Annotated in this window: 31 protein-coding genes (2 of these 31 only partly in view); 7 read left to right on the top strand and 24 right to left on the bottom strand. The window is 32.0% G+C overall.

Translation table 11 applies throughout. The features are described from left to right. The 3 genes from CLV91_RS02355 to CLV91_RS02345 form a co-directional block, all read right to left on the bottom strand. Positions 1–1,656, bottom strand: the 5' portion of a protein-coding gene (locus CLV91_RS02355; RefSeq protein WP_245987121.1) for a SusC/RagA family TonB-linked outer membrane protein. The gene continues 1,563 nt to the left of window position 1, outside the view; 1,656 of the gene's 3,219 nt are visible here — the first part of the coding sequence; its start codon is at positions 1,654–1,656; the stop codon falls past the left edge of the window. 426 nt (positions 1,657–2,082) lie between these two features. After that, complete coding sequence (locus CLV91_RS02350; RefSeq protein WP_121063588.1) at positions 2,083–3,372, bottom strand: MFS transporter; 1,290 nt, start codon at positions 3,370–3,372, stop codon at positions 2,083–2,085. A gap of 62 nt (positions 3,373–3,434) precedes the next feature. Further along, positions 3,435–5,477 carry a hybrid sensor histidine kinase/response regulator transcription factor gene (locus CLV91_RS02345; RefSeq protein WP_121063587.1) on the bottom strand — a complete coding sequence of 681 codons (2,043 nt, stop codon included), beginning with the start codon at positions 5,475–5,477 and terminating at the stop codon, positions 3,435–3,437. 240 nt (positions 5,478–5,717) lie between these two features. Between CLV91_RS02345 and CLV91_RS02340 the strand changes: the two genes are divergently transcribed. Together CLV91_RS02340 and CLV91_RS02335 are read left to right on the top strand one after the other, a co-directional pair. Next, positions 5,718–9,068: a VCBS repeat-containing protein gene (locus CLV91_RS02340; RefSeq protein WP_121063585.1), complete on the top strand. Its 3,351-nt coding sequence runs from the start codon at positions 5,718–5,720 to the stop codon at positions 9,066–9,068. Positions 9,069–9,194: 126 nt separating this feature from the next. Next, a complete protein-coding gene (locus CLV91_RS02335) occupies positions 9,195–11,054 on the top strand; it encodes a CRTAC1 family protein (RefSeq protein ID WP_121063583.1) in 1,860 nt (619 codons plus the stop codon). 58 nt (positions 11,055–11,112) lie between these two features. Here the strand turns inward: CLV91_RS02335 and CLV91_RS02330 are convergent, their stop codons facing one another. The 11 genes from CLV91_RS02330 to CLV91_RS02280 all read right to left on the bottom strand — a co-directional run bounded on the left by CLV91_RS02330 (position 11,113) and on the right by CLV91_RS02280 (position 26,413). Further along, complete coding sequence (locus CLV91_RS02330; RefSeq protein WP_121063581.1) at positions 11,113–13,329, bottom strand: DUF7133 domain-containing protein; 2,217 nt, start codon at positions 13,327–13,329, stop codon at positions 11,113–11,115. A 123-nt stretch (positions 13,330–13,452) separates the two neighbouring features. Then, positions 13,453–14,472: an L-rhamnose/proton symporter RhaT gene (locus tag CLV91_RS02325; protein WP_121063579.1), complete on the bottom strand. Its 1,020-nt coding sequence runs from the start codon at positions 14,470–14,472 to the stop codon at positions 13,453–13,455. Positions 14,473–14,503: 31 nt separating this feature from the next. Next, a complete protein-coding gene (locus CLV91_RS02320; protein WP_121063577.1) occupies positions 14,504–15,541 on the bottom strand; it encodes an aldose epimerase family protein in 1,038 nt (345 codons plus the stop codon). 118 nt (positions 15,542–15,659) lie between these two features. Beyond that, entirely contained in the window at positions 15,660–16,754 is a 1,095-nt protein-coding gene (locus tag CLV91_RS02315; RefSeq protein ID WP_121063575.1) for a mandelate racemase/muconate lactonizing enzyme family protein, read from the bottom strand. A gap of 66 nt (positions 16,755–16,820) precedes the next feature. Beyond that, on the bottom strand, positions 16,821–18,275 hold the full coding sequence (gene aldA / locus CLV91_RS02310) for an aldehyde dehydrogenase (protein WP_121063573.1): 1,455 nt from the start codon (positions 18,273–18,275) through the stop codon (positions 16,821–16,823). Between the two features lie 11 nt (positions 18,276–18,286). Further along, a complete protein-coding gene (locus CLV91_RS02305; protein WP_121063571.1) occupies positions 18,287–19,717 on the bottom strand; it encodes a sulfatase in 1,431 nt (476 codons plus the stop codon). A 37-nt stretch (positions 19,718–19,754) separates the two neighbouring features. Beyond that, positions 19,755–20,519, bottom strand: coding sequence for an SDR family NAD(P)-dependent oxidoreductase (locus tag CLV91_RS02300; RefSeq protein ID WP_211333197.1), 765 nt, complete (start codon positions 20,517–20,519; stop codon positions 19,755–19,757). Positions 20,520–20,577: 58 nt separating this feature from the next. Then, positions 20,578–21,594, bottom strand: coding sequence for a zinc-dependent alcohol dehydrogenase (locus CLV91_RS02295; protein WP_121063567.1), 1,017 nt, complete (start codon positions 21,592–21,594; stop codon positions 20,578–20,580). Positions 21,595–21,751: 157 nt separating this feature from the next. After that, positions 21,752–22,546 (bottom strand): IclR family transcriptional regulator, encoded by a 795-nt coding sequence (locus tag CLV91_RS02290; RefSeq protein ID WP_121063565.1) that lies wholly within the window; start codon positions 22,544–22,546, stop codon positions 21,752–21,754. A gap of 93 nt (positions 22,547–22,639) precedes the next feature. Further along, a complete protein-coding gene (locus CLV91_RS02285; RefSeq protein ID WP_245987120.1) occupies positions 22,640–23,797 on the bottom strand; it encodes a glycoside hydrolase family 117 protein in 1,158 nt (385 codons plus the stop codon). An 84-nt stretch (positions 23,798–23,881) separates the two neighbouring features. After that, complete coding sequence (locus CLV91_RS02280) at positions 23,882–26,413, bottom strand: glycoside hydrolase family 2 TIM barrel-domain containing protein (protein ID WP_121063561.1); 2,532 nt, start codon at positions 26,411–26,413, stop codon at positions 23,882–23,884. 387 nt (positions 26,414–26,800) lie between these two features. Between CLV91_RS02280 and CLV91_RS02275 the strand changes: the two genes are divergently transcribed. The 4 genes from CLV91_RS02275 to CLV91_RS02260 all read left to right on the top strand — a co-directional run bounded on the left by CLV91_RS02275 (position 26,801) and on the right by CLV91_RS02260 (position 35,210). Then, entirely contained in the window at positions 26,801–28,435 is a 1,635-nt protein-coding gene (locus tag CLV91_RS02275; protein ID WP_121063559.1) for a tetratricopeptide repeat protein, read from the top strand. A 358-nt stretch (positions 28,436–28,793) separates the two neighbouring features. Then, on the top strand, positions 28,794–31,886 hold the full coding sequence (locus CLV91_RS02270; protein WP_121063557.1) for a SusC/RagA family TonB-linked outer membrane protein: 3,093 nt from the start codon (positions 28,794–28,796) through the stop codon (positions 31,884–31,886). Positions 31,887–31,907: 21 nt separating this feature from the next. Next, positions 31,908–33,620, top strand: a complete 1,713-nt coding sequence (locus CLV91_RS02265; protein WP_121063555.1) for a RagB/SusD family nutrient uptake outer membrane protein — start codon at positions 31,908–31,910, stop codon at positions 33,618–33,620. Between the two features lie 9 nt (positions 33,621–33,629). Then, positions 33,630–35,210, top strand: coding sequence for a hypothetical protein (locus CLV91_RS02260; RefSeq protein WP_121063553.1), 1,581 nt, complete (start codon positions 33,630–33,632; stop codon positions 35,208–35,210). A 119-nt stretch (positions 35,211–35,329) separates the two neighbouring features. On the opposite strand, the gene CLV91_RS02255 is transcribed toward CLV91_RS02260, so the two are convergent. The 4 genes from CLV91_RS02255 to CLV91_RS02240 form a co-directional block, all read right to left on the bottom strand. After that, positions 35,330–36,952 carry a helix-turn-helix transcriptional regulator gene (locus CLV91_RS02255; RefSeq protein ID WP_121063551.1) on the bottom strand — a complete coding sequence of 541 codons (1,623 nt, stop codon included), beginning with the start codon at positions 36,950–36,952 and terminating at the stop codon, positions 35,330–35,332. Between the two features lie 3 nt (positions 36,953–36,955). Continuing rightward, positions 36,956–40,297 (bottom strand): VCBS repeat-containing protein, encoded by a 3,342-nt coding sequence (locus tag CLV91_RS02250; RefSeq protein WP_121063549.1) that lies wholly within the window; start codon positions 40,295–40,297, stop codon positions 36,956–36,958. A gap of 160 nt (positions 40,298–40,457) precedes the next feature. After that, a complete protein-coding gene (locus tag CLV91_RS02245; RefSeq protein ID WP_121063547.1) occupies positions 40,458–42,050 on the bottom strand; it encodes a RagB/SusD family nutrient uptake outer membrane protein in 1,593 nt (530 codons plus the stop codon). Positions 42,051–42,084: 34 nt separating this feature from the next. After that, entirely contained in the window at positions 42,085–45,126 is a 3,042-nt protein-coding gene (locus CLV91_RS02240; RefSeq protein ID WP_170146687.1) for a SusC/RagA family TonB-linked outer membrane protein, read from the bottom strand. Positions 45,127–46,204: 1,078 nt separating this feature from the next. On the opposite strand from CLV91_RS02240, the gene CLV91_RS02235 reads away from it, so the two are divergent. Continuing rightward, entirely contained in the window at positions 46,205–47,728 is a 1,524-nt protein-coding gene (locus tag CLV91_RS02235) for an alpha-L-fucosidase (protein WP_121063543.1), read from the top strand. A 62-nt stretch (positions 47,729–47,790) separates the two neighbouring features. Here CLV91_RS02235 and CLV91_RS02230 read toward each other — a convergent pair whose 3' ends face one another. The 6 genes from CLV91_RS02230 to CLV91_RS02205 all read right to left on the bottom strand — a co-directional run. Continuing rightward, on the bottom strand, positions 47,791–49,299 hold the full coding sequence (locus tag CLV91_RS02230; RefSeq protein ID WP_121063541.1) for a sulfatase family protein: 1,509 nt from the start codon (positions 49,297–49,299) through the stop codon (positions 47,791–47,793). Continuing rightward, the gene (locus CLV91_RS02225) at positions 49,289–51,577 is read right to left on the bottom strand and encodes a sulfatase-like hydrolase/transferase (RefSeq protein WP_121063539.1); all 2,289 of its coding nucleotides are present in this window, start codon (positions 51,575–51,577) and stop codon (positions 49,289–49,291) included. Before CLV91_RS02225 ends, CLV91_RS02230 begins: the two co-directional genes overlap by 11 nt. A 40-nt stretch (positions 51,578–51,617) precedes the next feature. Beyond that, positions 51,618–52,775 carry a galactonate dehydratase gene (gene dgoD, locus CLV91_RS02220; RefSeq protein ID WP_121063537.1) on the bottom strand — a complete coding sequence of 386 codons (1,158 nt, stop codon included), beginning with the start codon at positions 52,773–52,775 and terminating at the stop codon, positions 51,618–51,620. Beyond that, positions 52,772–53,503, bottom strand: coding sequence for a FadR/GntR family transcriptional regulator (locus CLV91_RS02215; RefSeq protein ID WP_121063535.1), 732 nt, complete (start codon positions 53,501–53,503; stop codon positions 52,772–52,774). The genes dgoD and CLV91_RS02215 overlap by 4 nt, the downstream gene beginning before the upstream one ends. Before the next feature lie 88 nt (positions 53,504–53,591). After that, on the bottom strand, positions 53,592–56,879 hold the full coding sequence (locus tag CLV91_RS02210) for a VCBS repeat-containing protein (RefSeq protein WP_121063533.1): 3,288 nt from the start codon (positions 56,877–56,879) through the stop codon (positions 53,592–53,594). A gap of 72 nt (positions 56,880–56,951) precedes the next feature. Further along, positions 56,952–57,671: the 3' end of a RagB/SusD family nutrient uptake outer membrane protein gene (locus tag CLV91_RS02205; protein ID WP_121063531.1), read on the bottom strand. The gene runs 837 nt beyond the window's last position; 720 of the gene's 1,557 nt are visible here — the last part of the coding sequence; its start codon lies beyond the right edge, outside the window; the stop codon is at positions 56,952–56,954.

Genomic DNA, 57,671 nt, shown 5'->3' with positions numbered 1-57,671 from the left:
GGATTCCATACCTAAAAGAATATCTAGATTGTGAACTTCTGAAAATGTTTTTGCATAGGTAAGTGTGTTAGAAAAGTTCCAAGTTAATCTATTATTTCTTGTTTCACTTAAGGTATTAGCAAAAGAACCGTTGGTGTTTTCTGGATCACCAAATCTTGGGTCATGGTTACTAAACCAATTCATATTATAACCAAATAAAGATTTGAATTTTAAATCTTTTAAGGGCTCTATTTGCATATAAAAATTACCTGTTAGATTTAATGTTTTTCTTAAATCTCTTCTGTTGCGAAAATTACTTCCTACTGGGTTAGGGCCATCATTTAAGTTACCACCAACAATACCACCTGCATAATTTCCGCCTTCATCATATAAAGGAATTAAAGGACTTGTTTCAGCAATAGCGTTAAAACCTATAGTGTTACCTTTACTTTCTGTAAATGTTGCTCCTAATCTTTGTCCAATTGTTAACCAATCAGTTATTTCTGAATCTATATTAGATCTAAAAGCATACCTGTTAAAAGAATTGTATTTAAACACCCCTTCTTCATCAAAGAAACTAGCATTTAAAGCATAAGTTGTTTTTTCTGAACCTCCAGTAACAGAAAGGCCGTATTCTTGTAACATTGCAGTACTGTCATACATTTCTTCTAACCAATCTGTACCATTTTGGTTAGTACGTGTAATTGGATAGTTTCTTTCCTCGTATAAAGAAGGATCTGTAGAAGGGTCTCCGTTTGATGCCCCATTAGGGAATAAATAATCGTTAACTCTTGTTGCCATTATGTCGTTTGGATCAAACTGAAAATGTGCATGATTCGGAGTAATACCATCATTAGTTTGTTCTAACCAAATCATTTGCCCTATTAAATTAGGATCAGTAACTAAATCCATTTTGGCATTACTTTTTCCAACGCCAGTTTTTACATTTAATTGAAGTTTTGCTTTTTGGTTTTTTCTTCCTGATTTTGTAGTAACTAATATTACACCATTTGCACCTCTAGAACCATAAATAGCAGTAGATGAAGCATCTTTTAATACTTGAATGGTTTTTATTTGGTCTGGTGGTGGTATAGAACCTCCAATAGAACCATCAATAATATACAATGGGTTGTTGCCATTTATACTACCTAGACCACGAATCCTTACTTGCGCTTGTTGTCCTGGTCTTGCGGATGCTACCACAGTTACACCAGAAGCACTACCTTGTAATGCTCTTGTAGCATCTGCAGATGGTTGTTGGTCAAGAAAATCATTGTCCACAGTACTCACAGCTGTTACTACATCGGTCTTTTTTCTAGAACCGTATCCAATAAGTACTACCTCTTCAAGTGCTTCAGCACTTTCGGATAATTGCACGTTAATGGTTGTGTTATCACCTATTGTTACTTCTTTAGTAGTAAAACCAGTATAGCTTACAACTAATACGTCTCCTTTGTTTGCTTTGAGTGTATAATTACCGTCAAAGTCTGAAACCACACCGTTTGTAGTTCCTTTTACAACTATGTTAGCTCCAATAAGAACTTCGTTTAGTTGGTCTGTTACATTACCTGTTATTTGGGTAGACTGCGCTTCTGCAGAAGTAACGCAGAAAAGCATAATTGCTAAACCAAACAAAAGGTTGCGTGGTTTAAATCGAGTAGTTAATCGTTTTTTCATAAAATTGATTTAATGAGTTAATTTGTTTAGTAGTTAGGTAATGAAGAAGTGAATTTTTTAAGAGCTCTGAGTAAAAGCAAATTCTTAATAAATATCAAATCCTCATTTTCCTTATGCAAAAATTGCTTTTTTGTTAATTTTTGCTCGGTAAAATGTGGTCATTGTTAAGGATTTTTTAACATATGGTCAAATCCTGTTTAGCGTGGGAATTTCTACTACTTTGGTCTTTTACTACCTTTATGTGACCATTAATTACCTTTGTAATGCTATATGTTAAGGTATTATCTAGTTTGCTATATAAAAGATGTAGGATGTTTTGGGTAATATGTTGTAAAATTTTAAAGAAGATACAGATGCCTTGTATTTTTTTTGAAAGTAAATGTTTTTAAGCAAAAATAATAGTCGTTATTTTTTTGAATAAAACTCTTAAATATTTATTTTTTTAATTTTTCCAATTAAGAAGATAAAGGATAAAAGGCCAACAACAGTAAGGCAAGTTATAAAGAAAATAGCAGGTCTAAAGTCTCCGTTTTTAGCAAGATAACCTATAGCAATTGGAGTAATTACTGCAGAAGAAGAGCCAATAAAGTTAAATGTACCTCCCACAAGACCAATGAGTCTCTTTGGAGCCATTAGGGAAACAAAAACCCATGTTGTACTAGCAAATCCATTTCCAAAAAAAGCAATGGTTAAAAATAGAATTATAAAATTTGTATTGTCCGTATAATTTACTCCAATGATACATGTTGAGAGTAGCATGCCGCATATAATAGGTAGTTTTCTTGCTACTTCTTTCTTGTAGCCTTTACGGATTAAAAAGTCTGATGTAAACCCAGATAGTATTACACCCACAAATGCTGCTAAAAAAGGAATAGAAGCCAAAAAACCAGATTCCAGAAAGTCAATGCCTCTATATTGTACTAAATATGTAGGGAACCAAGTTAAGAAGAATATTATAAGAGATCCAATACAAAATTGTCCAATATAAAGACCCCAAAGTTTTTTGTGTACAAAAGCATGTTTAATGTCTTTCCAAGAGAATTTTATAGTGTTTTCACTGTCGTGATTATTACTAGTATTTGGCTCGTCTTGACAAATATATTCCAATTCAGTTTTACTAATGCTTTTGTGTTCTTTTGGGTCTCTATAAAATTTATGCCATATATAGCTAAGTATTAGTCCTATAACTCCTGAAAAAATAAATAAACCCCTCCACCCTAAATAATATTGTATAGAAACTAAAAGAGGAGTTAAAAAAGCTAGCCCAACATATTGTCCAGAAGTATATATAGCTATAGCGGATCCTCTTTCTTTTTCTGGAAACCATTTGCTTGCTATGGCGTTATTTGTTGGGAATGATGGAGCCTGAAAAATACCGCTACTAGCTCTTAAACCTGTTAATACAGTAAAAGAATTTACAAACCCCTGCAGTAAGCTAGAAATGGACCATAATATTAGCATTACTGGATATAGAATTCTTGCTTTTATATTATCTACAAGTATGCCTCCTGGAATTTGAAAAATGGCATATGTCCATGCAAATGCAGAAAAAATATACCCCATTTGTATAGAACTTAAACTTAAATCTTGGCTTAAAGCAAATGCTGCTACAGAAATGTTACTCCTGTCTATATAATTTACAACAACAGAAATAAATACTAGGGTTAATACATTAAAACGTTTTCTAATACTACCTGTTGGTTTTTTAGTATTCATTGCCTTAAATAACTTTTTAGTAAAGTTAAGATATGAAAGTAAATTTTTAGTTAGATGTTAGTTTAATTTGGTTTGAAATCCATGTTATCATCACTATTTTTTTTGTATTTAGAAACATATGATGAAGGGGATTGCCCAAACATTTTTCTAAAACACTTACCAAAATAATTGGGGTCGTTGAACCCAACTAAATAACTAATTTCAGAAATTGTGTATTGGTTTTTTGCTAACAACTGGGAAGCACGTTTTAGTTTAATCATTCTTATAAATTCATTTGGAGCATGGCCAGTTAAATTCTTTAGTTTCCTAAATAATGTAGATCTACTTAGGCTCATGTCTTCTGCTAATTGATCAACACCATAGGATTCATTCTGCATGTGCTTTTCTAAAAAAGACATAATTTTATTTAAAAATGCTTGTTCGTTAGAATTTATACTAACATCTTCTATAGTTAACAGTTCTTGTGTTTTTAAATACCTGCCAATAGATGCTCTAGATTCTACTAATTTATCTACTCTTAAACTTAAAAGTTCCATTTTAATAGGTTTAGAAATATAAGCATCTGCACCAGATTCAAACCCTTCCATTCTATTCTCTTCAGTATTTAAGGGGGATAAAAGTATAATGGGAATATGACTGGTTTTAGCATTATTCTTAAGTTGATAACATAAAGCTATACCGCCAGATTGTTCTGTAGAAACGTCTCCAATTATAAGTTTTGGAATTTTTTTTAACGCAAGGTTTAAGGCTTCTTTGCTGTTTTTGGCTTCTAGAATGGAATATTTATTGTGAAGCCCTTTTTTTATTAGGTTTCTTGTTTTTTGAGAGTTGTCATAAATTAATACCGTTGGTTTTGTTTTTTCTAAAACTAAACTAGGATTATTTTCACTATTATTTTTTATGGTATTGCTGTTAGTTTCCGCAGTAGTATTAGGGATTTCTCCGGATACTAAATGTACATTTCCTAAAGGGATTTTTAATAAATAACTATTTTTTTTAATAGAAGAAATAGTACCATAATGTAACTGCATTATTTTTTCTATAACTTTATATTTTGTGTTTAGAAAATCTTCTGAGGGGTTAAAAGTATCTAAGCCTGGAGTATCGTTATCTGCTTCATATTTTATTAGAATATATTTACATTCTATTTCTCTAGATTTCCGGTTTATTTTAAGTAAGTCTGTAGGTATTTCTGTAGAAATTGTGATAGTACTTTCCTCTTGCGCAGTTTGTATTAATTCATAAGTAATATCATTAATTACTTTTTCAAATTTATCTGCATCAAACCAAACATCAGAAACTAATAATTTACTTTTAAATAATAATAAAATGTTTTTGTTTTGTGCTATTAACTTTTGAGACTCTATGTTGTTTTTTATAAAATCTATTATATTTTCTTTTTTTAAAATAAGTTCAGATTTTCCAATTTCAATTTTCCTGTAATCTGTTAATTCATTAACAACGCCAATAAGTTGTTTTACATTAGATTCAATAGACTTTAGTTTAGTTTCAATAAATGCATCATTCGTTTTCAATGCTAAAAGTTCATCTAAAGGATTTAGAATGTTTGTGAGTGGCGACTTGAAATCATGATTAATGGTCGTGAAAAAATGTAATTTTAATCGGTTAATTTCATTAGTTGCCTCTTGGACTTTAAATATATTTTTTTCATTAATTCGCAACTGTTTGTAATACCATGATATTAATAAGATGCTTATAAAAAATGTTCCAACAAATAAAAGAGGCCATGCTTTTTTACCATAAGGAGAATAGGTGCTAAAAGAAATAGGTTTTGGTACTGCGTACCAAATATTTTTGGAACTTTCTAAAGGGTCTTTATTTGTTTTTTTAGCGGTTAAAGAAGTAAAGTTTATATTGCTTTTTTTGTAAGTAAAAAAGGATGACTTGTTTGTATTAAAAGAGGAATTTAATTTCCCTTTAAGAGGGTTATTAGTAACTAGTAAGTTTGTATTGCTAAATTCTTTATTATTTAAAATTTGTTGTTGTTGAGCATGTAAAATAGAAGTTTGGCATAACATAACAAAAGCTAAAAAAGCTATTGTTTGTTTGTAAAAACAACTGTATTTCTTGTTTAAATTTCTCATTGATTTACTTAAGTTTTTTTACAAAAACAAAAATTTAAAATTTATAGCACAAAAATAAGCCCTACCCACACTAATATAGTAATAATTAGGGGGATGTAGAGATAAAATCTATTGTTTTTTTAGTTTTTTTCACTATTGTTTGATTAGTATGTATTTGGTTTTGATCAATTATTACCATTTACTATGAATTTTATATGCGTTCTTTATTTTTAGTCCAACTAATAAAGTAAAAAATAAGATTTGTTTAAAATAGAATTACTAAAATTAAGCTTTGTACTAGGGTTAATAATACCATTAAATTCCTGTGAAGAAAATAAACTTCTAAGTATAAAAGATGATGATAAATTATTTGTTTTATTAGATAAAGAGTATACGAATATATCTTTTAAAAACACTCTTGTAGAAACTAGTGAGGATAACCACCTAACAAACGAGGATTTTGTTACGGGTGCTGGTGTTGCAATTGGTGATATTAATAATGACGGATTGCCAGATATTTACTTTAGCGGTAATCAAGTAAACGATGAGCTGTATCTGAATAAAGGAAATTTTGTATTTGTAAACATTTCCCAAAAAGCAGGACTTATAGAGAATAAAACATGGTCTACCGGAGTAACCTTTGGAGATGTTAATTCTGATGGTTATTTAGATATTTATGTTTGTAAAAATACACAAGGAAGTAAAAACCTTAGTACAAATTATCTTTATATTAATAACGGAGATGCAACTTTTACAGAAAGTGCAAAGGCCTACAAGGTTGATAATACGGGTTATTCTAAACAAGCTAATTTTTTTGACTACAACAAAGATGGTTATGTAGATATTTATTTAGTAAATCAGCCTCCAGGTATAGGAAATAGAATAGGAGGAAAAAATAAATATAGAGACTCTAGATATAGCGATAAACTTTATAAAAATCTAGGAAAAACAAAAGGCTATGTTGAGGTTTCTGTAGAAGCAGGGATAGAAAATACGGCTCATGGTTTATCTGCCGCTATTGGTGATATTAATAATGATGGTTGGCCAGATATTTATGTGGCAAATGATTATGATGCGCCAGATTACATGTATTTAAATAATCAAAATGGTACTTTCCAAGAGATATTAAAAACATCATTTAAACATATTTCTAATTTTAGTATGGGGAGTGATATTGCAGATTACGACAATGATGGTAATCTAGATATTATGGTTTTAGATATGGTAGCAGAAAACCATAAAAGAATTAAAACCAATATGGGAGGTATGCGTCCAGAAAATTTTTGGAAAATTGTAAAAGAGGGTGGCCATTACCAATACATGTTTAATACATTACAAAGAAATAATGGTAATGGAACTTTTAGTGATTTGGCACAAATGGCAGGGGTTTCTAATACAGATTGGAGTTGGGGGCCACTAATTGCAGATTATGATAATGATGGATATAAAGACATATTTGTAACTAACGGAATTAAAAGAAATATGCGTAATAGCGATGTAAATTTAAGGTGCAAAGTTATTTTAGATAGTATAGAAGTTGAAGCAAAAAAACAGGGTAAAAAATTCCAAGAACTTGTTAATGTTTTAGAGTTAGCACAAATGGCTCCTGAAGATAAAATTGATAATTTTATTTATAAAAATAATGGAGATTTCACATTTTCAAAAAAAACCAAAGATTGGGGTATTAGTATACCAAGTTTGTCTAATGGAGCTGCTTATGCAGATTTAGATAATGATGGTGATTTAGATTTAGTAGTAAGTAATATAAACCAAAAAGCATTTGTTTATAGAAATACGACAATGGAAAAGAGTTTATATAATTTTTTACAACTAAAATTAAAGCCCAAAAAGAATACTAATTTATACGGTACACGGGTAAAATTATATAAAGATTCTAAAGTTTGGCAAATAATAGAAATGAGTAATACAAGAGGGTATATGTCTAAAAGCCAAGATATAGCTCATTTTGGTGTTGGAAAAAATAAAGAAATAGAAAAAATAATAATTGAATGGCCAAACTGGGAAAAAACTATTTTAGAAAATATAGATGTAAATCAACAATTAGAAATTGAACAAAGCAAAAGTGCTAAAATCATTACTGAGGCTATAAAAGAACCAATAAAAGAACTCACTTTTAATAGTATAGCAAAAGAACATGGAATTGAGCATAAACATCAAGAAAATGTATACAATGATTATGATAAGCAAGTTTTACTGCCACATAAAATGTCTCAATTTGGGCCATCTATAGCAGTTGCCGATGTGAATAATGATAGCTTAGAAGATTTTTATATAGGTGGTGCTGCAGAGGGTGAAGGTACTTTATACATTCAAAATACAAATGGAACGTTTAAAAGAAGCACTTCTAAACCATGGAGTGTAGATAAAGCATCAGAAGATATGGGTTGTGTTTTTTTTGATGTTGATAATGATGCAGATATGGATTTATTTGTAGTCAGTGGAGGTAATGAATTTGAAGTAAATAGTAAAAAATTGCAAGACCGTATTTATATTAATGATGGTAAAGGAAATTTTAAAAAAGATGCTAAAAGAGTTCCTTTAAATTTAATAAGTGGTTCTGTTGTCTCCAAAGCAGATTATGATAATGATGGAGATATAGATTTATTTATAGGCGGTAGGTTAGTGCCTGGGAAATACCCTTATCCACCAAATAGCATTCTTTTAGAAAATGTAAATGGTTATTTAAAAGATGTAACTATTACCAAAGCAAAAGTTTTAAATAAAATAGGGATGGTAACTTCTAGTACTTGGGTAGATATAAACAATGATAAAAAATTAGACTTGGTAGTAGTAGGGGAGTGGATGCCAATTGTAACTTTAATTCAAAATGCTAGAGGAGAATTTATACAAAAAAAATATGAAGCTTTTAAAGATTTAGAGGGGTGGTATTATAAAGTTACTGCTGCAGATATGGATAATGATGGAGATGAAGATTTGGTTTTTGGAAACTTGGGTCTAAATTATAAATATAAAGCTTCCAAAAAAAAGCCTTTTCAAGTCCATAGTTATGATTTTGATAAAAATAATTCCACAGATATTGTTTTAAGTTATTTTGAAGAAGGGAATGTTTACCCTATAAGGGGTAGGTCTTGTTCCATTGAACAAATTCCTTCTTTAGGAGAAAAATTTCCAACTTTTGAGTCTTTTGGAGAATCTAATTTAGAAGGTATTTATGGAGATAACTTGAGTAAAGCACTTCATTTAAAAGCAAAAAACTTTGCATCTATATATGCAGAAAATATAAATGGAGAAAATTTTGCCATAACCCAATTGCCTATGCTAGCACAAATAGCAAGTGTTAATGCAATAGTGTTAGAAGATTTTAATAAAGATGGTAATAAAGATATTCTGTTGGCGGGGAATTTATTTACTTCAGAAATAGAAACTCCAAGAAACGATTCGGGAATAGGACTTTATCTTCAAGGAAATGGAAAAGGAAAATTTAAGCCAATAAATGTTCTTGAAAGTGGATTTTATACACCTAATGATGTCAAGGATATGGTTAAAATTAAGATAGGAGCTAAGAATGTAGTGTTAGTAGCAAATAATAATTACTATTTACAGGCATATAAGTATTCGTCTTTAAAATAGGATTGTTAAAAAATTATCTATATCCTGACCTATAACAACCCTTAATTGAACAATAGCTCTTTAGGTAAAAAGAATTACTTAAGTAGTTTTATAAACTATAGAATTTATAAAACTAGATTGGTAATCATGAATTTTAAAAAGTTTAAACTTTGCAGAGCCCCCTTAGCAGTGCTTTTTTTTCTTATATCTTTTTTTTCGTATTCACAACAGTTTACAGAAGTAGAGTCTAGGCCATTATCCGAAATGAAAATTAATTATGGTAATGCTGTTGCCGATTATGATTTGGATGGAGATTTAGATGTTTTTATAGTTGCTTATAATTCTTTTGATGCCAATGATCAAACTACCTGGAGTCGTCTTTTAGAAAATATAAACGGAAGGTTAGAAGATGTTACTAAAGATGCGGGTTTTGGAATACAACATTCTAATGCACAAAAGCAAGACTTAAAGTTAGGTGCTTCTTGGGGAGATTATGATAATGATGGGTATCCAGATATTTTATTATCACATCAAAATGGAACACAACTATACAAGAATATGGGTAATAAAACTTTTAAAGATGTAACCCGAACTGCAAAAATAGAGCCTTGTTTAAGTTGTAATAATTCAGGTAGTTTATGGTGGGATTATGATAATGATGGCGATTTAGATTTATACCTCTTTTATTTAGAAGATGAAAATAGATTATTTAATAACCAGGCAGACGGTACTTTTAAAGAAATCATAGGGGCTTTAAATATAAATGACGGTAATAGAACATGGTCTTCTTTACCTATTGATGCGAACCATGACGGGTGGTTAGATTTGTATGTGGTGAATGATTTTGGATTGAGTAACTTTTATCTAAGTCAAGAAGGTGAATCCTTTATAAATGCTACAGATATCTATAATTTAAGAAATACAGGTTGTGGAATGGGTTCTACAATTGGAGATTTTAATAACGATGGTTATTATGATATTTATGTTACTAATATTGCAGAAACAAAAAAAAACCCTTTGTTTATGGGTACAGCAGAAGGACCTTTTGTAAATGTAACTAATCAAGAAGGGGTAGGTAATGGCCATTATGGTTGGGGAACTAGATTTTTAGATGCAGATAATGATGGTGATCAAGATTTATATGTTGTAAATGGAGAAGCAGATTTACATTATGAAAATGTTTTTTTTAAAAACTTAAGAAAAGAAGGAGAAAAAAAATTTGATGATTGGACAAATGAATCTGCTGCAAATGGATTAAATAATGGAATGGGAGCAGAGGTTTTTGATTATGATCAAGATGGCGATTTGGATATTCTTGTGAGTAATACTAATAATGCACCTTATCTATATAAAAATACAACTGCAATTTCGGATGCATGGTTACAAGTTAGTTTAGAAGGGATAACTTCTAATAAAAATGCTTTTGGAGCTAAACTAATTGCATATGTAGAAGGAGATTCTATACACAGACTATTACACGGAGCTACTATTATGGGACAAAGTGTTAAACCAGCACATTTTGGATTAGGCGATGTAAATAAAATAGATAGTTTGTTTATTCAATGGCCTAATTCTATTCCAGAAAAAATATATGATATAGCAATAAATCAAAAAATAAAAATTGTAGAGCAACAAGGTATGCAAAAAGGAGAGTTTTTTAATTTAGAAGAGGAGGAGGAAGGTACTCCAGAAATAGATTCTCCAATATTTGATGAAATACCTAATGATAAACTTTTAGAGAAAGATTTAATAGTACACCCAAATCCCTTTAAGGAATACATAACATTTAATTTTTTAAACAAAGAGACTGGAGTTTTGCGTCTTAGTATATACACAATAATAGGAGCAAAAGTATTTAGTTTAGAGCAAGAAGTAAACGCTACTCACGATTGGATTTTACAATGGAATGGAGAGAGTAATAATGGAGTTAAATTAACTTCTGGATTATATGTTTATAAAGTAAGTTTGGCAAATAAAAAATGGTCAGGAAAGCTTCTTTTAAATTAGAAACTTACTAACCATTTATCACTTATGTTTAGCAAAGAAATACGTTCTCTACTAAGTTTTATTTTTTATAGAGTTCTTCTAATGTCCAATACTCTTCTCTGTCTTTAATTTTATTTCTAACATTTGTTACTTGCCAAGCACCAACAGGTGTAGCATTATTTAAATGTTTTCTTATGTATGTTAGTACACCAGCAATCCATTCATCATCTTGGTGTTTCATGCCAACCATAACACCAGCATATTCTTTGCCATCTAGAGGGCCTGTTAAACCATTTAGTAAGATTTTTGTAGTAATATCTCTATGCCCTGTTACTCTCGGCGAGCCTATTAATGAAGGTGCTAAGCCTTCTTTACCTTCTCCATTTGGGCCGTGGCATGCTACGCATGTATTTTTAAAATATGTATAACCATTAACTATATTATTTCTTACTTTAGAATTTTCTAAAATGTGTTTTTTCTTAATTAATTCAATTTCTTTAGGAACTTCTTTAATGCCTTCTGTACCAACAATGGTTATTACTTCGTTTGTTTGGTGTATACTCATTATCTCTTTTATAGCTTCTTTTGCCTTTTTTGAAGGACTAAGCCTTAGAGATAACAATAGTTGAATAACAACATTTTTGTCTGCATCATTTTTCATGCTAAATAATGCTTCTTCAATTTCACTATTTCCTTTTTTCAAAAAAGCTTCGCTAATTCGTAAAGCTGCGCGCCTTATTCTTGAGTCTTTATCTTTTAGTTTTTTTATAACTAAATCTTGGGTAATAGCATCTAACCCATCTAGAGTCCATAATGCATGTAATCTTTCTAATGCGTATGAATTAGAATCTTTAGAATTAAAAAATGACTCATTATCAGTTGCTATTTCTTTAAGTTTAGAAATTATAGATTTATCATTTTTGAGAATAATTAATTTTTGAGCATTAATTCTATACCAACCATTTGGGTGACCTAAATAAGCAATTAATTCTTCAGGAGATTTTTGTAATAATTTTTCAGTTTTTGCAGGTTCTATTTCATCATGCACTATTCTGTAAATTCTTCCTTTTCCTATATTTTTATCTAATTTTTTTTGCTCTACAACAGGTCTTAAAAAGCTACCTTTTCTTACCCAATTACCTTCTTGTATTATGCCTCGGTACATATCTACTACATATAAGCAGCCATCTGGACCGGTATTCGTGTGTACTGGTCTAAAATTTGAATCAGTAGAAGCCAGGAATTCAGTTTCTTTATAGGTGTTTTTTAACACGTTTTTTCCATTTATATTTTGGACAGTTGCTCTACGTATTAGCCTTCCAACAGGTTCCGGAATAAATAAATCTCCATAAGCAGGTAGTTTATCTCCTAGAAATATGGATTGTCCGCAACTTGCTGTAAAATGGTTAAGTGTTCCATCTTCACGTAATCTTTTTAATCCACCCTGTACATCTGGTGTTCCAATAACAGGCCATACCTTTTCAAAACCTTCTTCCCAATTATTTTCTACTTCTAAATTTCCATAGACAGGATGTTGCTGGTAGCCTAATGCAGGTGTTTCTCCACCTGCGCTAGAGTAAAATAATTGACCATTTTCGTCTTGGGTTAAACCCCATTGTCCGTTAGGAGCATCAGCAAGAGTATCTATTTCTATTTTACCATGAGTAAATCTGTATCGCAAAGAGTTTTTTGATAAATACAGCCAATTATCTATACTCCAAATCATACTGGCAGACTGGTGCTCTAGATTAGAGTTATCTCTTTTTTTGTTTTCTAATAATAGAATTTTTTCATCCGCTTTTAAATCTCCATCGGTATCTCTATAACTCCATATATTACGATTGTAGGTTTCTCCAACAATTACTCTATCATCAAGAGGTAATATAATCCTTGGGAGTATTAAACTGTCAATAAATACAGTGCTTTTGTCCATCTTTCCATCTCCATCTATATCTTCTAATACCGATATTCTGCTCCATGGTTCTTGTTGGTTTGTCCCATCTATGTCTTGCATATACGTTAGCATTTCTGCAACATATAATTTTCCGTTAGCATCCCAAGCAGTAGCAACAGGTTCATTTATCATGGGCTCACTTGCTACAAGTTCTACATGATACCCTTCTGGTAAATGCATCCTTTTCATGCTCTCTTCGGGAGAAAGAAATTGTACAGAGGGATCCTTTACAATTTTTGGTTTTTTATAAATTAAATCCGTATAAATCTTATCTTCATTACAACTACTGCATAATGTAAGAAGAGATATTAAGACGATAAAAATAGTTGGTTTGTGTAGCATGTTATATTAAAAAAGCACTTTATAAATTATTTTATAAAGTGCTTGCAAATTATAATATTGTTATTGGTTTATAAACGACGAATGATTTATTACACATAACAAATGTTTTTTCTAATGAGTATATTACCCTATCGTATTACTATAAGCAATAATTATGATACCTATTACCATACAAGTTAACCCTAGGTATAAAAAGTTTTTAGCTTTTGAAGATGCTTTTACCCATTCTTTTGTAATTAGGCCACTAACAATTGCTGTTACAACACAAGCTGTGTTAAAAATAGCATAACCTACACTGCCTCCTAATTCTTTTCCTAGTTTAAACCCTGCGTAAGCGAATACTACAGATGCTGCAAAGTTAAAAATCCCCATTATGGTGGTAAGCATTATGTTTTTACTTAAATGAGGTGTTTTAAATTTACCCCATAATTTTTTAGCACTCAATTGTTGGGCAAAATATATGGCAATAGCAACTCCGCCAGCCATATAGATAACATACATAACTGCGATAGCACTTTTCCATGGAGCATTACCTTGCGCTTGCGAAGCGGAATCAATTATTTCTCCTCCGGCAGCATATGCATAACTAAAACCAGTAGCTAATAAACCTCCAATAACTGCAATTAAAATTCCAGTAACCATAGATCCATTTTTGTTTGTTTCAGTATCATTAGCATCTTCTTCGTCTTTCTGTCGTAATATACCAGCTCTACCATTAGCCATAACCCCAACAAGAACAACTGCTAAGCCTGCTAAAATAGTTTGTAGTACACTAGTTTTTGGTAAGCCTACTTGTATAAAAGGCAATAGTGATCCTACTAATATTATGGTTCCAATAAAAATGGAAAATCCTAAGGATAAACCTATATGATTAATAGCTTTTCCCCACATCATAGCACCAATACCCCAAAGAATACTACAAATAATCATGGTTATTAAAGCGCTGCTAGGAATTGCAGCTAAGACATCTGAAAAACCATCAATTAATAAAAATGCAGCAACATTAGGAACTACAAACGTATTAATCGCAAAGAACATACTCCACGTATTTTCAAATTCAAAATCTTTAGTAAATTTTTCTGGTAAAGCATAAAGCCCTAACAGTAACCCTGCAAGTATTGCTAATAAAACACCTATTATCATAATTATTTAGTTTTAGTTATTATTTGGTTTGTTACCATTCAAATTTAAAAACGGTAGTACTTTTAAATTCCTCTCCAGCTTTAGTGATAGTACCTGGGGAGTTTTCTATATTCGGACCATTTTGGTAGCGGTGTGTTTCGCAACAAAACCCTTTATATTTACCATATTGCTCTCCGTTTTCTCTTTTTATTTCATCCGAAGTATATTTTCCTGTATAAAGTAGCATACACGGTTCTGAACTTGAAACAGTTAATTTTCTTCCAGATGTTTCAGATTTTATTGTAGCGACTTCTTGTAAATTAAAATTAGGATTATCGAAAATATAAAAATGCTCAAAGCCATCTCCCATAGCATTATGTACATCTCCAATTTTTTTACCTTTTCTTAAATCATCCGTATTACCAGATATATTTGCAATTTCACCTGTACCTGCTCCTGTGTCATCCATAACTTGTCTTTTACTTGTATGAACTTGAGCAATATGATTCTCTATATTAGAAGAAAACGCATCTAAATTAAAGTATGTATGATTGGTTAAGGCTATTGGTGTGTCTTGATCAGGTGTTGCAGAATAATCAATTTTTAAAGTGTTATCTTCAGTTAAAGTAAATGTTACAGAAACTTCAACATTTCCAGGAAAACCCTCTTCTAAATCTTTACTATAGAGCGTCATTTTTAAAGCGTTATCATGCGCTTCTTCTGCTGTCCATATTTTTTTATCAAATCCAGTTACACCACCATGAAGGTTATTGTCACCGCAATTTGCTTTTAATTGATAATTTTTCCCGTTTAGAGAAAATTTAGAATCTTTAATTTGAGAGCAATAACGACCAACAGTACTACCAAAATATGGAGAATTTTCTACATAAGTTTTGTCAAAATAACCATCTAGAGTATCAAAACCACAAGCAATATTTTCTATAAGACCTTTAGAATTAGGAACTTTTAAAGAAGTAATTGTAGCACCGTAATTTGTAATTTGTACTTCAATACCATTATTGTTTTTTAGTGTAAACAAATCTATTTTATTAGAATTGAAAACACCAAATTCTGTTTTTTTAATACTCATAAGATTGTTATTTAATTATAGATTTTACTCGATAATCGAGATTTAAATGCTTCGAGGCTTGCCTCAAAATCAAAATTAGTTTCCTAATAAATGCCTCGTGGACTTGCCCCGAGGTAGTTTACTTTTCTTCAAAAGGACTTAATTTCTCCCAATTAAAAATTACACCTGTACCAGGATAATCTGGGGCAACTGCTCTATGATTTTCTACTACTAAAGGTCTAGTTGTATATTGGTCTATAGGAAAACTATGAACTTCTAGCCAGCCAGAATTTGGTTGTGAAGACACTAAACTTACGTGTAGCTCTTGCATACCATGGGAACAAGCCGGTATGTCATGTTTTGCGGCTAGCTTTGCTGCAGCTAACCACCCTGTAACTCCTCCGCAGTTAGATGCATCTGGTTGTATAAATGATAATTTGGCTTGATCCATTGCATATTCAAATTCATGAATCGTATGTAAATTTTCTCCCATAGCTAATGGGAAGCCTGTTTTTTCAGCTATTTCTCCAAAACCTTTATAGTTGTCTGGTATTATTGGCTCTTCAAACCAAGTAATGTCATATTTTTTAAAACCTTCTATAGCTTTAATGGCTTTTTCAACGGTCATAGAATAATTAGCATCGACCATAAAAGTAACATCTGGCCCAATGTATTCTCTAACAGCTTTTATACGTTCTAAATCTTCTTCTAGGTTTTCTCTTCCTATTTTTATTTTTACAGCGTTAAAACCACTTGCTAAATAACCTTTCATGTTATTTAAAAGCTTTTCTATTGGGAACATTAAATCTATTCCGCCACAATAGGCTTTACAAGTATTGTCTTTGCCTCCTGCAACTTTCCATAATGGCTGTCCTAATTTTTTACAACGAATATCCCAAAGTGCAATATCTACTGCAGAAGTTGCAAAAGATGCTATACCTCCACGCCCAACGTAGTGTACGTGCCATTCTAAAAAATCGTAAATACCTTCAACATCGGTGCCGTCTTTGCCTATTAAAACATCGCTAAAATCGTGTTCTATCATTGCTTTTATAGAAAAACCTCCTTTGCCACCAGTATACGTATAACCAGTTCCTTCGCTACCATCTTCTAGGGTAATAGTTACAGTAACTAGCTCAAAATGATAGTGGTCTCCATGTTTTGCATCAGACATTACCTCAGGTAATGGAACGGTAAACAATCTTGTTTTAATGTTTGAAATTTTTGTACTCATCTTCTTTAGTTATAAAATGTAAAAAAGCAGCTTATGGTATTATTTATAAGCTGCTTTTGCATTGTATTATGCTTTATGTCTTACGTAGAAAGTCTTCTTTTCCATATATTGTTCAAAACCATATTTACCATCTTCTCCGCCAGAACCAGAAAGTTTATAACCATTATGGAAACCTTGGTGTTGCTCTCCATGTCCACGGTTTACATATATTTCTCCGTACTCTAATTCGTCATTACATTTCATGATGGTATTCATATCATTTGTAAATACCATTGCAGCCAAACCATATTCACAATCATTAGCGAAACCAATTACTTCTTCAAATGTTTTGAATTTTAGAACAGGTAATATAGGACCAAAAGATTCTTCATGAACTATAGTCATGTCTTGTGTAACATTCGTTAGAACAGTAGGTTCAAACCAGAAACCTTTTTCAAATCCAGCTCCTTCTGGGCGTTTACCACCTGCAGCAACTGTAGCTCCTTCTTTTACAGAAACTTCTACTAAATGTTCCATATGTTTTAACTCCGAACCGTTTACTTTAGGTCCCATATCAGTTTCTTCTAACATTGGATCTCCAACTTTTATTTCGGCTACTTTAGCAAGAAATTTTTTCATGAAAGTATCATAAATACCTTCGTGAATGTACATACGTTCGTTACAAGTACAAACTTGTCCACAGTTATCAAAACGAGAATGTAAAGCTGCATCTACAGCAGCATCAATATCTGCATCTTCAAAAACAATAAAAGGAGCTTTACCTCCTAATTCTAATTGTACGTGTGTTAAATTTTGAGCAGCATTGCGAGCAATTTGTTGCCCTACAGGAGTAGAACCTGTCATTGTTACCATTTTACAAATTGGGCTTTCTACTAATGCATTACCCATAGCTCTACCAGGGCCTGTTAAGATATTAATAACTCCTGCTGGTATTCCAACTTTGTTAGCCAAGTTTCCTAACTCTAGAGTTGCTAAAGGTGTTTCAGATGTAGGTTTAATTACAATAGAGTTACCAGCAACCAAAGCGGGACCTAATTTACGACCGGCCAATGCAAAAGGGAAGTTCCATGCTGTAATTGCAACAACAACTCCTCTTGGTACTTTTTGTATCCAAATTTGTTCATTAGGATTATCTGAAGGAATAATATCTCCCTCGATTCTTCTTGCTCCTTCACAAGCATATCTTATGAAAGATGCTCCTACAGCTACCTCAAAACGAGCTACTTTTAAAAGCTTTCCTTGCTCCTTTACTAATAATTGCGCTAATTCCTCATTGTTAGCATCTATTTCGTCTGCTAGTTTGTACAATAAATCTGCACGAGTTCTTGCAGGTAATTTTTTCCATTCTTTTTGAGCTTTATCGGCCGCTTCTAAAGTTTGTATTGCTTCTTCTGCTGTACCATTTTGTACTCTCGCCACTACTTCTTCTGTAGATGGGCTAATAATATCAATAGTTTCTCCAGAGGTAGATTTTACCCACTCTCCATTGATGAATAATTTGTACTCTTTAATTTGTGACATGTTGATAGTTTTTATTTTATTTTTTCTTTTCTGAAGTTATCCATTCTCGTAGCGGCCTTACCTTCAAATTTTCTTTCGAGTTGCCAAAGAGGTCTTTCTAATGTTAGTTCCCATTGAAATAACATCTTATACATTTCTTTTACTTTTTCAGGATTTTTGGAAGCTAAATCGTTTATTTCTGATATATCTTTCTCAATATTGTATAATTCAGCAGGTCTGTCAGGAAATCTAATTAACTTATAATCTCCATGACGTATAGCTCCTCTATTTTCTTTTTTCCAGTATAAAGTTTCATGTGGTTTTTCTTCATTACCTTTCTCTAAATACGGTAATATATTAACACCATCTATGTCTTTAATAGTACTAACATCTCCGCTTGCTGCAGAAACAAAAGTTGGTAATAAATCTAAAGTTGAGATTGGGTTATTATAGGTTGTTCCTTTTTTTAGTTTTCCTTTCCAAGACATTAAAAAAGGAATTCTTATTCCGCCTTCCAAATGGTTAGCTTTTGTTCCACTTAATGGATGATTATTAGATTCATTTGAATCTGATGGGCCTCCATTATCATTTGCAAAAACAATTAATGTGTTTTTTTCTATGCCTAAATCTTTTATTTTTTGAAGCACTTGTCCGCAGGCTCTATCTAATCCTATTGTCATTGCAGCCAATGTTCTTCGTTTTCCTTTTAAATGAGAAGGTATCTTTTTTAAGTCGTCTTCTCTGGCCTCCATAGGAGTGTGTACAGCATTAAAAGATAAATACACAAAAAACGGATTGTCTTTATTACGTTCCATGAAGCTCATTGTTTCTTTTGCTAATGCATCAGTTAAATACAATTCACTTTCTTTGAACTCTTCAAACCCTCTTTCTAAACGGTCTTCTTTTCTTTGTTTTTTGCTATGTTTTGTAATTTCGTAATAACTACGTGCGCCACCTCTAAAGCCATAAAACTCATCAAAACCTCTTTTTGTTGGGTGAAAACGGTCTGCATTACCCATGTGCCATTTCCCAAAAACAGCTGTTTTGTATCCTAATTTTTTAAGATAATCTGCGACTGTTTTTTGATGTAATGGTAACCCCATTTCATCACCTTGTAGACCTGAAGCACTCATTATACCTGGTACGTTATTTTCTTCGTAACCAAATTTTTGTTGGTACTTTCCAGTTAAAAGTCCAGCTCTTGATGGTCCGCATACTGCAGCAGAAACATAGGCTTGTGTAAATTTTACACCACTTTTTGCTAAGGTGTCTAAATTAGGTGTTTTAAAATCTTTACTTCCTTGGAACCCAAAATCTGCATAACCAGCATCATCAGACAAGATGAAAACAATATTAGGCTGTTCTTGACCATAAATAGAGGTAGAAAAGCTAATTAAAAGCAAGCCTATACAAACAATTTTTTGTTTAAAAATGGACTTTATTTTTGGTTTTTTTGTTTTCATCTTAGTTTGACAATGTGAATAATAGTTGAGAGTTTAATTATCTACCCATCCAACCGCCATCTACTAGCGTAATAGAACCATGCATGTAGTCTGAAGCTTTGGAGCTTAGGAATACAACTGGGCCAGCAAAATCTGCTGGTTCTCCCCAGCGACCTGCAGGAATACGTGCTAAAATAGAATCTGCTCTTTCTGGGTTGTTACGTAATGCCTCTGTATTGTCCGTAGCAATGTAACCAGGAGCTATACCATTTACATTTACCCCTTTACCTGCCCATTCGTTAGCAAAAGCCATAATCATTTGTCCTATGGCACCTTTACTAGCGGCGTAACCAGGAACAGTAATACCGCCTTGATAAGTTAGTAGAGACGCTGTAAACACTATTTTTCCAGAACCTCGAGCAATCATGTCTTTTCCTATTTCTCTAGTTAGAATAAATTGTGCATTTTGGTTTACTTCAATAACTTTGTCCCACATATCATCTGGGTGTTCTGCAGCTGGCGTTCTAAGAATAGTTCCCGCGTTATTTATTAAAATGTCTATTTGAGAATGATTTGCTTTTACTTCTTTTATAAAAGCGTAAAGTGATTTTCTGTCTGAAAAATCGCACTGGTAGGCTGTGAATTTTTTACCCCTAGCAACAACTTCTTTTTCTATAGAACTCCCTTGTAATTCTAAGGTTGCGGAAACACCAATAATATCTGCTCCAGCTTCTGCTAAAGCTATTGCCATTCCTTTTCCAATTCCTCTTTTGCAACCAGTTACAATGGCTACTTTACCTTCTAGGTTAAAACTATTTAAAATACTCATTTCTTTTTATGCTAATAGCCTTTTGCTTTTGGCAATTGGCTTGTTTGTTATTTTATAATTGACAATCCATTAAGACTTTTAATCCGTCAGGGTTTTTATCTATATTTTCAAAAACTTGTTGAATGTTTGATAGTGGTTGTACATCTGTAATCATATCTTCAAATGGCAACTCATTTGCTGTAATTAAAGCAATAGATTTTTCATAATCTTCTTTTTCATATACACGAGCACCTATTAATTTTAATTCTTTCCAAAAGAATTTAAATAAATCAATTGGTTTCTTTTCTCCGTGAATAGCTACCATTAAAATACGACCTCTTATACCTGCAACTTCTGTCATTACATCAAGTGCTGGTTGTACACCCGCAACTTCAAAAACAACATCTGCTTTTCTTCCTTCTGTTTTTCCGTGAACATACTCCACCAAGTCAACATCTATAGGGCTAACTGCATCAAATCCTAATTCTTTAGCTTTAGCAATACGTATTGGGTTTACTTCAGATATTATTACTTTTGCGCCAACTTCTTTAGCAACCATAGCAACTAATAAACCAATTGGTCCACCACCTAAAACAACAGCTGTTTCACCTGCAACTAAACCGCTTAAACGAACATCATGTGTTGCTACTGATAAGGGCTCTATTAATGCAGCTAATTTTAAGTCGGTATTTTCTTTTAATTTGTGCAGAGTAAATGCTGGAACATTCCAGTATTGTTGCATAGACCCAGGACTGTCTATTCCTATAAAGTTTAATTCTTCACAGATATGATTAAATCCTTTGTCAGACGGTTTTACTTTAGTGTCATCTAGTGGACGAACTACTACTTTGTCTCCTACGGCATAGCCTGTAACACCTGCTCCAACCGCGTCTATTGTTCCTGACATTTCATGTCCAATAGTTTGTGGCATTGCAACTCTTTTATCCATCATTCCATGATAAATATGTACATCTGTACCACACACACCCGAATAAGCTACTTTTATACGTACTTCGCCTTTTTTTGGGTTTTCAATTTCTGTTTCTATTACACTGAAGGTTTTATTCCCTTCGTATCTTGTCGCTTTCATTTATTTAAGTTTCAAATAATAAACTAGTTTCTCATTTGAAACAAATATACAATATTTATTGTTTACTATTTGTTAAAAAATTAGCGTAGATAATTAAAGTTGTAGTAGTTGTAACTTAAAGGTAGTTAGCTTAGTATATGTTTTATTGCTGTAAAGTTTATTGCAGTTGTAGAAAGCCTAATTTCGCAGAAATTTCTAGAGCATATTTAGCTATAATTTCTCCTTTTTCATGAAATTGTTCGTGGGGAAGCCTACCGTGTGGTGCTGTAATCCATAAGGCAGCTACAGGACGGCCGTATTCATTAAAAATAGGGGCGCCTACGCAGTGAATTCCTCGTATATCTTCTCCATTATCTATAGCATATCCTAGTTTTTTAATTTCTTTAAGTTGCTCTCTAAATTCTTTTTTAGAGGTAATTGTGTTTTTTGTATACTCTGTTAGTGTAATTTTTTTTAAAATTTCATTTGTTTCTTCATCTGGTAAAAATGCCAAAATACTTTTTCCGCCTACAGAGCTATGAATGCTAAATTGAGTTCCTTGCTCTACAAAAAGCTTTACAGGGTAGGAAGATGCAACTTGTTCTAGAATGGAGCCTTTAGTGCCTAGTAAAACACCTAGCATAACCGATTCTTTTAATTCATCTCTTAATGCACGCATTACATCTATAGACATTTCAACAATGCTTTGCTCATTCATGGAAGAGATTCCAAGGCTTAGCATTTTTCTAGAGAGTGTAATTTTTTTTGTGGTCTCGTTTTTTTGCAAATAATTTTTAAAAATTAAAGTGCTTATTACTCTAAACGCTGTTGTTTTTGTTAATGACAGTGTTTCGGTTATTTCCGATAGAGTTAGCCCACTTTTTTTTGTAGCCAGTAGTTCTATTACTAATAAGCCCCTTTCTAGATTTGGAACATTATACGCAGTTTTTAAATCGGCTTTTGGCTTATTCATGATTTGTTAAGTGATATTCAATTTAGTTGGCAATTTATAAAAAAAGGCGACAATTATAGATTGTCGCCTTTTTTAAGATACTTTTTTTTGATATTATTTGCTCTTTTTTGCTCCTTTGGCTACGTGTTTTGTTTTTCTTGCAGATGTATAACTCATAATGCTTTGGTAGTCGCTATTGTTGTATATGTGTGACAAGCCCCAACGAAGAATTTCTGTTGGTTCCTTTTCGTTATCTGCATCTCTATTAAGTCCAATTGCATGTGCATTAACACCAGGAATAACGGACATTATTTCAAAATTAATACCATCTTTAGCCCATTGTATAGTATTTTTTTCTGGGCCATCTGTTGTTATAAGAGCTGCAATACCACCATTGTATGGCCAAACACAAATTTCATGACCACTATTACTTATGGGATTGTAAGGAGATTTTACATAAGGTCCTTCTGGTTTGTCAGCTATTGCTACTCCATGACGAATTTGTCTTCCGCCAAAAGTAATTTGTTCTCCCATTTGTTCCCCTTTGTAGTATAAATAGAATTTACCTTTGTAAGGAATAATACATGGGTCATGAACTTTGTGACTATCAAAATCCCCTTTCTTTTTTACTAAAGATCTATCTTGAGTTTCTCCTTCCCAAATACCATTATCTGCAGGACTAAGTATAGGTTCTTTGCTTTTTGTCCAAGGGCCGTTTGGAGAATCTGACCAAGCCAAACCTACTTGGTTTTTTACTCTTACATTATAAGGAGACTTTACGGTTTGGTAGCACAGATAATATTTATTTTCATGTTTCATGATTTCTACTGTAAATACAGATCTGTCATCATATTCTCCTTTTTTTCCTCTGGCTACGGCTAAACCTTCTTCTTTCCAAGTTTCTCCGTCTTCAGAAGTTGCATACCAAATGTCGCAACGATCCCATGGAAAAACTTTTTCATTTTCTATATCGCCACCAAAGCCTTGTGTAGGGCCAGTGCTTTTTGTATACCATACATAATATTTTCCATTTTCTTTAATCATGGCACTAGGGTCTCTACGTACCACACCTTCCTCATATGCTAAATCTCCTTTTAAAGGCTGTAGGGGGCCAAATTGGATAAACCATTCATTCCCTAAATCCATAGGCCATTTTAAAGCCCTTTTAGATGCTGCGCTAAGATGATTAACATCTGTAATTCCTAAATGGTCTATTTGAGCTTCTGTTATTTCTACGGATTCTTCTTTTTGATTTTTCTCGTTGGTGTTCATATTTGTATTAGAATTACATGAAGCTAATAATGCAATCGAAGATAGATAAATAAATATTTTGGTTTTTAAAATCATTTTTATTTGTTATTTAATTGATATGGATATTGATTCACTTTTTAAATTAGTAGCATTTGCTGTTATAGTTACTTTTCCAGGAGCGTCCTTTAAGGATTGCACAATTAATAAGCATCTGCCTTTGTCTGTTTTAACCGTATTTGACTGTAAATCTTGTACGTTTGTAGCGGCTCCGTTATCTACGCCTAGAATTTTTATATCTCCTTGAGAGCTAAAAGTAATTTTAGTATTCTCATTCTTTACTAGGTTTCCGTTTTCATCCACTAATTGGGCTACAACATGAGAAACATCATACCCATCTGCATTTAGCTCTTTTTTGTCTACCGTTAGTTTTACTGTCGTGGGCTTTTTAGCCGTTGTTAAAGTAGTTGTTACTGTTTTACCATTTGCTATTCCTTTTGCCTCTAATTTTCCGGCATTAAATGGTACTGCCCATTTATATATGTGGTCCTCAAAATTAGCTAATTTTTTTACACCTAAACTAGTGTCATTTAAAAACAACTCTACTTCTTCGCAATTAGAATATACTTCTACGGATACCATCTCATCTTCAGTGTAGTTCCAATGGTTGTTTACATTATGCCAAATCCACATTGCTGTTTTCCATGCTTCTGAGTTTTTAGCCACTATTTCACCAGTTTTTTCATTTATTTTATTAATAGACTTATCTAGTTGTTGTGTTGCTATATAAACAGATGGCTCCTTAGACCATAAAGTTTTGTACATATGAAACGATGGCTTTTCAAAACCAGCTTGATTTAGCAAGCCAGAAGGTAATGTTTTTCTTGGCCATTGTCCGTTAGATTCCCCCATATAATCTATGCCTGTCCATAAAAATGTACCAGAAACATGCGGACGCTCTTCTATAGCTTTCCACTCATGCCACTGTCCTAGATTCTCCGTGCCCATTAATGGTAAATTAGGATAGTTTTCATGGCCATAATCATATAGTACTCTGCGGTAGCTAAAGCCTATTATATCAAGAGCATCTGCATAACCTGTTTCGTAACTTGCTGTTGGTAATATACAATTAGCAATTACATATCTGGTAGTATCTAATTCTTTGGTCCATCTTGCTAATTTTTGAGCCGTTTTACCTATATCGTATTTACCTTTTGGTAACGTCCTTACCTTTTCTTTAACTTGTTCTATGGTGTAAGGTGATTTTTCCCAAAAATAGTTTCCAGTCCATTCCATATTTCCAAAAAAACCGGTTGCTTTTGAACTATTAGGGTATGTCCACTCTATTTCATTTCCTATGCTCCACTGTATGATAGAAGGGTGGTTACGGTGTGCTAACATTGTATTTGTTAAATCTTTTTTTGCCCATTTTTGAAAATGTTGACCATATCCTTGGGTAACGGAATCTACCTTGGTTTCCCATTTATTAAGTCTTTTATCTTTTGGGTTGTCCCACTCATCAAAAAATTCATCCTGCACTAAGAATCCCATTTCGTCACACAATTCTAAAAACTCTTCAGATGCTGGGTTATGAGATACTCTAATAGCATTACAGCCACCTTCTCTTAGTTTTTCAAAGCGTCTTCTCCAAACTCCTTTTGGAACCGCAGAACCAACTAATCCTCCATCATGGTGTAAGCACACACCCTTGATTTTCATATTCTCACCATTAAGAAAGAATCCTTTATCTACATCAAAAACGATACTTCTAATTCCGAAAGTAGTTTCGTTTACATCAAAAACTTCATCGCCCTTTAATACAGTGGTAATTGCTTTGTATAATGATGGACTATCTACTCCCCATAAACTTGGAGACGTAACAACAATTTCTTGTGTAAAAACATCTTGAGAATTCTTTTGTACTGATAATTCGTCAGATTGCTCACCAACCTTTATGTTATTATGATTATACAATTCTGTCACTAATTTAAATGAACTATCTTCTGTATAATTATTTTTAACCTTAATCTCTAAATTAACTTTTGCTTCATTTTCAGAGACTTTTGGTGTGGTTACAAACGTACCCCAAACCGGAATGTGAAGTTTATTTTTAGTAATTAATTTTACGTTTCTGTATATTCCAGAACCTGTATACCAACGGCTGTCTACGAATCTACTTCTGTCAACCTTAACTTCTATAATATTTTCAGTGCCATTATTTAAATTAGAAGTAATATCATAGAAGAAAGGAGAATATCCGTAAGGATGAAAGCCTAATTTACTACCATTTAATATTACATCAGCATTATTATATACACCATCAAATAATAAATAAGCCACCTCATTATCTTGTATGTTTAAAGAGAATTTTTTTCTGTAGAAACCAATTCCACCGGGAAGATAACCAGTTGCTCCTTCACCATTTATAGAGTCAAAAGAATGTTCTACACTCCAGTCGTGTGGTAAATTTACTTTTCGCCAGACCTTATTTTTCTTAGTAGAATCCGTAAGACTAAATTCCCAATTAAAATTAAAATCAGAAATAGAGCTAATAGATGTTGTTTCTTTTTTTGATGAGCAACTAGCAACTATTACTGTAACTAATATTACCGTTAAAATTCGTGTAACTACTTTAGTCATTTTATATATCTAAATGGTTTTTCTAAGAAATGTTATTAAGCTGAATAATACCTTAATACTAATTGGTATTCAATTATTAAATACTCATTCGAAAAATTAAAATACTTATCAGTATAATAATAAAGCAACACGTGTATAGAGTGGTTGAATATAATATTTGTAGTATATGTACTTTAGTTTTCACAAATATGAATATATATGGCGATAAATATGTGAATTTACTACTAGATAAAAACTCAACATTTTATAATATCCTGCAATTTTAATGATATATAACTGAACAAGTGTTATATTGGATTATACTATGTTGTTCTTTGTATGTTTAGTTACAGCTGCATGTGAGTTTAGTTTTTTTTTGGAATAAATAATATATCAAATTGTTAAGATATGAGTATAGGGTTAAAATATACAAAAGTAATTTGGCTTAATTTTTTTATTATATTTTTTTTATGTTGCATTTTTTTTAGTTCTAACATTAAAGCTCAAAAACCTTATAATACTAATGAATATATTGATAAGGTACATTTGCTTATTGGTAAAAATAATGACAGTGCTTTTTTTTATTTAAAAAAGGGTATTGAATATTATTCAAGAGAAAGAGACACTGTAAATCTTGTATATACTATCTGTGAATTGTCTAATTATTATTCTCATAATCTAGACTACGGTAATGCTTATGAGGGACATTGGGAGGCTCTTATTTTGGCAGATAAGTCTAACAATGAAAAGTTAAAGCCAAAAATTTATCAAGGGTTGGGTTGGTTATATTTATATTTTAGGAGAGATGAAGAGGCTTTAAAATATTTTAAACTTGCATTATCATTAAATAAACAATTACTTAAAGAAAAAAAGATACATGAAAGTTTATTGCTTAGTGATTATTTTGCTTTAATAAATTATTATAGAACTAGAGGTAATCTAAAGAAAGCTTCGGAATATTTAGATAGCGCTATAGCTATTCAGAATAGGCTTGGAACCGGTAGTTTTTATTTAGTTTCAGAATTGGGTTACGTTAAAGGTTTTTCTGGAGAATATGAAAAAGGCATAGCGCTTTTAGATAAAGCTGCTGATTATTTTAAAGAAAATAATCCATCTTACATGATTATAATAAACTATTTATACGGTCAAGTTCATGAGAAAAATGGCCAATTAAATAAGAGCATTGAGGCGTATAAAAAAACCTTGGCTTTAACAGATGATTATAATCGGCATTCAAATTATATTTTAAAAGGAAATGAATCTTTAGCAAATATATATTCTGAACAACAAGAATATGAAAAGGCGTATTATCATAGAAACATTGCGGCCAATGTAAATGAAAAAATATTTGGGAGAACAAGTGAACATAATAGCCACCTTTTTGAGATAAATGATAAATATAGGCTTCAAAAGGAAAACGAAAAAGCTTTACAGAAAGAGAGACATATTGAAAAATTAGAAGACGAAAAAAGAATTGGATTTTTGAAGAACATTTTAATGGGAGTTGTAGTGCTTTTTATATTGCTATACAGTGTCCTATTCTTTAGAAATTTAAGAAGAAAACATAGATTAGAAAAAGAAACATTATTAGAGAAAAGACGTTTAGAAAAGCAAAAGACTAGGGAGGTAATGGAGCTTAAAAATAGAGAGCTAACGGCTTCTGCGTTACAATTAATAGAGAAAGAGGAGTTTATTATAAAGTTAAAGCAAAGTATTTCTAAAAGTGACACTATTGATGTTAGGACAATAAATAGAATGCTTAAAGGTATTCAGAGCTCTCCTGGAAGTAATTGGAAAGAGTTTGAGGCAAGATTTACTTCTATAAATCAAAGTTTTTATAAAAAAATTAGAGATAATTTTCCAGATTTAGGACAGACTGATCTAAAACTTTGCGCTTTAGTTAAATTAGATTTCTCTAGTAAAGAAATGTCTTCTTTGTTAGGTATTACTATTGAAAGTGTACATACTTCTAGACATAGATTAAGAAAAAAACTGCAATTAAAAAGGGGTGAGAACCTTGTAGACTTTATTGCAACCTTCTAGAATTCTTGTTAATAATCATTAAATACTATAAACGGTACAGGTTTATATAAATTACCCTGCAATTTTAGGTAAAATTTAGTTGTAAGTTTTACTGTCTCTTTAAGAAAATATACACTTTAATGGTATTTGACTATTCTTTTGTCAAATGTTCTACATTTTGTCAAGTTCAGTTATTTTGTTTTGTTTTTACTTGACAAATTGGCAAAAAAAACCAAAATGTTAAGTTTTGGTTAAGTGTTAAATGACTCTTAAAAATAATGCAATTCCTAATTTTACATCATTATAATACGAATATCATAATCTATTAGTGTTTATGTTATGTGTTTCGTAAAATTTAATTTAACTAACTCTCAATTTTATGAAAAGAATTAATGATTTGTGGAGAAACACATTTTTTATAATGTTGTTTTTTCTATTCTTATGCATTCCTAAAGTCTATGCACAAGAAAATGTTAGCGGTCAGGTTGTAGATGACCTAGGATTACCTTTACCTGGAGTAAGTGTCGTTGTAGACGGTACAACAACAGGTGCGGTAGCAGATATTGATGGTAATTATACCGTGTCTGCAAAAAAAGGAGCTGTTTTGGTTTTTTCCTATATAGGATTTAAAACAGTAAAAAAGACGGTAAATAGTTCTACTATTAATGTAAAGTTATTTACAGACACCGAAGCTTTGGAAGAGGTTGTAGTGGTAGGTTACGGTACACAAAAGAAAAAGGAAGTTACTGGAGCTGTTGCTAACCTTAAAGCAGATGAAATTATTAAAACTGCAGTTTCAGATTTAGGTGCCGCAATACAAGGTAAGGTTGCTGGTATTAATGTGCAGGCAGCTAGTGGTAGACCAGGGGAGTCTGCGAATATTCAAATACGTGGATTAGGTTCTCTTAGTGCTGGTTTAGAACCTCTTTATGTTGTTGACGGGATTCCTTACGAGGGAAATCCAAATATTGCACCAGAACAAATTGAAAGTATTGATGTTTTAAAGGATGGAGCATCAACTTCAATTTATGGTAATAGAGCATCTAATGGTGTTATTTTAATTTCTACTAAAAAAGGGAAAGCTGGTAAAGTTCAGGTAGATGTTAATTCATATACTGGTGTTCAGAATATTACTTCAGGTACTCCTTTAATGAATACGGTTGAACAGTTGTATACTTTAGAGGTAGTAACAGAACAATTAGGAAATCAACCGCAAACATTTTTCTTTAATCCAAATGCACTAGATTTTGATACAGAGTTTGTGCCTGATGTTCAAAATGATAATGCAATAATTCAAAACCATGGGATTAATATCTCTGGAGGGGTTGAGAATTTAACTTTAAACTTTAATACTAATTACTTTAAACAAGAAGGGGTATTAATAAATTCTGGTTTTAATAGATTGTCCAATAGACTTACAGGGCAGTTTACAAAAGGTAAGTTTAAGGCATTTGCTTCTGTAGGTTATACGGTTGAGAATAGAGACCAAGAACCATTTGCATTATATGAATATAGTATTGGGCAAGCTCCTTGGGCAAGACCATTCAATGAAATCCCAAGTGCAGGAGAAAATAGTTTTTTACTAGACGAGAGTGTAGATAATGATATTTTTTACAGCTTTATATCTCGTACTTTAAATAATATAGATGAAAGAGAAACTAAAAGAACAAATTTAGCTCTTAAGTTAGATTATGAAATTGCAGACGGTTTAAAATATAGTATAAATCTTGGTAGAAATGATTCAAAATATTTTAGAAAATTCTTTAGACCTCAATATTTGGCTATCCGAGGTGATGGAACTTTAAATGAAACTGCATCAGTACCTCAAGCATTATTAGATGAAACTCATAATACTTCAGAAAGAAGTACAATAGAAAATGTTCTTAATTATTCTATTACGTTAAATAAGCATAAGCTAAATTTTACAGGAGTACTATCATACGAAGAGTTTAATCGTAAAGATGTAAGAGTAGGGGTTGTTTTTAGTGATAACTCAAGTAATAGTTTGCAAACTTTAGGTTCTGGAGCAGAAGGAATTAAACCTGCTACATATAATGAAACAAGTACTCTTTCTGGTAAATTGGCAAGAATCCAATATAACTATGATGATAAATATTTATTATCGGCCAGTTATAGAAGAGATGGTTCATCAAAATTCTCTAAAGCAAATAGGTATGGAGACTTTTTTGGTTTTTCTGCAGGATGGAATATTCATGAAGAAAATTGGTTTAATATTCCAGCGGTTAGTAATTTAAAGTTAAGAGCAAGTTGGGCTGAAGTTGGAAACAATAGAATTCCTTCTTATTTATTTACACCTCTTATTGAGGCAGGTGCCAATTATCCTTTTGGACCAGATGAAGATTTATTATTTGGACAAACGCAAAGACGTTATGTAGACCCAAATATTAAATGGGAAACTACAATTTCTAAGAATATAGGTTTAGATCTATCCTTATTTAAGGATAAATTAAGCTTGACAGCAGAAGTATATCAAAATGATAAAAAAGATATGTTACTGGGGCAAAGTATTCCTGCTTCAACAGGAACTTCACAACCAAGAGCTTCAGGCACATATGATCAAATATTTGTGAATGCAGGTAATATGGTTAATGAGGGTATAGAAATATCTATAAATTATAAAGGCCAAATAGGTAATGATTTTAAGTATAGTTTAAACGGAACTTTTACAAAAAACAGAAACGAAGTTTTAGATTTAAATGGAGTAGAAAGAGGGTATGCTAATGGTAGACCACTTATTTCTCGCGGTAACAATACAGAGTTTACAACTTTTTTAGCCGAAGGTTATGAGGCGGGAGCATTTTTCTTATATCAGCAAGACGGAGTAATTAAAACTCCAGAAGAATTAGAAGAGTATTCGCAATTAGATTTAAGAAGTGTTAGTACTCCTCAACTTGGAGATATGAGATATAAAGATGTTAATAATGATAATATTATTGATGAAAATGATAGAGCTTATTCTGGCTCTGGACAGCCAGAATTTGAGGCTGGACTAGGATTAGATATGAATTATAAAGGTTTTGATTTTGGTATACAAAGTTACCTTTCTTATGGCGCAGAAGTTTACAATGGAGCAAAATTATATGCTTATAGTGGAGGAAGACACAAAGATTTAGTTAACATGTGGAGTCCGCAAAACCCAACTTCTAATATTCCTACTTTCAGACAAAATTCATTTCATTCTAATGTAAGGGCCGGTTCTAACTTATTTTTAGAAGATGGTACTTACTTAAGAATACGATCACTTACTGTTGGGTATACTATTCCTGATTTAGAAAAAAGTGGTATTAAAAAGGCTAGAATATATGTGACCTCTGTGAACCCTTTTACATTTACTAATTACGATGGTTATGACCCAGAAGTTGGTGGAGATGGGCTATTTTTCCGTGGCGTGGATCGCGGTAATTATCCTGTTAGCCGTCAATTTATGTTAGGTGCTCAATTAAGTTTTTAAAAAAATAAAAAATTATCAACTATGAAATTATTACAAAATAAAATTTCAATAGCAATCTGCGTATGTTCTCTATTTTTTATAGGATGTAACGAAGATAGTTTTTTGGAAGAAATTAACCCCAATGCCATAACAACCGAGACTTTTTGGGAGTCTGAGAAACAGTTTAATAGTGCTTTAACTACTGTTTATTCTGCACTACAATTTCAAAGTGTTAGTGGCGGACTATTACAACACGAATTTGTAATGGGAGATATAGCAGGAACAGAATCTTGGTATAGACCTAATGCTTTTAGAAATTTAACGTATAATGCAAGTTTATATCACGTTACTGATAAGTGGAACGAACTTTACATTGGTATTTTTAGAGCCAATCAAGTAATTCAATTTATTCAAGAAGCAGAAAACGATATATTTCTTGGAAATTCTAAATTAGAAATTGAAGCACAAGCACGTTTTTTAAGAGCTTTCTTTTATTTTCAATTAGCACATACTTATGGTGGAGGAATGATCCATGATAGGGTTGCAGAAACAAAAGAAGATAGGTCAAAAACGTTTTCAACAATAGAAGAAATAAATGAGGCTATTATAGTTCCAGATTTACAATTTGCAAGAGCTAATTTACCTTTGTCTTGGAATGAAACTAATAAAGGAAGAGCAACTTGGGGAGCAGCAACATCTTTACTTGGTAAAGTATATTTATATAAAGAAGAATGGCCTACTGCAAGAGATTTATTTAAAGAAGTTATAGATTCTAATGTGTATAGCTTAACTAATGATATAACAGATAACTTTTGGCACCAAAATGAGTTTAACTCAGAATCTATTTTTGAAGTTAATTATTCTTTTGATATTGCTCCTGGAGTACCTGGTGCTGCGGTTGATGATAATGTAAATGAATCTGGTGCAGAGTCTAGTACTTTGGCGACCGCAGTTGGTCAATTAAATTATGGTGCTTTTAATACGGTTTTAGCTTCATACAATTTACATGAAATGCTGGTTTATGATGAAGTAGATCCTAATAACCCTATTAATGATGGTAATATTGAGTCTAGAAGAATGAACTCTACAATTGCTGTTAGCGGTATGGAAGGGCAGTATTATGGTTTTGAATCTGATGAAGTAAAAGGTTTTGGATTTGGACAAAGTGCCTATGTTAAAAAACATTCTAACTGGTATCATTTATCTGCAGAACCAACGCAAAGTAGATCAGGGATAAACTTTAGACATATTAGATATGCTGATGTTTTATTAATGTATGCCGAATCACTTATTGAAGCCGATGGTGATTTTACTACCGCTATAGATTATATAGATATGATAAGAAGTAGAGCAGGAGTAATAACATTACAGCAATATATGGATGATAATGGCGGAACATTCCCTCAATTACACGTAAGTCAGCAAGTACATGGAGCGCACCCAATGGTTGCAGCTAGTTCAGAAACAGTTTTAACTCATTTACAACGTGTAGAAAGAGCGGTTGAGTTATGTTTTGAAGGGCACAGATGGAAAGATTTAGTACGTTGGGGTATTGTTAAAGAGGTGTTTAATGAATTAAATGCAGATGAAGTATGGCGTTTGGCAAATACTGATGAGGTATATAATGCTGCTCCATTAAATATTCCAGGTAGAATTAGACCAGACTTTGTATTGTCTTCGGCAAATTATGATCCGGCTAAGCATAATTATTTCCCTGTTCCTTCTCAGGAATTGCAAACAAATGATAATTTATAATTAAATATTATGAAAAACATAAAAAAAATAATGTTAGTTTTCATAGCAGCTATATCATTTATGGCTTGTGATGAAGAAAACGATATAGAAATAGTAGAGGCTAACCATAGAGTTATTGTTACCTCTGAGGCGAGTGTTGAAAACACAATTAATATTGGCGGACACATAGATTTTGGCGATGTTTCTAGAGGAATAGAATCTAGAACATGGACTTTTCCTGAAGGGGCAACTATAGTTGGTGAAAAAGGAAATACTAGTAGTAAAGATGTTATTAAAGGGTTTTTTAACATTCCAGGAGAGCATAACGTAACACTTAATCAGGTGTTTAAAGGAAATGTTTACCCAAATGAAGATAGTACAACTCCTATTGATGGAAAAGTGCTAGACACTACTATAGTTGTTACAGTTTTGGGGCCTATTTCATCTGTTCTTAAAGCATATTACTTAAATGATGATGGAAGTGTTGGGGCTGAGTTAAATATGTCTGATAATGCTGAAAATGTACTTACGGCAAGTAAGTACATACAACTAACCTATGAATCTCAAGGAGAGCCAAGTAATTTTGTTTGGAATTTAGATGGAGGTAAACCTGACCAAATAACTAATCCTGGTGGTGCAGCAGATGTAAGGTATAATAAAGTTGGATCTTGGGATTTACAATTTATTGCTTCAAGAGCAAGACCAGGTGGTGCAGATACTGTTAACATTAAAAAGTTTATTAAAGTAATTCCTTCTACAGAACCAGTAGTGGTAGATAAAGTAACAAACAAAGATGTTAATATTGCTATAGAATACAGCCGAGAAATGGATGAAAGTTCTTTAAATAAAAATGATTTTGCAGTAACAATAGAAACTACTGCAGGGGCTGTTCTTAATCCTGCAATCTCTAAAGTTTCTGTAGATGCTGTAGATGGTAACATAGTTATTTTAGAATTAGATGGAGAAACAATTTATAATGACGATGTTATAAAAGTTTCCTATACACCAGGGGCATTAATGACTTTAGATGGTGTTGCTGCAGATGTTTTAACAGACGCGGAATTAGTATTTGCACAAGGAGAAAATATTTTAAAGAATACTTCTGTAGATTATAGTTTTGAAACATCAACCGCTGGCAATTGGCCATATTTATGGTGGGGAGGCCAATGGGGAGAATACGATTTTGCAATTTCTAGAGATCAGGCCCAAGATGGTACTAGTAGTGCTTATTTAGAGTTTAGGCCAAATGGAGGAATGATTATTGGCCATAGAGATGATGCTGGTAATGACCTTACTTTTCCTGTAGAATCTGGAGAAAGATATGAAATGGGTGTATGGGTTTATGTTACAGATTTAGGAGAAATAAATGGAGGAGAAATTCCTGACCTTAGATTTTACTGGGCACCAGGAACGAACTGGGGAATAGCGCCTAACCCAGCTCTTACAGATGATTTTGTGATAGGTGAATGGGTGTATAGTTCTACTATAGTACAGTTTGCAGAATCTGGTGAAGTAAGCTATATGATTCGTGGAATAAATAATGGTAATTCTTTACCAGTAAAATTATATATGGATAATATATCGGTTGTAAAGCTTACAACTAGACCATAAAATAGAGTGAGTTGAGTTAGTAGTTTTAAGTTAAGTTTGAGCCCTTAAATGTGTTGAGTCATTTAAGGGCTCTTTTTTATTCTGTATATAGATAAATAATTTTTTATTTAAAAAGGATATTAAATGGATGCAATAAAGTTTTCTAAATTGGTACTTCTGGGTAGCCCCATTTTTTTGCGCAATCTATACCTTGTTGTGTGTACGGATTCTACAGAAATGCCTAATAGACGAGCCATGTCTTTACTAGAAAAGTTAAGTTTAATAAGAGCGCATATTTTTTGATCCCCTTGGCTTAACTTTGGAAATTGAGAAGTTAATTTCTTATAAAATTTTTCATTAACAGCAGTAAACCTTAATTTAAATTCTTCCCAACTTTGGTCATTACTAATAGATATAGATTTTATTACCTTATTTATTTCGGTATTAGTAGCGCTGCTTTTGTTTTCTTTTAGATTGTTCTTTAATTGTCTTAAAAACTCATCTTTTTCGACTAATTGTAAAGCAGAAGCTGCTAATTCTTTATTTTTTAACTCTAGTAATTCTTTTGCTTTTTGTATTTCTAATCTTTTATTTTTTCTAATTAATGATTTTTCTGCCTTATGTTTAATTCTAAGTTGTTTCACATAAATTAAGCCTATAAGAACACCAAAAATTAAGGAGCCCAATAAGATAATTCTTTGTAGTAAAGATATTTTGTCCTCTTGTTCTAGTTGTGCCAGGCGTTGTTTTTGAATTACCTTCTCTTGTCTTTCTTTTTCTATCCTATATTCATCTCTTATACCTAAAAAGGATTTGTTTTTTTCGCTTCTACTATCAAAAAAAAGGGCGTCTAAATTCTTTGCATTTTTTAAATAAACATAAGATTTTTTATAATTTCCATGTTCTAAATAAAAATCAGATAATCTTTCATGAATAAGAACAGTAAAGTCTTTATGACTATTATAAGTTTTAGAAATATCTAAAGCTTTGTGATACATGTTTTCGCAGTTTTTATTCTGGTTCATTGCTTTAAATGTATCTCCCCAATAGGTGTAAACTAAAACTAAATAAGAAGGTCTTTTTTTTATAAACCAGGGCTCAATTTCATTAAACAAAGCCAACGCTTCATTAAACTTGTTTTCTTTTAATAAAATAAAAGCCTCTTCAAACTTTAAATAGGTAATAGCAATTGGCGAGTTAGAAGGCTTTACGTATAATAGGCAGCTATCTAAGTATTTTCTTCCTAGAACATGTTGGTTAGTTTCTCTATGCGTAGCAAGAATAGTGTAATAGTTATAAGTTAGTTCACTTTTGTCTAGTATATTTTTTTGTACTAAATCTTTTTTTAGGTTTAATGCCGTGTTTAAATATTGAAAAGCTTTTTCTTTTCTTTTAAAGTAACTATGCACACGACCTAAATAACAATAAATTGAAGCTGTTAATTTAGGGTCGTTTAAATTTTCAGAAAGGAATAAAGCTTGCCATAGGTCATCATACGTTTTAGAATAATCTATTAATTGTCCATCAATATTTGGCATCTCTAAAAGAGCATTTACAGCTCTTAATGTATCCCCTTTAATTAAGGATTCTTTATATACTTTTTCTAATAAATATAGTGTGCTATCTGGATTATGGTATCTAATTTCAATGGCTCTATTAAATGCTTTTAATGTACTGTCTTCTTCTTGGGAATAGCTTTGCGAAAATGTAGCTATATATACAAGTAGGAGGAGTATATTAGCACCTATTTTTTTTGAGAACATACCTTATTTTTTTATTCGATACATTTCATGATAATCGTTATTGTTAATTATCATTAAAGTTTCATTATTTAGCACAATAATAGACCTTACATCTTTATTAGCATAAAAGCCAGATTCTGCATTATCAATATATTTAAAATCCCCGTTTGTAGTTCCTTTTAAATAAGTACCTACACCAGCATCTGATCTTGTAGTTTCTACCTCAGACATATAATTATTACCAGCTAATAGTAAGTCTTTTAAACCATCTTTATCAAAATCTTGATATGCAATACTATTAATGGGAGACTGTTGTACTTCATTAGTAAAAGGCTCAAAGGAAAACCCATTACTGCCATTGTTGATAAATATGCCAGATTTAAATTCAGTTGCTTGATAGTGTAAGGCAGATTCTATGCGATTACCAACAATATCTTTTACGTCTTTATTTGCAAAATCTGTATAAGAAGGTATTTTTCTAGCGAGGTGAGGTAATTGTTGTGTCATACAACCTTTACCTCTTACAGGAACTTCTCTTCCATTATAATTTTTTGCTAATACAATGTCTTCCGTTCCATTAAAATCAAAATCTGTTGTATATATATGAAATGGTTTTTCTGTAGATGCATGGAATTTATAATTAAGGCCTAAGTTACCTGCAATAATGTCTTTGTCTCCATCATTATCAATGTCTTCTACAACTATCTTGTTCCACCATCCTACGCTCTTATGGAGTGTAGAATACTCTTTGCTTTTTATAAGTTTATTGTTTTTATTAATGAATATTTCTATTCCCATCCATTCTCCAGTAACTACTAAATCTAATTTGTTATCCTTATTTATATCTACCCACTGTGCACTTGTTACCATGCCAATTTTTTCTAATTCTGGGCTAATCTCTTTTATTTGGTTTGTGAATTTTCCATTTTCATTAACAAGTAAATAACTATTTGGAGCATAAGGATATTCTCCAGGAACAACTCTACCGCCAATAAATAAATCTATATCCCCATCTTTATCATAATCTGATGCACTTACAATAGATCCAGAACTTTGTATTTGAGGTAAAGAGTTTAATTCTCTTTTAAAATTTCCGTTTCCTGTGTTAATATATAAACGATCTTGGAGTAGGGTTGGGGATCTAAAAAACTCATAACTACCGCTAACTACGTATAAATCTTGGTCGCCATCATTATCTGCATCAAAAAACACAGCACTTTGGTCTTCGAAACCTTTATCTTTATCAAAATCAGGAATATTTTTTTTTGTAAATTTAGAATTAGGTCTTCCAAAAAAAAGTTGCGATGGTTGCCCTTTTCCACCACCTATAAAAATATCGTCATATCCATCTTTATTTAAATCTGTTTTAGCAATAGAAGGACCAGTTTGCGAAAGTTTGTGTGGCAAAAGAACTTGTAAATCATAATCATTAAAATATGGGTCTTTATGATTAATCTTTGTTTTTACAAGATTAAAAATGGTTTTTTTAGTTTCCTCTTTTTCCTCTTTTTCTGTAGCAAAAGCATAATTTAGTAATAAGGATTGATTTGCTTTTACATCATTTAAAATTTGAGTTTTACCATCTGGCCAAATTACTTCAAGCTTCTGAACAGACATGTTTTTATTTATTCCAAAATGAAGTGTTGTAGGGGTAGAAGAAAGAAACCCTCTAGAATTTGTAACCTGTCTTGTTTGTATAGAACCATCTTTAAAATGTAAATTTACTTTTGTATCTACTCCAAAAAAGTTTTTTTCAGGACCAGCCAGGTCAATCTTTAAGAAATAGATTCTTTTTTGTTCTATAGTAGTATTTCTTAAAAAAGTAACTTCTTCATTAATATTGTTTACTACAATATCTAAATCGCCATCATTATCAAAGTCGGCATAGGTAGCTCCATTAGAAAATGTGGGTTTGGTATTAGACCAATCTTCTGTGGCATCTGTAAAAGTTCTATCTCCATTATTTTTAAATATATAATTTGATAGTTTTTGTTGCGGCAACATTTTGGCAAATTTTAAAAAATCTTCTTTTGTTGGTTTTCTTTTATTTGCTCTTAAAATTTCTAAAATTTCATTGTTTTTATCACGATCTATAACGTCTCTATAAACACCATTTGTAATATAAATATCATTATAACCATCTAAATCAAAATCGGCAGAAAGTAAAGACCAACTCCAATCTGTATTAGCAATACCTGCCATTTTACTAATTTCACTAAAAGTTCCATTACCGTTATTTAATTGCAACATATTGTGCATATACTGGTAATGATATCCTTTTTTAACCATATCTTCAAAACTAGAAATAGAGGTCATTCCCATAGTTGTTTTAGACCTTACATAATCTTCAGGATTCATGTCTAAAGTCATTAAGTCTAAAAAGCCGTCATTATTAATATCTGCTAGGTCACTACCCATACTATTAAAAGACATGTGCTTTACTAATTTGTCACTAGATTCCGTAAAAGTCCCGTTACCATTATTAATGTAAGCTAGGTCTGGATAATTAAAATCATTACAGACGTATATGTCTTGAAAGCCATCATTATTTAAATCTCCTATAATTGGGTTTAATCCAAAACCAATATCATTTAATAAACCAGCTTTTTTAGAAATGTCTTTAAAATTACCGCTGCCATCATTTTCATAAAGCCTATCACTTCCTTTTAAGTTTAAAGTTTTTGGATCTGTATGAATTTTTTCTAAATTGGTTATTTGCGCTCTACCAGATATATCAGGACTATTAGAGATATAAGCATCTAAGTCATTATCATTATCAAAATCAAAAAAGGTGGTTTGTATGGTTCTGTTTGTATCATCTAGTCCATGCTTTTTAGCACTTTCAGTAAAAGTTAAATCGCCATTGTTTATATATAATAGATTGGCAAATTTATTATCCTCATCTTTCCAACCTCCTCTGGATACATATATATCTAAAAATCCATCTTGGTTAACATCGGCCATAGTAACTCCTGTGTTAAATCCGTCATTAAATGTAATACCAGCTTCTTCTGTAATATCTTTGAAAAATAAACCTCCTTGATTAAGATATAATTTGTCTTCTGAAGAATTGGAAGTAAAATATAAATCTACATATCCATCATCATTAATATCGCCTGCAGCTACACCTCCACCAATGTAGGTGTATAAATATTGGTAATAGTTAGATTCTAATGTTTCTTCTAAGGTATTTGTAAATGCGATGCCAGATTTATTACTTGGCACAGCTTCAAATACTTTAATTTTTTTGGCAGTTTCTTTTTTAACTATTTTTTTAGCTTTTTTACAGGAACTGTTAGCAATAGTTAATAGAACGATAAATAGGTAAATTAATCTAAGTTTAAAAAGAAGATTATAAAAATTCATTGAGGTGGAGTTTATAAACTAAAAATACAAAGAAAAATATTGTAGTAGAATGTAGTGGTAAAATTGTTTTTTGAAGTATATGAAAATAACACAGCGATAAGGTTATATGTTTCCTTACCGCTGTGAATTTTAAAAATATAAAACTAACTTAATACAACATTTAGTTTGCTAGATTTGGTAGCCTATCTATTTCAGATTGTGGGATAGGAGCAAAATAATTGCTTTGATCTAATGTTCCTAAAATAGGGTTAGAAGGTTCTGTTAATGGAGTAGGCGTAGGATTTCCATCACCATCAAACATAGTACCTATAGTCGTTTGCGGGTCTCTTGAAGTGCCACCTAAAGCAGCTTCAACCTGTTCTTTACGTACTAAATCATTATATCTTAAATACTCTCCTGCTAATTCCCACTTACGTTCTTGGTAAGCAAGATCTTGGATTGTTCCATCTGCAGAACTAACATCTGCAAGACCAGCTCTTCTACGAACCATATTTAACGCCTCCCAAGCATCTGTTCCTGCAGTACCAGCTTCTCCTGAAGCTTCTGCGTAAATCAACAGTAATTCAGCGTATCTCATATAGTAATCGTTACGATCACTTTCGAAGCCATTCCAAGTTCCTTCTTCAAAAGGACCTACTATTTTTCTGAATATAGGGTTTTGCTGATCTTTAAATTCTGTCCATGGTAAAAATGAATCTGCGTTTGCTACATCAGATGTCATATCTCCAGCTGCATCTAGAGGCATTTCATCATGGTAAGTAGCATCTTTTCTTGCGCCTTCTGGGAAATCTTCATAAAAACGAATTTCAGCAAAAGTTTCTTGCCAACCATTTGTTGGAGCTCCACCAGGTAACCCTAATTTTCCATGTTTACGATTAGGTAGTCCACATGAAGCACAATATACAATTGTAAATAAAGATTCTATGTTTTCTCTTCCAGCAACAGTATATAAGCTAGCCATATCATCTACCAAACCAAAACCATGAGATCCTGCATTGTCTATAACTTGTTTTGCACTAGAAGCCGCTTGCGCATATTTACTGTTATCTTTAACCGGATATCCTGCCCAATCTAAATATAATCTGGCTAAAATGGCTCTTGCCGATCCTTTATTAGGTCTTGATGCACCAACATTAGAAGATGTAGGTAGTAGTGATTCTGCTAATAGCATATCACTTTCTATTTGTGCGTATACTTCCTCTTGAGTCGATTTTCCGATTTCAGTATCTACTTCTAAAGTTAATGGCAATGGAATTTCACCAAATACACGTGCTAAATGGTAAAACATTAACCCTCTTAAAAAGTAGGTTTCTCCTGTTAATTGGTCTTGCCCTGCAGCATCTGTTAACTCAACTCCTTCTAAGTTTGCCAGTACCGTGTTAGCGGCTAACACCATAGAATAAACACCTCTCCAGTTTTCCAGAGACCTTCCGTTTGACGGCAACACATTTCTTTGGTCATATTCTCTAAAATCTGCTTTGTTACTTGCTCTATGTGTAGTCATGTCATCTCCAGACCAACCATTTACATAAAAGGTTGTCATCCAAGCGGCTTTATTTAACTGCCCATAAATACCTGTAACTGCTAAATCTAACTCACCAATGTTAGTATAAGGTACAACCGCAAGTAACGATTCCGTTGGATCTTCTTCTAAATCAAATTGTTCGCAACTATTAAAAGTAAATGCAACTACCATAATAGCAATCAGGAAAAGTCTAGCTTTTAATGATTTATATAATTTTATTGTTTTCATATTTTATATCTAATTTTTTATTTCTGACATTAACTTAAAATCCCACTTTAACTCCTAAAGAAAGCGTTCTTGGGTTAGGGTATGCACCAATATTTATACCTGATGCAGCATCTGAGTTTCCTTGATTATTAGTCCTTCTAGATGTTGCTTCTGGATCAAAACCAGAATAATCTGTAATTAAGAATAAATTTTGTCCACTAGCATAAATTTTAACACTTGTGTTTTCTAAACCAGCTACATCTTTCATAGTATATCCAACAGATAAATTACTTAACCTTATAAAATCTCCTTTTTCTACATAACGAGAAGAGCCATATAATTGAGCAGTTGCAGGAATATCTGTTTCATTGGTAGGCGTCCAAGCATTTACATGATCAGATGCTAAGAAACTTCTAGAATCACCTGCTCCACCGGTAATACCACCTTGCATTACATTATATACATCAAAACCATGAACCCCTTGTAAAAATATATTAATATCCCATGCTTTATAGTTTACAGAGTTATTGAAACCCCATGTTAGATCTGGCGTACCATTACCAATTGAACTAAAAACGATGTCATTATTCTCATCCAGCAAATATTTTGCATCTCCTGGTTGCGCAACAGCATTTCCGGCAGAGTTTGTTGGAATATTATCGGTAGATTTCCAGGTGCCTAAAAATGTAGCTCCAAAAAATTGACCTAATGGCTGACCGACTTCAATACCATTTAAAATATTTCCTTGACCACCTGGTGCCGTAAACCTTCCTGGTATTTCTGTTAAACCATCATATAAAGAAGTTACTTCATTCTTTACATAAGATAAAGAAAAATTAGAGTTCCAGTTTAAATTATCAGTTGCTATAATATCATATCCTAATGTTAGGTCAAAACCAACATTTTCTACCTCACCAACATTTCTACTTACAGTAATTTGTGAATTATTACCACCAAAAGTTTCTGGTAAAGCAACAGGTAGTAAAATATCTTCCGTTACTTTTTTGTACCCTTCTAGAGTAATATTTCCACGGCCGCCTTGAAAACCTAAGTCTATACCAACATTTACTTGAGAGGTGGTTTCCCAAGTTAAGTCAGGATTACCCACTCTGTCTAGTCGAGCTCCTGGCTGGGGAGAATTGCCATCAAAAGAGTAAGCATTAGTAGTAAGTGTTGTATAGGTGTCAAAAGGATCAACATTTTGATTACCTACTTGCCCCCATCCTGCTCTTAATTTTAAACTGCTAATACTTTCTGAATCTTCTATTAAATCATTTAGACTATATGCCAAAGCTACAGAAGGGAAGAATCCCCATCTACTTGTTTCTCTAAAAACCGAAGAAGCATCATAACGACCCGTTGCCGTTAAGAATAAATCATCAGCTAAAATATATTCCGCACGCAGCATGTAGGATGATAATTCTCTTGGCTCAAGAGTATTGCCAATATCTTTTAAACCTGTAGCTAATTCTGCAAAGTAAAATCCGTTACTGCCAGCAGGTAAATTTTCTGCTTCATAATTATTTCCAATAAATTTAGAATTAGAATATTCTTGAACACCCGTTAACTTAAGATTATGCAGGTCATTGAAATTTTTATTCCAAGTAAAAATATTTGTTATCTGGTAAGAAGTTGTTTTATTATTAAAGAAGCTCGTATGTGGTAATTGATCATCTCCAACCTCTACAGCATACCTCTGACGGTTATTATTAACCAATTGTGTACCTGCTACAAAAGTATATGTAAAATTATCAGTGATATTATAACTTACATTAAGCGCAGTTGACAATCTTTCTCTTATATCCGTAATATCCGTTTCGTTTAATGTACGCACAGGGTTATCATTTAACGATGCAATACCCTTTAAGGAACGTAAATTATAGTTACCATCAGCATCAAAAACCGGAGTTGTTGGATCCCAAGTTAACGCCTTATACATAAAACTTCCTTGGCCGTTACCCAATGCTTGCGCATCATTTTTAAGCTCACCACGACTTGCCGCGATATTAAGACTAACTTTAAGTTTGTCCGATACTTGAGCAGATAAATTAGATCTTGCAGCTAATTGTTGAAAGCCAGTATTAATAACAATACCTTCCTCATCTCTATAATTTCCTGATAAGAAATAACTAATATTACCTTCAGAGCCACTTGCCGAAATTTGAAGATTCTTACTTATTCCTGTTCTTAAAATTTCATCCTGATAGTTTGTTCCTCCGTTTGAGGCCAAATCTGCTATTTCCTGATCCGAAAATATTGGGCTACCTCCGGTCGATACTCTCCTTGCATTTTCAATAATTGCAAACTGATCAGGATTATCCGCAAGTGTGGGTAAAAATTCTGGTGTTGAGGATACCGTTGTAAAGAAATCTACAGCAATTTTTCCCTTACCTGAACCTCTTTTTGTTGTAATGATGATAACACCATTAGAACCACGTACACCATAAATAGCTGTTGCTGAAGCATCTTTTAAAATGTCCATGGAGGCTATATCATTTGGATTTAAGGAAGTTAAATCTCCTCCCTGTATACCATCTATAACTACTAAAGGACTATTATCTCCATCAATAGAGTTTACCCCACGTACACGAACTTTAATAGCTCCACCCGGTTGTCCATTTGCTTTTGCTACTGTTACCCCAGATGCTCTACCTTGTAAAGCTTCTTCTACTCTTGTAATAGGTTGTGCTTCAAAAGACTCTGTAGTTACTCTTGATACTGCACCAGTTAAGTCACTTTTCTTAGCAGTACCATAACCAATTACTATTACCTCTTCTAATTGACTAGCGTCCTCTTCTAGTTTAACATTCAATGTATTTTTGTCTCCTACAGGAACACTTTGCGTTGCATATCCTAAATAGGAAATGACTAATACATCAGAGGAAGAAGCAGAGATTGTAAAGTTACCATCAAAATCTGTTTGGGTTCCATTTGTTGTACCTTTAATTACAATATTGGCACCTGCAACAGGACCAAGTTCATCAGTTACTGTACCAGTAACTGTTTGTTGTGCATACGAAAATTGTATGCCCATAAACATAAGAAAAAGCCCAGAAAGGAAACTGTTTCTTAATAGATCATTAAATCTTTTTTTCATAATCATTTGTTTTGAGTTAATAAATTGTTCGAGTATTTAGAATATTACTGTTAGGTAACAACAACATTCTTTAGTTAATTTTAATTTCTATTTACACACTTTGCGGATAGTATATAGAGTTAAAAATTCTATTTGTAAATGTAGGGATAGAGGCAAATGGTGTTGAGAATTATTCCTAGACAATAAATAGACAATTCTTGAAAAAAATAAGAAAATCAAGGTTTTAGGGGGCTTTTTTTGTGAATTACTTTTTTTTAATCAATTTTTTTTTGGTTTTTGTAATTTTATAAATTAATAATTTTCTTTCATGGTTAATAAACATTTAGGGTTTAAAAAATATTAGATATAGTTTTAGTTGTAATTCCAGTATTTAATTAATTTTTTTGAGATAAAAAAAGACATAGGAATCCAGCCTATAGATATAGCTTGTTAATTTTTTAACTATCTATACCATTTAAGAAATATACTTGATACTTAGATGAAATGGATTTTTAAAGCTATTTTTAGTGTATAAAAAATTATATAGTCATATAGATTCATACTAGAATCTACTAACTAAATTTATCAGTAAAATAATATAAGCTAATTTTAACCTAAATTGACACTATTTTACCATAACCACTTTTTTTAATAAATTATAGCTTTTGTGAGAATTTTTCCTCAAGTTTTTGTTGGGTAGTTTTTCATAAGAATTGTTGTTTTGAGTTAATATTTTTTTGAGTTTAAAATAACCATACAAAGCATTGTATGTTTTGAGCGTCACAAATCACATTTTTGAGTAAATAGCTGTGATTTTTTTTGAATTTCAATTAAATATAGCGTATTTATTTTTAATACCGTAAAATTTACGTTTATTATTTATTGATGTGATATTGTTGAAGTTTATGTATTTTTTCCCATTAAAATTAAAATACGTAGGAAAATATAAGGGCTTAAGACCATTTATGATAGTAAATAAATCAAATAATACTAATATTTTTTTTAATTTTTTCAACCTTTGACTATTAGGATAAAGAGTATTTTTTTGTAATTAAAGAAAGGAGGCTTAAGGCCTAATTAAATTTAAAAAAGGACTACTATGTTAAAAAGAGTTACATGTACAATTATTGTTTTATTGCAGGTCTATTCTTGTAAAGAATCTAATAAAGATAAAACAGAAGAACCGGTAATTGAGCAAAAGAAATATGAAGCTAATTGGGAATCCTTATCAGAACATGAAGAGGCACCTCAATGGTTCCAAGATGCAAAATTGGGAATTTATTTTCATTGGGGGGTGTATTCCGTTCCTGCATTTGGAAGTGAATGGTACCCAAGTAAAATGTATATAAAAGGAACTAAGGAATATGAGTACCATAAAAAAAATTATGGACCTCAAGAGGAATTTGGATATCATGAGTTTGTTCCAAAGTTTACTGCAGAAAATTTTGATGCAGAAGAGTGGGTTTTACTTTTTAAACGTGCAGGAGCAAGATTTGCTGGGCCAGTGGCGCAACATCATGATGGTTTTGCAATGTGGGATAGTAAAGTTAACCCTTGGAATTCTGTTCAAAAAGGGCCCAAAAGAGATATTACTGGGGAATTAGCAAATGCGGTCAGGAAAAATGACATGAAATTAATTACAACATTTCATCATGCTCGTAATTTACAGAGAAATGCAAAAACTCCAGAAAATTGGGGAAAGTTTGATAGTCATTTCACCTATAATCCTAAATATCATACTTCCTCTACAGATCCAGAATTAAGTAAGTTATATGGTAATATTCCAACCGAAGAATTTCATAAATACTGGTCTGATCAAATAACAGAAGTAGTGGAGCAATATAAGCCAGATGCTATTTGGTTTGATTCGTGGTTTAATTTTATACCAGAGAAGAGAGTGCAGCAAATGTGTGCAGATTATTTTAATACTGCAGAGAAAAATAACCAAGATGTTTTAATTGGTTATAAGCAATGGGATTTGCCAAAAGAGGTTGGTGTACAAGATATAGAACAAGGGGGTAGGAGAGATATTACCGAAAGACCTTGGATGACAGATATTACTCTAAGCAATAAATCTTGGAGTTATATTCAGGGACAAACTTATAAACCTGCAGGTTTAGTTATTAGAAATCTTATAGATGTGGTAAGCAAAAACGGAGTGGTTTTATTAAATGTATCTCCTAAAGCAGATGGAAGTATTCCTAAGGAGCAAAGAGAAGTTTTATATGAAATGGGAGATTGGTTTTCAAAATATGGAGAAGCTATTTACGATACAAAACCTTGGGATTTATTTGGTTTTGGGGATGCAAAAGCTGGAGAAGGGCATTTTGGAGGACAATCTGCAACTGTAAAATATACTGCTAATGATATAAGATTTACACAATCTAAAGATGAAAAAAGTTTATATTTAATATGTTTAGGAAAACCGGAAGTTGGTAAAAAAATTAACCTAAGATTATTAGCAAAACATAGATACAGCCCTCATTCTAAAATAAAAAGAATAGTTCTTTTAGGTACTGAGCAGGAAGTTGCTTATGATTTAAATGATGAATATTTTGAGTTAACAGTACCTAATGCTAAAATGGATGCTATAGCTACAGTCTTTAAGTTTGAACTAGAATAATATACTTAAATAATAGGTGAAAAAAGGAGGTTTTTAAAGCCTCCTTTTTTTCTTGGTTTTGGTTATTTGGTTTTGTGCATTTCTAAAATAATCTGAGTCATTTCTTTTTTAGAAGGCCTAGGCCTTTTTCTAAAAGAATTTGGTTTTCCAGTGACTCTGTCAAACTCATCTGGTGTTCTAAATTCCGGAAGACTGTCTTTAGTCCTAGTTCTCGTCTTTTTCATTTTGCTCCTTAAGTCTTTTAAGATATTAGTATACTCAGGCTTTAGTGCTAAATTGTTTAACTCATTAGGGTCTTTAATAGTATTATAAAGCTCTTCAACTGCTCTTGGTGTTTTAAAACAAGCTAATTGAGCTTCATTTAATTCTTCTTTTTCTTTTAAACTTAGCATACTTTTAAATGTCCCACTTGTAAAAGCATCGGCAGAAGGTGTATTTGGCAAATCTGGATAGAAATTCTTTATATATTTATATTCTTTGGTTCTAATAGCTCTAGTATAATCTTCATAATCATGCCAATGATCCTCCGCATAAATATTATCTCTAATATTCTCTTTAGGATTAGTAAGTAATTTAGAAAAATCTTTACCTTCAAAATTTTCTCTTGGTTTTAGGCCAGCAAGTTTTAAAAATGTTGGTGCAATATCAATAGAGCTAACTAGACTTTTGCAAACAGAGTTTGGTTTTATTTTTGCAGGCCATTTAACAATCCATGGGGTTTTTATACCACCGTCATATAACGTAGTTTTATCTCTAGGAAATGGTCTTCCATTATCACTTATAAATAATATTAAAGTGTTTTCAGTAAGGTTTTGCTTTTCTAATTGGGAAACTACTTCACCAACATAATTATCTAGCCTTGTAATTTCATTATAGTAATAAACAAAATCTTCACGAACATCCTTAGTATCTGGAAAGTATGGTGGTAAAATAACATCACTTAATTCATGCGGATTACTAATTATGCTGTCTGTATAAGGTCTGTGGGGGTCTACAGCTGCTAGCCATAAGAAGAAAGGCTTGTTTTTTGGTGTTTCTTTTATTAAAGGAACCCAATTCTCACAACCACTTCCATCTCCTTTTTGTATTGCTTTTTTACCATCAGGAGCAAGTTGAAACCCAGATGTACCAACATCATATACTTTGTTAAACCTATCTTTGATAGCTTCTCCTAAGTGCCATTTTCCTGCTTGTGCAGTCCAATAGCCAGAAGCTTTTAGGTTTTCTACAAATGTTTCTTTATCTGGTGTTAAAGGCCAGTGTAGCTGTTCCGCATTTGTGTTATGCGGGTATAGTCCTGTTATAATACTTGTTCTACTTGGGCTACAGGAACTTGCTGTTAAAAAAGCTTGATCAAACCGCATACCTTCTCTTGCAAGTTTGTCTATGTTTGGAGTTTTTATTTTTGGGTGTCCATAAGCGCCGCTATCATCCCAAGCCATATCATCCGCAATTATTAAAATAATATTAGGGGAGGTGTCTTTTTCTACTACATTTTTACTTTTAGAATTACAGCTTGTAATTAAAATGCTTAATAGAATAGTATATAGTACAATGTTTTTATTTTGCATAAGGTCTAAGGTTAACTCTTAAAAGGTAATCATCACAGGTAATAAACAAGAATCTGCCATCATCTGTGAATTCACAATTCCCAGTATTTTTATCAGTGCGTATAGTTCCTAAATGTTTGCCAGATGGTGAGATAATAAGAACTCCTCCTGGCCCCGCTAAAAATAAATTCCCGTTCTTATCTATTTTTATACCGTCTGGAGATTGTTTCTCAATACTTTTTTCTCTTAGAATAGTTGCATCAAAAAATATCCTTTTATTTTTTATTTTTCCGTCTTTTACAATATCATAAGCCCAAATAGAAGGTTTGGTTTTATGGGAGTCTGCAACATAAAGTGTTTTATTATCATGAGATACTGCTATGCCATTAGGGGCTTGTACTTTTTTATCTAATAAAGTTAGTTTTCCACTTTTACTTAAAAAGTATACCCCGTTAAAACCAATAGCACTTTTCTCTTTTCCTAAACCAAAGGCTGGGTCTGTAAAATATAGGTTGCCTTTAGAGTCATAAACTAAATCATTAGGAGAATTAAAAATATTGCCTTTGTAATTGGTTATTAAAGATTTAAATACTGGATTTAAAGAATCTTTTAAACTAACTAATTTACTGATTCTTCTATCCCCAACTTGACATAGTATTAAATTACCTTCTGGATCCAGAGTTAAACCATTGGATCCTTTAGTAATTTTTTTATTATCTCCAGTATAGCCTGAAGGAGACATGTATAAACTTAGACCATCAATATCATTCCATTGGTACATTTTGTTTTCAGGAACATCAGAGAATAATAATTTTTGTCCTTTTGGTTGCCAAACTGGTCCTTCTGACCAATTAAAGCCTTCCGCAACTAAATCTATCCTTGCATTTTTAGATATAATAGTATCTAAAGAAGGGTCTAATCTTTCTATAAAACCAAAGGAAGGATATTTTTTTAGAGAATCTATTATGGTATTAAAACGTTTTTTTGTGTTTGCTAACTTATGATCATTCTTAGAAATGGTAAGCGTATCTTTTTCTAATTTATCATTTGCAATATTGTAAAACCTTCCGTCGCCGTATAACTTATAATTTTCATTTAGTACAAACTCTGCAGGATGAAAATGGTCTTTTCCTACGCCAGGTTTTGGATTATAACTAATATAAACCCAGTCTCTACGATTAGTAGGTTCTCCTTTCATTACAGGTAAAAAGCTTTGTCCGTCTGTTTTAAAATTACTTGGAATTGGAGTTTTGCTTACATCTAATAAAGTTGGCAAAAAGTCTATCGCATCTATAAATTCATTAGAAACCATACCTTCTTTAATTACGCCAGGCCAATTAGCAATACAAGGAACTTTAATTCCGTTTTCTGTAGTTAGCCCTTTGCCGCCTTGTATAGTTTTATCCCCCATTTTTGAGGTTATTTTTTGGTGCGTTCCGTTATCAGAATAAATTAGAATTAGTGTTTCATCACGTATTCCTTTTTCTTCTAAATTCTTTATAATTTTCCCTATAATTTTATCAGAATAAACAACCATATCTTTAAAATATATAGGGTCATCATCTAATCTTCTTTCTTCCTCTTTCCAAATATCACTATCTGGGGTAGGGGAAAAGGGGTCATGTGTAAGCGCCATAGGGTAATACACAAAAAATGGCTTGTCTTTTTGTTTGTTTACAAATTCATTTAAGTAGTCAGAAAATATATCTGGGCCATATTTACCTTTTGTATTTTTTAAATAAGCTCCATTTTGATAAATAGTAGGGTCTGCAAAACGAGAGCCTTTATCTTCCGTATGTAATGCATGAAACATACTATATTCATCAAAACCAGCATCTTCTACTTTCATTCCAGTACCTCTTCTAAATTCGGATCCCGGATAATCTTCAGGGTCATAGCTTTGTAATTGCCATTTGCCTACCATACATGTTGCATAGCCAGCATCTTGCATTAAATGACCAAAAGTTTTTTGTTTTTTATTTAAAATTCCAAAGGCCTCCCAGTTTCTAAAATTGTATTTTCCAGTCATTATTTTTACACGAGAAGGTGTGCAAAGCGGTTGTGCATATGCTTGGTTAAATTGCATGCCTGTTGCAGCAAGTTTATCAAAATTAGGTGTTTTGTAAGATGTGCCACCGTATGTTCCAATAGCTTCGGAACCTAAATCATCTAACATTATTAGAATAATATTTGGTTTTTTGTTTTCTTTTTGAGCAGTAACTTTTGGAGCACAACTAATTAGAAGAAAACCAAAAAGTACTACACAACTTATATAATAAGTTTTAATTTTTTTTGACATTTTAAGTGTTTAATAAAATTCTTTTAATTTTTAATAATAATTACCATTCCGAGAAATTACCATCTTTAGTACGCCAAATAGGGTTAGACCAATTATGACCTATTTTATTCCCTTCACGAAGTTTTTCTTCATTAATATCTACCCCTAAACCAGGTTTTTCTAAAAGTTTAATGTAACCATCTTCTAAGTTAAAAACCTCAGGATTTTCCATATAATCTAAAAGGTCACAGCCTTGGTTGTAATGTATTCCTAAGCTGCTTTCTTGAATAATTGCATTAGAGGAAACAAAATCTACTTGTAGAGCAGAGGCTAAAGAGATAGGTCCTAAAGGACAGTGTGGAGCAAGCGTTATGTCATAAGCTTCTGCCATTGCAGCAATACGCCTTACTTCAGAAATACCACCAGCATGACTTAAATCTGGTTGAATTATATCAACAACACCTTGGTGTAAAATATCTTTAAAATCCCATCTAGAAAACATACGTTCCCCAGTTGCAATAGGAATATTAGTATAAGAATATATGTGTTTTAAAGCGTCATTGTTTTCACTTAAAACAGGTTCTTCAATAAACATGGGTTCATAAGGCTCTAACTCTGATATTAATTTTTTAACCATAGGCTTATGAACCCTACCATGAAAGTCTAAACCTATATCTAAATTATACCCAAATTCTTCTCTTAACAATTTAATGTTATTAGAAACAGTCTTTATATCTTTTAAAGAAGAAACCCATTCCATGCCACCTGTGGCATTCATTTTAACAGCTTTGTAACCAGCGTTTACCTTTTCTTGTGCTTGTTCTAAGATAACGTCTGGGTTATCTCCACCAATCCAACAATACATTTTCATTTTGTTACGAACAGCACCTCCTAATAATTGGTGTACAGGAACATTTAAGTGTTTTCCTTTAATATCCCATAATGCTTGGTCTATACCAGATATGGCACTCATTAAAATAGGGCCGCCTCTATAAAAACCACCTCTATAGAGTATTTGCCATATATCTTCTATAGCACTAGCATCTTTACCGATTATATATTGTTCTAGTTCTTTAATACAAGCAGCTACAGTATCTGCTTTGCCCTCTACAACGGGTTCTCCCCAACCTATAATACCACATTTGGTAGTTATTTTTAAGAATAACCATCTAGGAGGGACTTTAAAGAGTTCTATTTTTTCAATCTTTAGGTCTTTCATTTTTTTAATGCTTGTGATTTAATATAATTAGCATGTGTTGTTGCTAAATGGTTTTTCATAGATTGTGATGCTAAATTTCCATTCTGATCTATGATGGCATTTAATATATTACTATGATGAATTATCATCATTTCTTTTTCTTTAAGTAAATCCCCATCAGTAGGTTTTGCAAAAACACTTTCTTTAAATTTTGGCATAAGATTAAAGATAGGACTTAATAAAAGTTCTAAAATATTATTTTGCGGTATGGAAACAAGAATTTTGTGGAATGCATTATCTAATTCGGCCTCAGTTTTAGAATCTAATAAATCACATTTTTTTATGTCTTCAAGATTTTTTTGAAGTAAAGTAATATGTTTTTTAGTTCTATGTTTTGCAGCTTCTGATGCAATAATAGGTTCTATTAATTGTCTAGTTTTAATAGTCTGTAAGATTAAATCTTTGTTAGAGGAAAGTTCAAAAAACATATTTAAACTTTCGGATGCATTTTGTATACTTACTTCAGACACATAGGCGCCACTCCCTTTTTTTACAACAATAATGCCGCGAGCAGCCAAAGTTTTTATAGCTTCTCTTACCGCGGTTCTACTAACTTTAAATATTTCACAAAGTTCTTTTTCTGTTGGTATTTTTTGACCTGGAAGATATTGTCCGTTACGTATCGCTTCTGTTATTTTCTCTTCAATTTGTTGCGATAATGACTTTGAATTTCCTACAGGTGAAAACATATTTTATATTTAAAAATTTAAGGTACTAATTTATAAGACATCATACAAATTTTACTTTTCTCATTTTTACTTTATTTTTTTAATACCATTAGTTATGGTTTAACAATTGTAAATTTTGATTGTTTTTTGCTATTAAAAAAGATGATTTTTCATCAGCAGCTACTTTAATAGAAGTAATATCTCTAATATCTCCGCCTAAGAATAAACCACTTTCTTCGGGTAAAACAATAGAGTAGCCTTTTGCATTTCCTATAAGAATTAATCCTATACTAGCATCATTACGGGGGGTTTCTACTTCAGATTGGTATAAATTACCTGCCAATATAACATCGGGATATTTATCTCCATTATAGTCAAAAATATGAAATTTATTTATAGAAGAAGTCTGCGCTCTATTTGGAAGTTTATGAGTTTTATAGTTGCCGTCTCCCAAATTTTCTATCCATTGGTGAGCAAAGGTTTGCGCTTGATAGTGTAAAGAGGACTCCAGCATTTTTTTTCCATATATATCATTTAAATCTGCGTTTGCGAAAGACTCAAAAGTTTCAAATCTTTTTTTTATAGCAGGCACTTGTTGCGAGGAACATTCTCTTCCTCGTAAAGGTAATTGTGTTCCGTATTTTTTATAGCTTAAAACAATATCCATACTTCCATTTTCGTCAAAATCATTTGCGAATACCTCAAAAGGGGCTTTTTTACTGGCCTTATACTTATAGTTTAGTCCAAGGTTTCCTGCAAAATAATCCATATCACCATCTGCATCAATATCTACTTTTTGTAAGCTATACCACCACCCTGTGGTGTTCGTGAAGCCTAAATCATTTGTTACTTCTTTAAAAATCTCCCCATTGTTTTTAAAGAACCTTATAGGCATCCATTCTCCGGTTATTATTAGGTCTATTTTATTGTCATTGTCAAAATCATCCCAAATAGCAGAAGTGACCATTCCTGGTTTAGAAAGTTCAGGTGCTATTTTACTTGTAATATTTGTAAATCTTGCTTCTAAATCTTTACCGCCATCATTTCTTAGAATATAACTTTCTGCAGGAAATGGATATTTTCCTGGTACAACTCTTCCTCCTATAAACAAATCTAAATCTCCGTCATTATCGTAATCTGCACTAATAACTTCCTGTCCGCTAGCGGTTATCTTGGGAAGTGTTCTTGTGCTTTTTATAAAACCAGTAGGAGTGTTTATATAAAGTCTGTCTTGGTAGTAATCTGGGCTGATAGAAGTATGGTTACCGCCATTTACAATATATAAATCTAAATCTTTATCATTGTCGGCATCAAAAAGTAATACGCCAGTATCTTCATATTGTGAATCTTGTTCCCAGGGACCAGTTTCTAATGTAAATTCTCCATTTTTATTTTGAATATACATAGCACCAGAACTCCCCTTTGCATTACCAATAAAAAAATCTTCTAATCCGTCTGAATTTACATCTCCTACTGCTGTTTTTGCTCCTAGTTGAGAATATCTGTGAGGTAATAAAGGTTCTGTTTTAAAATCATCATAAACATCTTCATTGTGTTTAAAACTTGGTGTAATTTTATTAGAAATATCTACAAAATTATTTTTCTTTTTAGCCTCAGGTATAAAAGTATTTTTTAGCGAATCATATTTTACTAGAAGAAGCTGATTTGGAGTTACATTTTCTAGAACTTGTATTTTTCCATTGGGCCAAATAACTTTAATAGTATTTTTTTCTTTAGATTCTCCTAAACCAAAATGTACAATGGGTTCAACACTGGATTGATATCCTCTTGTTAGGGTTAATTCTTGACTTTGTTTTGCCCTATTTTCATTAATAATAACCTTTGCTCCCAAAGCAAATGGATTATTTTTTGTTCCCTGAAGTTGTATTCTTAGATAATTACTAGTATTACTATTTTTATTCTCATAGATAGTTGCTGGGGTGTCTAAATTATTTATAATCAAATCTAAATCACCATCTAAATCTAGATCTGCGTAGGCAAAACCATTAGAAAACCCTGGCGTATCTAATCCCCATTCTTTACTTACGTTAGAAAAAGAAAGATTTTTATTATTAGCAAAAGCAAAGTTGCCAATAGGGGTACTAGGCATTAGTCTAAAGTCTTTATTTTTATTTTCTCCAAAGATGTTTTCAGACTTATATTTTACGTTTACATCGTTATTATTTACATCTCTTTTTACGCCGTTAGATATAAAAACATCTTTCCACCCATCATTATCAAAATCTGCAAACAAGGCTCCCCAACTCCAGTCTGTGTTAGACATGTTAGAAAATCTAGAAAGTTCACTAAAAACAGGGGTGTTATTACTAGAAATACCGTTGTTTAATTGCAAAGAATTTTGCATGTATTGGTGATTAAAACCTAAAGCAACAGATTCATAAAAAGTCTCAGGGCTCATACTAGCCATATTGGTTTTAGAGCGCTTATAATCTGATGGAGTCATATCTACCTGAAGAATATCTGCTAAACCATCATTATTAAAATCATTAACATCTAACCCCATACCAAACATAGAGGTGTGTTTTACAGTTTTTTCGGAAATTTCAGTAAATGTACCATCGCCATTATTTTGATATAAATAGTCTGGCACATTAAAATCATTACTTAAATATAAATCTTTGAAGCCATCATTATTAAAATCAGAGGCTACTAAACCTAATGTTAAGCCAAAATTTTGAACCCCAGATTTCTGGGTAATATCAGAGAATGTTCCGTCTCCGTTGTTTTTGTATAAGTGCCCAGAATCTTCATGAGCATTAAGATTCATTTTGTTTTTATAATAACGATTGCCCATGCTTACTAAAACATTTGGATAGTTAGCAACAAAAAGGTCTAAGAGACCATCATTATCATAATCAAAAAAAGTAGATTGTATAGAAATACTTTCATCAGCAATACCATATTCGGCAGCTTTTTCTGTAAAAGTATTGTCCCCATTATTAATAAACAGTTGGTTTGCTGTGGTGTTAAACTTACCAGAAACACTTAAATAAATATCAAGAAAGCCATCATTATTTACATCGGCCATTGTAGTTCCAGAATACCATCTATTATCTCCTGCAACACCGGCTCTTTCTGTAATGTCTTCAAATTGTAAATTACCTTTATTAAGATATAATTTATTAGGGGTAAGGTTGCCTGTAAAATAAATGTCGGATAATCCGTCATTATTAATATCTCCAACAGATACTCCAGCTCCAAGGTATAAATATGGAAAAGAGAAGTAGTTTAAAGTATCATTCTCTACTATATTGTTAGAGAAATTTACACCAGATTTAGTATTGTCTAGCGCTATAAATTGCTTATTTATAGTGCTTTCTTTAGTGCAAGAAAAAACTATAAATAAAATAATAAAAGGTATAATTATCTTTTTCATAGCTAAATATAAATATAATTAAAAAGGAACCGCTGTTAAACGGTTCCTATTATAATTACTAACTCTCGATTATTAGTAACCTGGATTTTGTTTAAAATTTAGGTTTCTATCTAATTCGTTTTGTGGAATAGCAATATATTCTCTTCCTTCTTGATAAGCACTTGTACCTCCACTTTCTGATTTAAATTCCGAATTATCTACAATTCTAGATTTTACTTTATCCCAACGTAACAAATCATAGTACCTTGTTTTTTCTAAACTCAATTCCTTTATTCTCTCTTCTTCTATTTCTTGCATCGTAATTGTAGTAAAAGCAGGCATGTCTACCCTTTCTCTTACCTCATTAATTGCATCTAAAGCTGATTGAGTAGACCCGTTTAACATAAATTCTGCTTCAGCGTACATTAATAAAACATCTGCATATCTCAATACTCTGAAATTGTTGCCAGAATTGTTAAAACTTGCTGCGCTAAAACCTTTATATTCCCAATCTAAGAATTTATTAGCATAAACATTTGTATCTCCACTAGGGTAAGCTTCATCCCAAGTTTTATTTTCATATGTCCTTGAAGCTAATACGTTACCTTCATAAGTAGTTGTTTCATCATTATCCCAAAACAAGGTAGTATATGCTCTAGGGTCTATCTCATTATTAATTGTTCTTTCATCTAAAAAGAGATCCAAAGCCCAATTATTTATTCTAAAACCATCTTGACCAGTAAATCCTTTTGGTGCTAAATCCATAGTGTATGCAGCAGCTTTTCTTGAGTTTGCATTATCAGCTCCCCAACC

This window comes from Maribacter vaceletii, assembly GCF_003634105.1.
Taxonomy (GTDB): domain Bacteria; phylum Bacteroidota; class Bacteroidia; order Flavobacteriales; family Flavobacteriaceae; genus Maribacter_B; species Maribacter_B vaceletii.
This window is presented reverse-complemented; position numbering and strand designations above follow the sequence as displayed.

Coding starts and splice junctions, on each gene's coding strand:
- CLV91_RS02350 (WP_121063588.1), bottom strand. CDS start 3,372: ATGAATACTAAAAAACCAACAGGTAGTATTAGAAAACGTTTTAATGTA.
- CLV91_RS02345 (WP_121063587.1), bottom strand. CDS start 5,477: ATGAGAAATTTAAACAAGAAATACAGTTGTTTTTACAAACAAACAATA.
- CLV91_RS02335 (WP_121063583.1), top strand. CDS start 9,195: ATGAATTTTAAAAAGTTTAAACTTTGCAGAGCCCCCTTAGCAGTGCTT.
- CLV91_RS02330 (WP_121063581.1), bottom strand. CDS start 13,329: ATGCTACACAAACCAACTATTTTTATCGTCTTAATATCTCTTCTTACA.
- CLV91_RS02325 (WP_121063579.1), bottom strand. CDS start 14,472: ATGATAATAGGTGTTTTATTAGCAATACTTGCAGGGTTACTGTTAGGG.
- CLV91_RS02320 (WP_121063577.1), bottom strand. CDS start 15,541: ATGAGTATTAAAAAAACAGAATTTGGTGTTTTCAATTCTAATAAAATA.
- CLV91_RS02315 (WP_121063575.1), bottom strand. CDS start 16,754: ATGAGTACAAAAATTTCAAACATTAAAACAAGATTGTTTACCGTTCCA.
- aldA (WP_121063573.1), bottom strand. CDS start 18,275: ATGTCACAAATTAAAGAGTACAAATTATTCATCAATGGAGAGTGGGTA.
- CLV91_RS02305 (WP_121063571.1), bottom strand. CDS start 19,717: ATGAAAACAAAAAAACCAAAAATAAAGTCCATTTTTAAACAAAAAATT.
- CLV91_RS02295 (WP_121063567.1), bottom strand. CDS start 21,594: ATGAAAGCGACAAGATACGAAGGGAATAAAACCTTCAGTGTAATAGAA.
- CLV91_RS02290 (WP_121063565.1), bottom strand. CDS start 22,546: ATGAATAAGCCAAAAGCCGATTTAAAAACTGCGTATAATGTTCCAAAT.
- CLV91_RS02285 (WP_245987120.1), bottom strand. CDS start 23,797: ATGAACACCAACGAGAAAAATCAAAAAGAAGAATCCGTAGAAATAACA.
- CLV91_RS02280 (WP_121063561.1), bottom strand. CDS start 26,413: ATGACTAAAGTAGTTACACGAATTTTAACGGTAATATTAGTTACAGTA.
- CLV91_RS02275 (WP_121063559.1), top strand. CDS start 26,801: ATGAGTATAGGGTTAAAATATACAAAAGTAATTTGGCTTAATTTTTTT.
- CLV91_RS02270 (WP_121063557.1), top strand. CDS start 28,794: ATGAAAAGAATTAATGATTTGTGGAGAAACACATTTTTTATAATGTTG.
- CLV91_RS02265 (WP_121063555.1), top strand. CDS start 31,908: ATGAAATTATTACAAAATAAAATTTCAATAGCAATCTGCGTATGTTCT.
- CLV91_RS02260 (WP_121063553.1), top strand. CDS start 33,630: ATGAAAAACATAAAAAAAATAATGTTAGTTTTCATAGCAGCTATATCA.
- CLV91_RS02255 (WP_121063551.1), bottom strand. CDS start 36,952: ATGTTCTCAAAAAAAATAGGTGCTAATATACTCCTCCTACTTGTATAT.
- CLV91_RS02250 (WP_121063549.1), bottom strand. CDS start 40,297: ATGAATTTTTATAATCTTCTTTTTAAACTTAGATTAATTTACCTATTT.
- CLV91_RS02245 (WP_121063547.1), bottom strand. CDS start 42,050: ATGAAAACAATAAAATTATATAAATCATTAAAAGCTAGACTTTTCCTG.
- CLV91_RS02240 (WP_170146687.1), bottom strand. CDS start 45,126: ATGAAAAAAAGATTTAATGATCTATTAAGAAACAGTTTCCTTTCTGGG.
- CLV91_RS02235 (WP_121063543.1), top strand. CDS start 46,205: ATGTTAAAAAGAGTTACATGTACAATTATTGTTTTATTGCAGGTCTAT.
- CLV91_RS02230 (WP_121063541.1), bottom strand. CDS start 49,299: ATGCAAAATAAAAACATTGTACTATATACTATTCTATTAAGCATTTTA.
- CLV91_RS02225 (WP_121063539.1), bottom strand. CDS start 51,577: ATGTCAAAAAAAATTAAAACTTATTATATAAGTTGTGTAGTACTTTTT.
- dgoD (WP_121063537.1), bottom strand. CDS start 52,775: ATGAAAGACCTAAAGATTGAAAAAATAGAACTCTTTAAAGTCCCTCCT.
- CLV91_RS02215 (WP_121063535.1), bottom strand. CDS start 53,503: ATGTTTTCACCTGTAGGAAATTCAAAGTCATTATCGCAACAAATTGAA.
- CLV91_RS02210 (WP_121063533.1), bottom strand. CDS start 56,879: ATGAAAAAGATAATTATACCTTTTATTATTTTATTTATAGTTTTTTCT.